Origin of the sequence: Amedibacillus dolichus DSM 3991 (assembly GCF_000154285.1) — a bacterium.
GTDB lineage: Bacteria > Bacillota_I > Bacilli_A > Erysipelotrichales > Erysipelotrichaceae > Amedibacillus > Amedibacillus dolichus.
Genome location: NZ_DS483467.1, coordinates 1 through 44,434 on the forward strand (window position 1 = coordinate 1; position 44,434 = coordinate 44,434).

46 protein-coding genes, 1 tRNA gene, 1 pseudogene and 1 other annotated feature are annotated in these 44,434 nt (G+C 38.3%); of the genes and pseudogenes, 43 read left to right on the forward strand and 5 right to left on the reverse strand.

Annotated features, from left to right (window positions below):
* Window positions 1-30 precede the first annotated feature (30 nt).
* Entirely contained in the window at window positions 31-672 is a 642-nt protein-coding gene (locus tag EUBDOL_RS01210) for a hypothetical protein (protein ID WP_004797695.1), read from the forward strand.
* A 218-nt stretch (window positions 673-890) separates the two neighbouring features.
* On the opposite strand, the gene EUBDOL_RS01215 is transcribed toward EUBDOL_RS01210, so the two are convergent.
* Window positions 891-1,394 (reverse strand): hypothetical protein, encoded by a 504-nt coding sequence (locus EUBDOL_RS01215; RefSeq protein ID WP_004797697.1) that lies wholly within the window; start codon window positions 1,392-1,394, stop codon window positions 891-893.
* 236 nt (window positions 1,395-1,630) lie between these two features.
* Window positions 1,631-1,706: transfer RNA gene (locus tag EUBDOL_RS01220), tRNA-Ala, on the reverse strand.
* 259 nt (window positions 1,707-1,965) lie between these two features.
* On the opposite strand from EUBDOL_RS01220, the gene EUBDOL_RS01225 reads away from it, so the two are divergent.
* The 16 genes from EUBDOL_RS01225 (at window position 1,966) to pepT (ending at window position 18,113) form a co-directional block, all read left to right on the forward strand.
* Window positions 1,966-2,646, forward strand: a complete 681-nt coding sequence (locus tag EUBDOL_RS01225) for a helix-turn-helix domain-containing protein (RefSeq protein WP_040462845.1) — start codon at window positions 1,966-1,968, stop codon at window positions 2,644-2,646.
* A 170-nt stretch (window positions 2,647-2,816) separates the two neighbouring features.
* On the forward strand, window positions 2,817-3,905 hold the full coding sequence (gene serC / locus EUBDOL_RS01230; RefSeq protein WP_040462871.1) for a 3-phosphoserine/phosphohydroxythreonine transaminase: 1,089 nt from the start codon (window positions 2,817-2,819) through the stop codon (window positions 3,903-3,905).
* A 4-nt stretch (window positions 3,906-3,909) separates the two neighbouring features.
* Window positions 3,910-5,082 (forward strand): phosphoglycerate dehydrogenase, encoded by a 1,173-nt coding sequence (locus EUBDOL_RS01235; protein WP_004797702.1) that lies wholly within the window; start codon window positions 3,910-3,912, stop codon window positions 5,080-5,082.
* Between the two features lie 154 nt (window positions 5,083-5,236).
* A complete protein-coding gene (locus EUBDOL_RS01240) occupies window positions 5,237-5,758 on the forward strand; it encodes a hypothetical protein (RefSeq protein ID WP_004797705.1) in 522 nt (173 codons plus the stop codon).
* A gap of 66 nt (window positions 5,759-5,824) precedes the next feature.
* Complete coding sequence (locus EUBDOL_RS01245) at window positions 5,825-6,127, forward strand: TIGR04076 family protein (RefSeq protein ID WP_022420140.1); 303 nt, start codon at window positions 5,825-5,827, stop codon at window positions 6,125-6,127.
* 236 nt (window positions 6,128-6,363) lie between these two features.
* Complete coding sequence (locus tag EUBDOL_RS01250) at window positions 6,364-6,807, forward strand: MarR family winged helix-turn-helix transcriptional regulator (protein WP_004797711.1); 444 nt, start codon at window positions 6,364-6,366, stop codon at window positions 6,805-6,807.
* A complete protein-coding gene (locus EUBDOL_RS01255) occupies window positions 6,797-8,167 on the forward strand; it encodes an MATE family efflux transporter (RefSeq protein ID WP_004797713.1) in 1,371 nt (456 codons plus the stop codon). The genes EUBDOL_RS01250 and EUBDOL_RS01255 overlap by 11 nt, the downstream gene beginning before the upstream one ends.
* Window positions 8,168-8,218: 51 nt before the next feature.
* Window positions 8,219-8,650, forward strand: coding sequence for a PaaI family thioesterase (locus EUBDOL_RS01260; protein WP_040462847.1), 432 nt, complete (start codon window positions 8,219-8,221; stop codon window positions 8,648-8,650).
* A 53-nt stretch (window positions 8,651-8,703) separates the two neighbouring features.
* The gene (locus EUBDOL_RS01265; RefSeq protein ID WP_004797716.1) at window positions 8,704-9,000 is read left to right on the forward strand and encodes a hypothetical protein; all 297 of its coding nucleotides are present in this window, start codon (window positions 8,704-8,706) and stop codon (window positions 8,998-9,000) included.
* 86 nt (window positions 9,001-9,086) lie between these two features.
* The gene (locus EUBDOL_RS01270) at window positions 9,087-11,081 is read left to right on the forward strand and encodes an alpha/beta hydrolase family protein (protein ID WP_004797719.1); all 1,995 of its coding nucleotides are present in this window, start codon (window positions 9,087-9,089) and stop codon (window positions 11,079-11,081) included.
* Window positions 11,082-11,100: 19 nt separating this feature from the next.
* The gene (locus EUBDOL_RS01275) at window positions 11,101-12,264 is read left to right on the forward strand and encodes an aminotransferase class I/II-fold pyridoxal phosphate-dependent enzyme (RefSeq protein ID WP_040462850.1); all 1,164 of its coding nucleotides are present in this window, start codon (window positions 11,101-11,103) and stop codon (window positions 12,262-12,264) included.
* Window positions 12,261-12,872, forward strand: a complete 612-nt coding sequence (locus EUBDOL_RS01280) for a Type 1 glutamine amidotransferase-like domain-containing protein (RefSeq protein WP_004797722.1) — start codon at window positions 12,261-12,263, stop codon at window positions 12,870-12,872. The genes EUBDOL_RS01275 and EUBDOL_RS01280 overlap by 4 nt, the downstream gene beginning before the upstream one ends.
* Window positions 12,873-12,981: 109 nt before the next feature.
* Window positions 12,982-14,334 (forward strand): NCS2 family permease, encoded by a 1,353-nt coding sequence (locus tag EUBDOL_RS01285; protein WP_004797724.1) that lies wholly within the window; start codon window positions 12,982-12,984, stop codon window positions 14,332-14,334.
* 149 nt (window positions 14,335-14,483) lie between these two features.
* The gene (guaA, locus tag EUBDOL_RS01290) at window positions 14,484-16,025 is read left to right on the forward strand and encodes a glutamine-hydrolyzing GMP synthase (protein WP_004797726.1); all 1,542 of its coding nucleotides are present in this window, start codon (window positions 14,484-14,486) and stop codon (window positions 16,023-16,025) included.
* A gap of 364 nt (window positions 16,026-16,389) precedes the next feature.
* Window positions 16,390-16,836, forward strand: a complete 447-nt coding sequence (locus EUBDOL_RS01295) for a DUF2383 domain-containing protein (RefSeq protein WP_040462853.1) — start codon at window positions 16,390-16,392, stop codon at window positions 16,834-16,836.
* A 59-nt stretch (window positions 16,837-16,895) separates the two neighbouring features.
* Window positions 16,896-18,113: a peptidase T gene (pepT, locus tag EUBDOL_RS01300; RefSeq protein ID WP_040462857.1), complete on the forward strand. Its 1,218-nt coding sequence runs from the start codon at window positions 16,896-16,898 to the stop codon at window positions 18,111-18,113.
* Between the two features lie 63 nt (window positions 18,114-18,176).
* Here the strand turns inward: pepT and EUBDOL_RS01305 are convergent, their stop codons facing one another.
* A complete protein-coding gene (locus tag EUBDOL_RS01305) occupies window positions 18,177-18,809 on the reverse strand; it encodes a pentapeptide repeat-containing protein (RefSeq protein ID WP_004797734.1) in 633 nt (210 codons plus the stop codon).
* Window positions 18,810-18,916: 107 nt separating this feature from the next.
* Here EUBDOL_RS01305 and EUBDOL_RS01310 point away from each other — a divergent pair, with 107 nt between their 5' ends.
* The 17 genes and pseudogenes from EUBDOL_RS01310 to EUBDOL_RS01390 all read left to right on the forward strand — a co-directional run bounded on the left by EUBDOL_RS01310 (window position 18,917) and on the right by EUBDOL_RS01390 (window position 34,887).
* Complete coding sequence (locus EUBDOL_RS01310) at window positions 18,917-19,150, forward strand: Smr/MutS family protein (RefSeq protein ID WP_004797736.1); 234 nt, start codon at window positions 18,917-18,919, stop codon at window positions 19,148-19,150.
* Window positions 19,151-19,167: 17 nt separating this feature from the next.
* Complete coding sequence (locus EUBDOL_RS01315) at window positions 19,168-21,312, forward strand: Tex family protein (RefSeq protein ID WP_004797738.1); 2,145 nt, start codon at window positions 19,168-19,170, stop codon at window positions 21,310-21,312.
* 62 nt (window positions 21,313-21,374) lie between these two features.
* Window positions 21,375-22,214: pseudogene (locus tag EUBDOL_RS01320) on the forward strand (transketolase); the annotation flags it as partial.
* Window positions 22,214-23,143 (forward strand): transketolase family protein, encoded by a 930-nt coding sequence (locus EUBDOL_RS01325; protein WP_004797742.1) that lies wholly within the window; start codon window positions 22,214-22,216, stop codon window positions 23,141-23,143. The pseudogene EUBDOL_RS01320 and the gene EUBDOL_RS01325, both read left to right, overlap by 1 nt.
* Before the next feature lie 515 nt (window positions 23,144-23,658).
* Window positions 23,659-24,348 carry a VanR-ABDEGLN family response regulator transcription factor gene (gene vanR, locus EUBDOL_RS01330; protein WP_022420932.1) on the forward strand — a complete coding sequence of 230 codons (690 nt, stop codon included), beginning with the start codon at window positions 23,659-23,661 and terminating at the stop codon, window positions 24,346-24,348.
* Window positions 24,338-25,435 (forward strand): sensor histidine kinase, encoded by a 1,098-nt coding sequence (locus EUBDOL_RS01335; protein ID WP_040462860.1) that lies wholly within the window; start codon window positions 24,338-24,340, stop codon window positions 25,433-25,435. Before vanR ends, EUBDOL_RS01335 begins: the two co-directional genes overlap by 11 nt.
* The gene (locus EUBDOL_RS01340; protein WP_004797748.1) at window positions 25,432-26,553 is read left to right on the forward strand and encodes a sensor histidine kinase; all 1,122 of its coding nucleotides are present in this window, start codon (window positions 25,432-25,434) and stop codon (window positions 26,551-26,553) included. Before EUBDOL_RS01335 ends, EUBDOL_RS01340 begins: the two co-directional genes overlap by 4 nt.
* Window positions 26,550-27,062, forward strand: a complete 513-nt coding sequence (locus EUBDOL_RS01345) for a hypothetical protein (protein WP_004797749.1) — start codon at window positions 26,550-26,552, stop codon at window positions 27,060-27,062. Before EUBDOL_RS01340 ends, EUBDOL_RS01345 begins: the two co-directional genes overlap by 4 nt.
* A 120-nt stretch (window positions 27,063-27,182) precedes the next feature.
* Window positions 27,183-27,452: an ACT domain-containing protein gene (locus EUBDOL_RS01350; protein WP_040462863.1), complete on the forward strand. Its 270-nt coding sequence runs from the start codon at window positions 27,183-27,185 to the stop codon at window positions 27,450-27,452.
* A 10-nt stretch (window positions 27,453-27,462) separates the two neighbouring features.
* Window positions 27,463-28,821, forward strand: coding sequence for a PFL family protein (locus EUBDOL_RS01355; protein WP_004797753.1), 1,359 nt, complete (start codon window positions 27,463-27,465; stop codon window positions 28,819-28,821).
* A 52-nt stretch (window positions 28,822-28,873) separates the two neighbouring features.
* Complete coding sequence (locus EUBDOL_RS01360) at window positions 28,874-29,743, forward strand: SPL family radical SAM protein (RefSeq protein WP_022420927.1); 870 nt, start codon at window positions 28,874-28,876, stop codon at window positions 29,741-29,743.
* Between the two features lie 87 nt (window positions 29,744-29,830).
* Window positions 29,831-30,535 carry an ABC transporter ATP-binding protein gene (locus tag EUBDOL_RS01365; RefSeq protein ID WP_004797756.1) on the forward strand — a complete coding sequence of 235 codons (705 nt, stop codon included), beginning with the start codon at window positions 29,831-29,833 and terminating at the stop codon, window positions 30,533-30,535.
* Window positions 30,536-30,540: 5 nt separating this feature from the next.
* A complete protein-coding gene (locus EUBDOL_RS01370) occupies window positions 30,541-31,461 on the forward strand; it encodes a SufB/SufD family protein (RefSeq protein ID WP_022420925.1) in 921 nt (306 codons plus the stop codon).
* 96 nt (window positions 31,462-31,557) lie between these two features.
* Window positions 31,558-31,774 (forward strand) — a binding site (T-box leader).
* Between the two features lie 56 nt (window positions 31,775-31,830).
* Window positions 31,831-32,490, forward strand: a complete 660-nt coding sequence (locus tag EUBDOL_RS01375) for an amino acid ABC transporter permease (RefSeq protein ID WP_022420924.1) — start codon at window positions 31,831-31,833, stop codon at window positions 32,488-32,490.
* Entirely contained in the window at window positions 32,483-33,208 is a 726-nt protein-coding gene (locus EUBDOL_RS01380) for an amino acid ABC transporter ATP-binding protein (protein WP_004797761.1), read from the forward strand. The genes EUBDOL_RS01375 and EUBDOL_RS01380 overlap by 8 nt, the downstream gene beginning before the upstream one ends.
* Before the next feature lie 23 nt (window positions 33,209-33,231).
* A complete protein-coding gene (locus EUBDOL_RS01385) occupies window positions 33,232-33,990 on the forward strand; it encodes a transporter substrate-binding domain-containing protein (protein WP_004797762.1) in 759 nt (252 codons plus the stop codon).
* Window positions 33,991-34,263: 273 nt separating this feature from the next.
* Window positions 34,264-34,887, forward strand: a complete 624-nt coding sequence (locus tag EUBDOL_RS01390; RefSeq protein ID WP_004797763.1) for a thermonuclease family protein — start codon at window positions 34,264-34,266, stop codon at window positions 34,885-34,887.
* 27 nt (window positions 34,888-34,914) lie between these two features.
* On the opposite strand, the gene EUBDOL_RS01395 is transcribed toward EUBDOL_RS01390, so the two are convergent.
* Complete coding sequence (locus EUBDOL_RS01395; RefSeq protein WP_004797764.1) at window positions 34,915-36,123, reverse strand: FprA family A-type flavoprotein; 1,209 nt, start codon at window positions 36,121-36,123, stop codon at window positions 34,915-34,917.
* 181 nt (window positions 36,124-36,304) lie between these two features.
* On the opposite strand from EUBDOL_RS01395, the gene nagA reads away from it, so the two are divergent.
* From nagA to EUBDOL_RS01435, 8 genes are all read left to right on the forward strand, one after another.
* On the forward strand, window positions 36,305-37,444 hold the full coding sequence (gene nagA / locus EUBDOL_RS01400) for an N-acetylglucosamine-6-phosphate deacetylase (RefSeq protein WP_004797765.1): 1,140 nt from the start codon (window positions 36,305-36,307) through the stop codon (window positions 37,442-37,444).
* A 477-nt stretch (window positions 37,445-37,921) separates the two neighbouring features.
* Window positions 37,922-38,299 carry a hypothetical protein gene (locus EUBDOL_RS01405; protein ID WP_004797767.1) on the forward strand — a complete coding sequence of 126 codons (378 nt, stop codon included), beginning with the start codon at window positions 37,922-37,924 and terminating at the stop codon, window positions 38,297-38,299.
* 7 nt (window positions 38,300-38,306) lie between these two features.
* Window positions 38,307-38,735 (forward strand): NfeD family protein, encoded by a 429-nt coding sequence (locus EUBDOL_RS01410; protein ID WP_004797768.1) that lies wholly within the window; start codon window positions 38,307-38,309, stop codon window positions 38,733-38,735.
* A gap of 20 nt (window positions 38,736-38,755) precedes the next feature.
* Window positions 38,756-39,694, forward strand: coding sequence for an SPFH domain-containing protein (locus EUBDOL_RS01415; RefSeq protein WP_004797769.1), 939 nt, complete (start codon window positions 38,756-38,758; stop codon window positions 39,692-39,694).
* 427 nt (window positions 39,695-40,121) lie between these two features.
* A complete protein-coding gene (locus tag EUBDOL_RS01420) occupies window positions 40,122-40,922 on the forward strand; it encodes an HAD family hydrolase (protein WP_004797770.1) in 801 nt (266 codons plus the stop codon).
* On the forward strand, window positions 40,919-41,782 hold the full coding sequence (locus tag EUBDOL_RS01425; protein WP_004797771.1) for an aldose 1-epimerase family protein: 864 nt from the start codon (window positions 40,919-40,921) through the stop codon (window positions 41,780-41,782). Before EUBDOL_RS01420 ends, EUBDOL_RS01425 begins: the two co-directional genes overlap by 4 nt.
* Before the next feature lie 62 nt (window positions 41,783-41,844).
* The gene (gene nagB / locus EUBDOL_RS01430; protein ID WP_004797772.1) at window positions 41,845-42,561 is read left to right on the forward strand and encodes a glucosamine-6-phosphate deaminase; all 717 of its coding nucleotides are present in this window, start codon (window positions 41,845-41,847) and stop codon (window positions 42,559-42,561) included.
* A 215-nt stretch (window positions 42,562-42,776) separates the two neighbouring features.
* Complete coding sequence (locus EUBDOL_RS01435; protein WP_004797774.1) at window positions 42,777-43,040, forward strand: hypothetical protein; 264 nt, start codon at window positions 42,777-42,779, stop codon at window positions 43,038-43,040.
* A gap of 46 nt (window positions 43,041-43,086) precedes the next feature.
* Here the strand turns inward: EUBDOL_RS01435 and EUBDOL_RS01440 are convergent, their stop codons facing one another.
* On the reverse strand, window positions 43,087-43,584 hold the full coding sequence (locus EUBDOL_RS01440) for a flavin reductase (protein WP_004797777.1): 498 nt from the start codon (window positions 43,582-43,584) through the stop codon (window positions 43,087-43,089).
* A 183-nt stretch (window positions 43,585-43,767) separates the two neighbouring features.
* Between EUBDOL_RS01440 and EUBDOL_RS01445 the strand changes: the two genes are divergently transcribed.
* Window positions 43,768-44,256, forward strand: a complete 489-nt coding sequence (locus tag EUBDOL_RS01445; RefSeq protein ID WP_040462868.1) for a PocR ligand-binding domain-containing protein — start codon at window positions 43,768-43,770, stop codon at window positions 44,254-44,256.
* Window positions 44,257-44,434: the final 178 nt, after the last annotated feature.

Consider the following 44,434-nt stretch of genomic DNA (forward strand, 5'->3'; position numbering starts at 1 on the left):
GGATATAATGTTTAGAATAAGAGGTGCCTTATGAATACTACAGTAGTTGTTATTATTGTGATGGTGGTCGCAACAATCTTTTGGTTTTTCGGTATGAAAATTATGAAGAATACCATTATGAAGCGATTGATCAAGGATTTGCAGAAGCAGGATTTCGATGATTATTATAAAACGGTCGATAGCTTTGCGACAAAGCTTTTAATTCCGCCGTTTAATCGTGAATATATGCGTATGAATGGTTTGATCATGCAGGGAAGAAAAGGAAAAGTAGAAGAACAGTTTGATTTGATGCTGAATATGCGTATGAATCAGAAACAGGAAATTGATATTGTAATGAAGGCTTTTTATTACTATATGGAAGATGAGAATAAGCGTCGTGCAAAACAGCTGTTGGAGCGTGTGCGTAAATTCGGTGATGATTATTACAATGAAAGCAAAATCATGTACGATGTGTATTTAGAAAAATCAACTGAATATATTGCTTCTATGGAGGAAGCTTTGAAGCAGGAGGATCTTCCTGAAATGAATCGCGGTATGTTTATGTATCTATTAGGTTTGCAGTATGGAAATGACAATCAGAAAAAGAAGATGCGTGATTACCTGCGTGATGCTCTTCCTCTTTTGAAGAATACACCGTATGAATTAAAAATCAGAACTATCCTAAAGGACTAGGATAGTTTTTTTGATGTCAAAAAGAAGAATGATAGTGGGATATTTGTTAATAAAAACACACTTAGTAAAATGTATATTTTTGGTAAGTTTAAGATATTATCTTTTCTGATACTTCAATAGATTTGCATAATTAAATTTAAAATTACTAAAAGAAGCATAAGCAATATTAAAAGGTATAAGGTCAAAAAATAGGGACTATAATCATAATAAAGTAATCGTTACTGTTTTTGTATCAGGTGAATACTATTTTGAATGTACTCCTTATCTTTCCCTGTGGCGATTTCCTCCAATTGTTTAAATAACGTAATACATTCATTTTTTTTACCTAGCGCATTAAATGCAGTTGCGATGTTAAGATACCATATCATTTCGTCATTCATATCTTTAGGAGCTGCCTCTATTGCAAGCAGTCTTTCTAAAAAGAGCTCACCATTTTTGCTTTCATGAAATTCTTTTACAATGGAATTATTCGTTTTTTTAAACTGGTTGCCTCTTCGCATCAAAATCAAAAACATAGTAAAGAAATAGATAACAGTGATAATAACCATACCACCGATAATAATACCTAAGAAGCCTAGGGTTGATTTCACATGAGAGATTGCTATGTTTACATATATGAATAGCAGTAGCGCCCAAGCTGAAAATACGAATCTAACAAGCCATTTCTCTCTTTTTTCATACATTGCTTTTCGATCTTTTAGATGTTCGGGTTCATAAATCATACAATTTGCTCCTTTTTCTTCTTAAATTTAAAACTATCATTTATATATTCTTTACAAGAAATGTTTCCTTTGTCAATCTCACTTTACAATGTCTTTTCTTTTGATTCTTCCATTTGTTGTGCTTATAAAATATCTTTTACTTCTGTTGTCGTATTCTACATGAAAGTCTTTGGTAATTTGATTATAGCACAGATATAAACAAAAAAACGCCGATTGATTGGCGTTTATTTTTTATATGGTGGAGCGTATCGGGATCGAACCGATGACCCCCTGCGTGCAAGGCAGGTGCTCTCCCAGCTGAGCTAACACCCCATAATTTGAATGCTCAAATAATATACCATATACTCTCTATACTTGTCAATGTAAAATTTATAGAAATTACATGAATCGTGCACTTTCTGATTAAGAAAGCTTTTAATAAGGCAACGATAAGCCATCGTAATTTTCATAGTTGTTTTTTTTGATACCGAAAGGGGCAGGGGTATAAGCGTAAATATATTTTAGATATATTCTACCTCCGGTAGATAGTATTTTTTTGGCTTTTCCTTATAATAGAGTTGAGGTGAAAATGATGGATCAAAGAAAAATCGGTATATTTATTGCGACATGTAGGAAAGAAAAAGGGTTAACTCAAGAACAACTTGGGGAATTGCTTGGAGTTACGAATAAATCAATCAGCAAGTGGGAAAATGGAAAGAGTCTACCCGATCCTTCTTTATATAAACCATTATGTGATATTTTAGAAATCAATCTTATTGAGTTATTTGACGGAGAGCGCATTGCGGAGGATAAGGTTGTGGAAAAGGCAGATCAGGTGATTGTCGGATTGGTTGAAGATTCCCATAAATATCATACAGTGCATTTGATTGCGAAAATATGCTCGTATCTTTTTACGATACTAGGGATAACACTTATCTTTTTGCCAAGCCTTGTTTCCATCACACAGGCTGAAATGCTTATTAGTATTAGTATAGGCTTGTTTCTCTTATTATCAAGCATGTCCATCAAATTTTATTTCTGGGGTAAAAGTCATGATAAGAAAATACAATATGAGGGAATCGGATTTTGCAGTGGTTTAACCTTATTGCTGGTGGCATTAAAGCTTACCGGAAATATTGATTGGTCATGGCTATGGGTGCTTTCTCCGATATGGGGGTGTGCGTGCTTGCTTGTACTTATAATTGTGATACTTTTTCTTGCTGTTTATTTCAAGGGTAAAAAAGATCAGCGACAAAAGAAGGACGAAAAATAAGAAACGAATGTTTTTCATAAAGGGACAAATAAGGGGATTTGTGTACTGATGAAAAACATTTTCATTTTATTTGAAATAAATTTTCACAATATATTTCAATATCTTTCATTTGTGATATAATGAGAAATCATAACATAGAAATGTTAGAAGAAGGGAAGGTGTTGAAACGTATGAATGAGAAAAGGATCTATAATTTCTCTGCCGGACCATCTCAACTGCCTGAGGCGGTTTTGAAGAAGGCACAGAAACAAATGCTGAATTATGAGGGAAGTGGCATGTCGGTCATGGAAATGAGCCATCGCTCAGCTATCTATGATGCGATTCTAAAAGAAACACAGGATCGCCTGCGTCGTTTGATGAGGATACCGGAAAACTATAAGATTTTGTTTTTGCAGGGCGGAGCTACTATGCAGTTTTCTGCTATACCACTGAATTTATTGCAAAAAGGAAAAGCCGATTATATTATCAGTGGATATTTTGCGAAAAAAGCATATCAAGAAGCAAAGAAATACGGAGAAATTCATATAGCCGCAAGCAGTGAGGGAAATGATTTTTCTTATATTCCGAAGCAGGAGGAGCTACTGTTAAGTGATGATGCGGATTATGTTTATCTATGTACGAATAATACGATTTACGGAACGGAATATAACTATGTTCCAAATACAAACGGGATTGCGATTGTGGCAGATATGTCGAGCGATATTTTATCGAGGGAGATTGATGTTACTGATTACGGTTTGATTTTTGCCGGAGCACAGAAAAATATGGGGTGTGCCGGCTTAACGGTAGTCATTGTACGAGAGGATTTGCTAGGGCATGTGCGTAAGGAAGCACCTGTTTTACTGGATTATGCTTTGCAAGTCGAAAAGGATTCGATGTATAATACACCGCCTACGTATGCGATTTATATTTTAGATTTAGTTTTGGAATGGTTGGAAAATCTAGGAGGTATTGCGGAGATTCAAAAACGAAATGAAGCCAAAGCCAAATTGCTTTATGATTGTTTAGATCAAAGTGATTTTTACAGTACCAGTGTTTGTAAAAAAGACCGCTCCAATATGAATGTAACCTTTCGCTCACCAAATGCCGAGCTAGATGCTTTGTTTGTAAAAGAAAGCAGTGAATTAGGTATGTGCAATTTAAAGGGGCATCGTGCGGTTGGGGGTATGCGAGCTTCGATTTATAATGCGATGCCACAGGAAGGTGTAGAGGAGCTAGTTGCTTTTATGAAGGATTTCGAAAAACGATATAAGGGGTGAAAGTATGCGTGTTAAGCTATTAAATAAGATTTCTTTGCATGGTTTAAAGCGTTTTGATGCGGAAGGCTATTTATATGGAGAAGAATTTGAAGAATATGATGCTATTTTGGTACGCAGTGCTAAGCTGCACGATATGTCTTTCAGTAAGGAATTGAAGTGTATTGCTAGAGCAGGTGCCGGTGTAAATAATATTCCGTTAGATCGTTGCAGTGAGGAAGGAATCGTTGTGTTTAATACACCCGGTGCGAATGCCAATGCCGTAAAGGAATTGGTAATTGCCGGTTTGCTGCTATCCGCTCGAAAGCTTGTGCAAGGAATAAATTGGGTGAAAAGCTTATGTGAAGAAGATGATGTCGCTCAGTTGGTAGAAAAAGGAAAAGCGAATTTTGTAGGACCGGAAATTGCCGGTAAAAAGCTTGGAGTTATCGGTTTAGGAGCAATCGGAGTAAAGGTTGCCAATGCAGCTGCGGCCTTGGATATGGAAGTTTACGGCTATGATCCGTATATATCCGTACAAGCCGCTTGGACTTTAAAAGCAAGAATTCATCATGTGAAAAACGTTCGACAGATTTTTGAAGAATGTGATTACATTACGCTGCATGTACCATGCAATGAGCATACAAAAGGAATGATAGATGCTCAAGCATTCGACTGTATGAAGGAGAATGTTCGTTTATTCAATTTTGCACGTGGGGAGCTTGTTGATGAGAATGCTTTGATAGAAGCCTTACAGGCAGAGAAGCTAGCTGCTTATGTTACGGATTTTCCAAGTAAGCGTCTGCTTACTGTTGAACGTGTAATTGCCTTGCCGCACCTTGGCGCTTCTACACCGGAAAGTGAGGATAACTGTGCATTGATGGCTGCTGATGAAATCATAGAATATTTACAATATGGCAATATCAAAAACTCGGTAAACATGCCGGAGGTTCAAATGCCACAAGAGGCTAAGTATCGAATTTGTATCATCAATAAAAATATTCCGGATATGATTAGTTCTGTTGCGGCAAAGCTTTCCGCTGAGGGAATCAATATCGAAAATATGGTTAGCAAAGGGCGTGGAGATTATGCTTATACCATTTTGGAAACCAACGATGAAATCAGCTTGGAATTATTAGAACGTATGAGGCAGCGGAAAGGGATTGTACGGGTTCGTATTATTGTTCAGGATCATGTGTGAAAGATGTCGAAAGGCATCTTTTTGTTGAAAAAAGCACAGATTTTTCTGAATACTTGCCAATCTTTCCACTTCTATTGACTATTTTATCTAGGCATTATATAAAAGAAGAAAGAAGCAAATATTAGGAAGAAAGTATTGCAAGGAGGTAAGGAAAATGAAAAGCGGGATATATCGTTATAAGTGGTTATGCATTTTGTCGTTGCTTATAATTGTAGGGTGTTCGCAAAAAGCAACTGTAAATCCAGATGAAATGATTAAAACGGATTATGCGCAATATGAACAAGTCGCAATCAATGAAGATGATAGCGGACAAATTCGTTTGTTAAAAAGAGATGAGAATTATCTTTTGCTTGTATTTCAAAAAGATGGAGATGACTTTATTTTTAATACTGCACTTGAAACTGATAAGCCGTATGGGCAATATATAATAAAACAAGACAAGAGCACACGAATTGTGATTTTTATTGATAATACAAAAGTGGTGGCAGAGCGTTGCAAGCTTCCGCTGCGTATTTCTGAAAGTGATTTTTTAACTTTTACGGCTTCGGATTTACAGAATAGTGAAGACTATATTCTTCGTGATTTTGAAATTCAGAAAAACCTTCAAGAAATTCAGCCGTTAGAGTTTTATACAAAGGACGAACAATGGATTGATCCGGCGAAAATACAAGCGTGATGATTGCTTTAGGTATAGAGGTAGCTATGATTTATGAAAAGCATTGAAAACAAGGAGGAATATAGCATGAAGGACGTGCGTATTACGGTTATAAGGAAGGTGTGCCACCAGGATCTAATGGCATTGTATGAAAATCCGATAGAGCATGCCTGTGATATGGAAGAAGGTAGAGTATTTCTTTCACAAAAAGCTCAAAAACCTCTGGGGTTATGCGATAGCGCATGGGAAAGCATGGAGAGCTTTGTTGTTAAATTGGCGAACGGAGAGGGAAATTTTTATGATGGGTGGATGAAAAACCCTTATTCGGCAATGATTTCCTGCAATGATGGCTTTCGTCCGGTCAGTTTTTATTTAGAGGCATTGGATTAAATACATACTAAGATATAGATAAATAGCATGCAGTATTTTAGCAGAAAGCATGTTTGAAAAAACGAGGAATTGCTATATTGCTTGAAACGGTACATACAAATAGTTGGCATTATACATAGAGGACTGTTGGAAACGAAAGCAGTCCTTTTTATTAGGTGAGGTAAGCTTTATATTGACATTCTTAGAAAAAGGACTATACTATAAATGGTTTACAAGTAAACGATATAGGAGGAGCTATGCTGAATGTTGAAACGATGCTACGCTATTTCAATGAGATACGTAGGATATATGCCGTAAAGCTGAATGAACGTATGGACGATTTCTTTTCACCCAATGAAATCAATATTCTTATTTTACTTTCTAACAATAAGCATATCAATACCAGCAGTGATTTACGGGTAATGTTGGGTGTTTCCAAGGGACTTGTGAGTCGCAGCATTGATGCCTTGTTAAAAAAAGGATTGATCGTATGTAGAAGCGACGAAAGAGATAAACGGATACAACGCATTCATTTAACAAAGAAGGCTGCTCCTGTGATTGAGCATATCAATCACGAGGTTCAAAAAATCAACGATGAGGTTTTAAAGGACGTATCGGAGGCGGATATCGCTCATTTGGAAATCACGATGAAAAAGATTTTACAATGCTTCAAAGATAAGGAGGAGAACCATGAAAATTAAGATGTCAAAAGAAGTCGATTTAGGAAAAGAGTCGGTTGGTAAGCTGTTGTTTATTTTGGCAGTACCGACAATCACCTCACAGGTTGTCAATGCACTATATAATATGGTAGATCGTATGTATATCGGCCATATTCCTGAAATCGGTGCCGATGCCTTAACGGGAGTCGGTGTTTGTTTCCCGATTATTATGATTATTTCGGCGTTTGCTTTTTTGGTGGGGGTCGGTGGATCTCCACGTGCCAGTATTTATATGGGGAAAAAGGACAATGATACCGCAGAGAAAATTTTAGGAAATTGTTTTACCGCTTTGATCGTATGTGCCATTGCACTCACGATTATTGTGCTTTTGTTTAAAGAGCCATTGTTATATTTGTTTGCGGCAAGTGAGGATACGATCGGATATGCGATGGATTATATTACGATTTATGCCGTAGGAACGATTTTTGTGCAGCTGACATTAGGTTTAAATGCATTTATATCAGCGCAGGGCTTTTCTAAAATCAGTATGCTGACAGTTATTATCGGTGCAGTTACCAATATTGCGCTTGATCCTATTTTTATCTTTTTGTTTGATATGGGTGTAAAGGGTGCGGCTTTGGCAACGGTATTTTCGCAAGCCTTAAGTGCTGCATGGGCCATTTGGTTTTTATTCTCCAAGCATACGGTTTTGCGTTTGCGTAAAGAAAACTTTAAACCATCTTGGAAGATCTTAGCTCCTTGTATTGCTTTAGGAGTTGCACCATTTGTCATGCAGGCAACGGAAAGCGTGCTTGTGCTATGCTTCAATTCCTCATTGCTTGCTTATGGAGGAAAACTGGCTGTTGGAGCGATGACGATTTTATCCAGTGTAATGCAGTTTGCTATGCTGCCGCTGCAAGGACTTACTCAGGGTGGACAACCGATTATTAGCTACAATTACGGTGCTAAGAATGCCGAGAGAGTGAAGAAAGCCTTTAAGCTTCAAACGATAAGCTGCTTTGCCTATGCCTTTATCTTATGGGCATTGATCATGCTGTTCCCGGGAATGTTTGTTTCCATCTTTACCGGAGATCCGGCATTGTCTGAAATAACGATTTGGGCACTTCGTATCTATATGGCTACCATCTTTATGATGGGATTGCAAATTTCTTGTCAACAGACCTTCATTGCTTTCGGAAATTCTAAAATCAGTGCCTTTTTGGCTGTTTTCCGAAAAATCATCGTTTTAATTCCTTTGATTTACATTTTACCGATGATCTTGGAAGATGATGTGTTTGCGGTATTCTTGGCAGAGCCGATTGCCGATGTCATTGCAGTTGCGACGACGGTAACTTTATTTTATAAGGAGTTTAAGAAGCTGCAACAGCAAATGGAAGCATAAGAGGATTTGTTTTTCCCTTTGCTTTTTCGTATAATAAATATGGTGATAACGATGCAAAATGAATCAATGAGCGAATTAAAGAAGCGTTTAAATTCCAGCTCGATGTATCTGCAAAGTAACGATATGCAGGTTGTAGAGGTAAAAAAAGGCTATGCGAAGGTAGAAATGGTAATTGATGAACAAATCTTAAATGTTCATGGCTTTGTGCATGGCGGTGCGCTTTATTCTTTAGCGGATACTGCCGCCGGTGCCGCAAGCTTTGCGACGGGAAGAGATAGTGTAACATTGGCCGGAACGATCAATTATATAAAGCCTGGGAAGGGCGGAAAGCTAATTGGAATTGCCCAGGAAATATCGGCAGGGCGTACAACCGGGGTGTATGAGGTATTTATTTTTAACGATGAGGAGGTACTCCTATCAAGAGCAACCTTTACTATGTTTTTCTTAGATGGCGATCGTTATAAAAACAAGCTTAAGAAATAGTGCGAAAAGAGCGGAAACATGCTATACTATTAACAATAAGGTGGTGTATAACGATGGCAAAAACTTTACCGATCAGTGGTGCGAATGCTGTAAAAATTATTTTAAAGGATAAAGAGGAATTTTCCTGTACGCTTAAAAATACGATGGAGCTAACTGATGAAAAGACGTATGTATTTGATGTAACGTATGGAAAGTATATCGGAACTTTTAATTTCCGTATTCGCAACAATGAATTTTTAGCAGCAAATCTTAATTTGATGACATTGAAAAAGGTTATCACAATGGACAATGATGCCAATCTTATTAAGCTTTGTGATTATGTGTATAAGACGTATGTTAAAGAAGCCTGAAAGCCGTATCGAAACGATATGGTTTTCTTTTACTTTTATTTCTATTTGTACTACAATATTCATACATAAAGAAAAGAGGAATCATAATGAAAAAAGCAATTCAATTAAAGGATTTTTTAACGTATCACTATTTATCCAATGTGCAGGCTTCACCTGATGGAACAACATTAGCATGTGTGGTTGCGCAGGCAAATGAGAATGATAACACATACACAAGCACGTTGGCATTATTAAGTGAGAAGAAGGTCTTGCCTCTTACCGGCTATGGTAAGGAGCGCATGTATGTATGGGAAGATAATACGCATATCTTATTTGCTAGTTTGCGCGATAAGGCTGATATAGAAGCTGCGCAAAACGGAGAAGAACGTACTTGTTTTTATCGTATCTCAACACAAGGCGGAGAAGCCCAAAAAGCATTCACACTGCCTTTGACAGTTACTTCCATTCAAAAGTTAGATGATACACGTTTCGTATTTACAGCAAATTATGATTTACATTACTCATCTATGTATCAAAGCAATGATGTAGAAAAGCAAAGGCTTTTAAAAGCTAAGAAAGAAAATGCCGATTATGAAGTTTTCGATGAGCTTCCGTTTTACGGTAACGGTGCCGGCTTTATTAACAAAACACGCAATAGCTTATTTATGTATGATTGTAAGAATGAAGCAATTACTCGCATAAGTGAAGAAAATTTCCAAGTAGGCGGTTATGCAATTGATGAGAAGAAAGAAAAGCTATACTATTTCGGCGAAGCTTATGTGCAAAAACCGAAAAATAAGGACACTGTTTGTGTCTATGATTTCAAACGGCAAGTTACTCACGTATTATTGCCCGCAAAAGAGTATGCCATTCGTTTTTTAGCTGAGTGGCAAGGGGAATTGCTTGTGGTTGCTAGTACACAGCGTGAATATGGAATGAACGAAAATGCAAAGTTCTATCTGCTTGATAAAGCAAGTGGGGAAATGAAGTTATTCGCAGATTATGAAGATGCAATCGGATCAAGTGTGGGAAGTGATTGTCGTTATGGCGGAGGTAAGTCAATCAAGGTATGGAAAGATGCTGTATATTTCATTTCTACCTTGACGCATCGCTCTGTATTGCGTAGACTTGATGCACAAGGGATAATTTCAACGGTTTATGAAGGAAGTGGAAGCGTTGATGATTTTGATGTAACGAAGGATAAGCTTTTCTTTGTTGGTATGCAGGAAGGCAAATTACAGGAATGCTATTGCTGCGATTTGCTTGGAAACGATGTACGGCAGTTAAGTACATGGAATGAGGAAATCTTTGTCGATAAAGATGTGCGCCCATACGTTGAACTGGCTTTTGAAAATGATGGGATATCTTTATGTGGTTGGGTATTAGAGCCAAAGGATTACGATCCTAAGAAAACTTATCCGGCTATTTTGGATATCCATGGAGGGCCGAAAACCGTTTATGGAAAGGTGTTTTATCATGAGATGCAGCTTTGGGCAAATATGGGATATTTCGTATTCTTTATGAATCCAAGAGGAGGCGATGGCTATGGCAATCGTTTCGCGGATTTGCGAGGAGCTTATGGAACCTTTGATTATGAGGATTTGATGAAGTTTACGGATTGTGTGCTTGAAAAGTATCCTGCTATCGACCAACAACGAGTTGGGGTTACGGGAGGAAGCTATGGTGGCTTTATGACGAATTGGATCATCGGGCATACCAATCGTTTTGCGGCAGCAGCAAGTCAGCGTTCCATTTCTAATTGGATAAGCTTTGCTTATACCTCTGATATCGGAAATTTCTTTGCACTAGATCAACAAGGTGGAAATATTTGGGAAGATCATGAAAAGCTTTGGTGGCATTCTCCTTTAAAATATGCACAAAATGTAAAAACACCGACATTGTTTATTCACAGCGATGAGGATTACCGTTGTCCTTTATCAGAGGGCTATCAGATGTATAGCGCTTTATGTGATTTGGGTATTGAAACTAGAATGTGTATGTTCCATGGTGAAAATCATGAATTGTCAAGAAGCGGGAAGCCAAGACATCGTGTAAGACGCTTAGAGGAAATTACCAATTGGTTTGAAAAACATTTAAAATAAAGATAAAAGGAGGTGTGCTATGCGATTTTCGAAACGAATGGAGCGATTAAAGGAAGGTGTTTTTCTCAAGCTAGATGAGGAAAAAGAAAAATACATTCAGGAAGGACATACTGTTTATGATTTTACCATCGGCAGTCCCAATATTGCGCCCTCAAAGGAAGTGCAGGAGGCATTGATTCAAGCAGCAATGGATCCTAAAAGCTATATGTATGCTTTGCATGACAGTAAGGAGTTAAAGGCTACTGTGAAGGACTGGTATCAAAAGCGCTATCACGTTGAGCTTGATGAACAAAGAGAAATTTTAGCGCTGCAAGGATCACAAGAGGGGCTTGCACATATCGCTCTTGCGGTATGTGATGAGGGAGATGTTGTTTTGATACCGGCTCCAAGTTATCCGATTTTTGCGAATGGACCACGAATTGCGGGTGCAGAGGTTTATGAAATGCCGATGCTGGAGGAGTATGATTATCAAATTCAGCTACAAGACATTCCCGAAGATATCGCTCGTAGAGCTAAGATGATGATTGTATCTTATCCCAACAATCCAACCGGAGCAATTGCCACTGATACTTTTTTTGAAGAATTGGTAGCATTTGCGAAACATTATGATATTTTAGTCCTTCATGATATGGCATACAGCGAATTGGTGTTCGATGGTGGAAAAGCAAAAAGCTTTTTGGCTTATCCCGGTGCTAAAGAGGTCGGAATTGAGTTTAATTCCTTCTCTAAGAATTATGGCATGGCTGGAGCACGTATTGGTCTATGTGTAGGAAATAAAGAAGCTGTTCGCTGTTTGCGTAAGTTAAAAAGCAATATTGATTACGGAATGTTTTTACCGATTCAAAAAGCCGCAGTGGCTGCTTTAACGCAAGATCAAAGCATACTTGAGGAAACACGCAATACCTATCAAAGAAGAAGAAATCGTATGATCGAGGGATTTAAAGAAGCAGGTTGGACGATCCAAGCACCGAAAGGAACGATGTTTATTTGGGCAAAGATTCCCAAAGGTTATGATAGCGAGGGCTTTGCGATTGCTTTATTGAAGAAAACAGGTATTTTGGTAACTCCGGGAAATGCATTTGGCAGATATGGCGAGGGCTATGTCCGTATTGCGCTTGTGCAAAGTGATGAAGTAATCGAAGCAGCAATTGCGTCCTTAAAAAAGAGTGATATGTTTGTATGAGAAGATTTGTTGCGATTGGATCAGGAAGTTTTCAAAAACAAGAAACTTTGAAAATTGATCAATTTATCATTCAAAAAACGGGGAAGCAAAACCCAAAGGTTTTGTTTCTTCCGGCAGCTGCTAAAGACGATCAAGGCTATGGCAAGCGCTTTAAACAGTATTATCGTTCTCTTGGCTGTGAGGTAAAGCAATTGCGTTTGTGGCATACCAAACTAGAAAAAGCGCAAATTCAAGACTGTGTATTATCCTGCGATATTTTATATCTTGGTGGCGGAAATACAACCGTATTGATGCAGATTTTAAAGGAAAAGGAGTTGCTTCCCATACTTAAGCTAGCTTATCAAAATGGCATTGTTTGTGTTGGAAACAGCGCTGGTGCAAATGTTTGGTTTGATTATGGATTTAGTGATTTATACGATGATGGCAGTGTCTATGCTTATGTAGAAGGCATGCATGTGATTTCGGGAATCTTTTATCCTCATGCCAATGATGTACAAAGCAAAAGCAAACATCAGATACCACCCATAAGCAAGCTTCGAGAATATACCTGCTTTAAGGGTGAGGCTTTATATTTTGAAAATGAAATCATGCTAACGCATTTACGATAAAGAGGTTGCTTTTATCTCAAAGGTTAAAAAAAGTTGAAAAAAAATAACAGTTAGAATATAATTAAAACATCTTTTCTTTTTTAGAATAAGATAGAATGAGAGGGAGTTTATGTTAGAAAAACTTTTTAAATTAAACGCGAAGAATACTTCTGTAAAAACAGAAATTATCGCAGGTATTACAACTTTCCTAGCGATGGCGTATATTCTGGGCGTTAATCCGGGCATCTTAGGAGATGCGGGAATGGATCCACAGGCTGTCTTTATGGCGACTGCGATTTCTGCGGCAATCGCTTCGATTGTGATGGGGCTTTTGGCAAATTATCCGGTTGCGCTTGCACCTGGTATGGGCGTAAATGCTTTATTCTCTTATACGGTTGTTATGAAAATGGGATTTTCTTGGCAAGCGGCTTTGGCAGCTGTATTTGTTTCCGGTGTAGTTTTCTTATTGATTTCTGTAACCGGTATTCGTAAAATGATCATCAATGCGATTCCAAAGCAGCTAAAATTGGCAGTTGGTGCGGGAATCGGTTTCTTTATTGCTTTTGTCGGTTTGAAAAATGCAGGTATCATCGTTACGAATGCATCTACTGCGGTAGGTCTTGGAAGCTTTCAATCACCGGTCGTATTATTAGCTGTATTCGGTATTTTGGTAACTATTTTCCTAGTTATTAAAAAAGTTCCGGCAGCGGTATTTGTCGGTATGATCATTACAGCAGCTGTTGGAATCGTAGCCCATGAAGCATTCGGTGTCAGCGTATTAGATGCAAACGGTTTAGAATTGATGCCGGCACTTCCAACAAGCTTTATTTCCACAAATTTTGAAATGTCTGCAATGGGTTCCTTTATGGACGGTATGGGCGAATTATTTGCTGTTCCAGGAGCTGCCTTTGTTGCGATTTTCTCTTTCTTGTTTGTTGATTTCTTTGATACTGCCGGAACCTTGGTTGCAATCGGAAATCGTATCGGATTAGTAAATGACAAGGGTGAATTGGAAAATGCCGAAAAAGCATTGGTAGCAGATGCTGTCGGTACCGTAGTTGGTGCTGCACTTGGTACTTCAACGGTTACATCTTTCGTAGAAAGTTCTAGTGGTGTCGGAGTTGGCGGAAGAACCGGTTTAACAGCAGTTACTGCCGGTGTATTATTCCTGTTGTCTATATTTATTTCGCCAATTGTATTGTCCACTGCTGTAAGTGCGGTAACTGCACCTGCTTTGGTTGTTGTTGGTATTATGATGGCACAGCAGCTAAAAGGTATTGATTGGGACGATATGGTATTTGCGGCAGCCGGATTTATTACAGTTGTCTTTATGATTCTTTCTTACTCTATCTCTAACGGTATTGCGATGGGCTTTATTGCTTATACAGTTGCAATGGTAGCAGCAGGTAAAGTAAAACAAATCAATCCAATCGTGTGGGCATTGGTAATTATCTTTATTCTATATTTCGGTTGGTTGATTTAACCATTAAGATTATCTAAGAAGCGCAGGCTTTATGCTTTCGCTTTTTTTATGATAGCGAATATATAAAGAATGGGTAAAAAGTGAAACATTTAGGTAGAATTTTAGCATAAAAAATGATACTATAATCATTGTTTTAAGGAGGATCTAACGTGGCAGATAAAATTATTGTGCTTGACTTCGGAAGTCAATATAACCAATTGATAGCTCGCCGTATCCGTGAATTCGGTGTCTATTCAGAATTGCACCCACATACATTGACCATTGATGAAATCAAAGCATTTGGTGATGTCAAAGGTATTATTTTCAGCGGTGGTCCAAATAGCGTATATGATGAGCATGCATATATGTGTGATCCTGCGATTTATGAGGCAGGAATTCCGATTTTGGGAATTTGCTATGGCATGCAGATGACGCATGAAATGAATGGTGGAAAGGTTAAGGCTTGTGAAGCGAAAGAATATGGACGCTGCGAAATTCGTGTAGATGTTGATTGTCCGCTTTTTAAAGGCTTGCCTAAAAAACAGATTGTATGGATGAGCCATGGCGATCAGGTGGCAGAACTGGCAGACGGTTTTCAGAAAACGGCATCTAGTGATACATGTACCTTTGCAGCAACGCATAATTTAGAAAAGCAAATTTATACTTTACAGTTCCACCCGGAAGTACGTCATAGTGAATTTGGAAACGATATTTTAAGAAACTTCGTGTTTGAGGTTTGTCATGCGAAAAACGATTGGTCTATGGAAAGCTTCATTGATGTTGAAATCGAAGCTATCCGTAAAAAAGTCGGAAATGACAAGGTGCTATTGGGATTATCCGGTGGGGTAGATTCCAGTGTAGTGGCAGCGTTGCTGCACAAAGCAATCGGTGATCAGTTGATTTGTATGTTCATCGATCATGGATTGTTGCGAAAAGGCGAAGCGGAAAGTGTAATGGAAACTTTTGGTCGTGAAATGAATATCAATCTTGTAAAGATTGATGCTAAGGAACGTTTCTTATCTAAATTAGTGGGAGTCAGCGATCCAGAAGCAAAACGTAAAATTATCGGAAATGAATTTGTGTATACATTTGATGAAGAGGTTAAGAAATTGACGAGTGGTGAAAACATCAAATGGTTAGCGCAAGGTACTTTATATACAGATGTAATTGAGTCAGGAACACATACAGCACAGACAATTAAAAGTCATCATAATGTTGGTGGGCTTCCTGAGGATATGCAGTTTCAGCTGATTGAGCCGCTGAATACATTGTTTAAAGATGAAGTACGTGCTCTTGGGGAAGCATTGGGCTTGCCTAGCGAAATGGTATGGCGCCAGCCATTCCCGGGACCGGGCTTAGGAATTCGTGTACTTGGGGAGATTACGGAAGAAAAGCTGACAATTGTTCGTGATTCCGACTTTATCTTACGTGAGGAGATTGCGAAAGCCGGGCTTGAACGCGATATTTGGCAATATTTTACCGCACTTACAAACATGCGTTCCGTTGGTGTTATGGGGGATCAGAGAACCTATGATTATGCAGTAGCAATTCGCGGTGTTACTTCTATTGATGGTATGACAGGTGATTGGGCTAAGATTCCTTACGAGGTGTTGGATATCATTTCTACGCGTATCGTAAATGAAGTGGCTCATGTAAATCGTGTACTGTATGATATTACGTGTAAGCCGCCTGCAACGATTGAGTTCGAATAGTATATAAAATGTAAAAAAAGGGTTATAACAGTTGAAATAGCTCTAAATAAAAAAGGACAGGATTGCCTGAACGGTAGTCCTGCTTTTTTCTTTGTGTATAATGTAGATATAAATAAAAATACATTTACACAGAGAAATTTTTATAAATGCTAACTGCCTCTGTTCATAACAATGCTATCATTCTAGAATTAAAGTTTCAGAAATTTTATAAAATTGAGTGATGATGTTAATTAAGTGGGAAATCCAATAAAAAGAAAGATACATAGATATGTCGAATATAACGGATCAAAGAAAACGTTAAAAGTTATTTTTTATAGGTATGTATCAGCTATTTATATATCATACTAAGTATGAGGTGATAGCAATGGATAAACAACATCAAACAGAAGAATTAAAACAATTATTAAGAGGAACGTATATCGGTATAAGTGTATTTGAGAATTTAAAGGAACACTTAAAAAGCAAAGAGCTAAAGGAAGTATTTGCACAAATTTTAGACAATTTTAAAACACATGAGCGTGCGTTGGCTGCCTTGGTAATTGCACAGCATGAAGAAGTACCAAGAGATTTAGGAATGCAAGGAAAACTATCGCAGCTTATGCAAGCAATTAAATCTATGACTCTGACAAGTGATAAAGAAATATTATCAGAAGCATTGAAAGCTTTGAAAATGGCAGATGATGAATTAAAGGAGTTTACCGAACGGCACTACACACTGCGTGAAGATGTTGAAAAAACAGTACGAATTATGCAGGACGACTATGCCGGCAGTTACCACATGCTGCATAAGTTTTCAATCGAATTTCGTTAGGAGGGTGGTTTGATAAATAAAATCGTTGTATAATCATGATATTGAAAGAGGTAAGGAACATGAATGTAAAACAACGATTTTTAGAATATGTAGCCTTTGATACAATGTCTGAGGAAGCATCTGCCACAACGCCGAGTTCTTTAAAACAATTAAAATTGGCGAATTATTTAGTAGAGGAATGTAAAAAAATTGGATTGCAGAATCCACACGTAGATGAATATGGAATTGTTTATGCGAATTTGAGTGCTAATGTTGAAGGACTTCCCAGCATCGGGTTTATTGCCCATATGGATACTTCACCGGATATGAGTGGAAAAGATATTAAACCGAGAGTAATAGAGAAATATGATGGTTCAGCTATTATATTGAACAAAGAACTTGGTATTTTCATGGATACGGAAATGTTTGAAAGCTTAAAAGAGCATATCGGAAAAACCTTGATTGTAACCGATGGAACAACTCTGCTAGGAGCTGATGATAAAGCGGGAATTGCGGAAATCATGACGATGGCAGAAACGCTTATCAGTAAGAATATTCCTCATGGCAATATTTGCATTGCCTTTACTCCCGATGAAGAGGTAGGCAGAGGAACCGATCATTTCAATATTGAAAAATTCGGAGCGGATTTTGCATATACGGTAGACGGTGGTGAAGTAAACAGTGTGGATTACGAGTGCTTTAATGCCGCAAGTGCTATGGTACATATTCAAGGTGCAAGTATTCACCCCGGAAGTGCTAAAGGAAAGATGCGTAATGCCTCACTCATAGCTATGGAATTTCACTCCTTGTTACCGGTTTTTATGAATCCGGCTTATACGGAAGGCTATGAAGGTTTTAATCATCTAACGGATATGCAAGGGGAATGCGAGCAAGCGACTTTATCTTATATTATCCGCAATCATGATGAAGCCTGCTTTGAAAAGCAAAAGCAGGATTTCTATCATGCAAGAGATTACTTAAATCAAAAATATCCGAAGGATACAGTGCAGGTGGATATTACGGATAGCTATGGCAATATGCGAATGCTAATTGAGAAAGATATGCGTATTGTGGATTTAGTCAAGAACTCTATGCGTGAAATCGGATTAGAGCCGACCTCACAGGCAATCCGCGGTGGTACGGACGGTGCACGGTTGACCTTCGAAGGTTTGCCTTGTCCCAATCTTGGAACCGGTGGCTATAACTTCCATGGAAAGTATGAATATGCTTGTGTAGAAGAAATGGAAACCAGTGTGAGGCTGTTGTTGAAAATTGTAGAAAATAGTACAAAGCTATAAAAAAGCGTCTTATCGAGGTTTTCGATAGGACGCTTTCGTTATGACAAGATGTGTGCTATGTGGCTATTCTTTGATTATGATACCAAGCAAAGCAGCTAAGCGTAGTGCCTGCTGCTCATTTACGATAACGCCACGCAAATGTTCGCTTATTACACTGATACCTTCGATTTCACTAGTGGAAAGATCCATACCAGCTAGCGGTGTGTTGTGGAATTCACATTCATTCAGCTTACAAGCGTCATATTCTGTTTTTTGAAATTTACAAAGTATGAAGCTGCCTTTTGTTAAATCACAGTTTTGAAAGATAACCTGCTTAAATTTAGAACCGGACATATTTGCATAGCGTGCGTTGAGGTCAATAAAGCGAATGTTGTGTAAAGTGCAATCAGCAAAATCAATTCCCATGCAACGACAGTTTTTGAAGCAGCAGCGATGAATTGCCCCATCATTAAAGTGCACATTGGAAAGCTCGCAGTTTTCAAAGATTACATCAATCATATCAATATGATCAAAATGACAGTTTTCCATACGCACATTTTGAAATTTGCACCCATCAAGATGCAAGGTATTGATATCTTGGTCTTGAATGATAATATTGTGGAAAGATCGTGCTTCAATATAATTATCATCTTCAAGACAAGCGGTTAAAGAATCGGCAGGCGTATAATGCAAGATGCGAGGTTTCTCGATTTTCATAAGTATCAGCTCTTTTGTTTATAATGTAAACACAAATAGCCATATTTGTGAAGTCTTGTTTTTTCTTTTTGAAGCTTTTATAATTACTTGGAAATGGAGGTAGCGCTGTGCGAGAAATCGATATTCATGGGTTGTTAGTAACACAAGCTAAGACATTGTTAGATCATACCTTAAATACTCTTCCAAAGGGTGTTTTTGAGTTGCGTGTAATTCATGGCTATCGTGGTGGCAATGTGCTACAGCAATATGTACGAAAGAGCTATCGTCATCGTCGTATCGAAAGAGTTCTACTGACAATGAATTCAGGGGAAACTATTTTACGATTAAAGGATAAATCGTAAATATTAAAGGAGGATTTATGGAACATATCATAGCACCGATCGCATCTCGTTTGCATATCCAAGAGGAGCAGATCATCAAAACTTTGCAGCTGTTAAAGGAAGGAAATACGGTTCCCTTTATTGCACGCTATCGCAAGGAGGTTACTAAGGGATTAGATGAGGAGCAGATTCGTACCATCAATGAAGAATATCAATATCAGGTAAATTTAGAAAAGCGTAAGGAAGATGTATTGCGTTTGATCGAGCAGCAGGGGAAGCTTAATGAAGAACTGCAAAAAAAGGTTATGGCATGTGAAAAGCTTTCACAGGTGGAGGATATTTATCGACCATATCAACAAAAACGTAAGACGCGTGCAACCGATGCGATTGCGAAAGGCTTAAAACCATTGGCGGTTTGGCTATTAAAACAAGAGATAAATGGAAAGCCCGAGCAGGAGGCAAAGCAATATATTACCCAAGATGTTCCAAGTGTTGAAGCTGCCTTGCAGGGAGCTAAAGATATTATTGCGGAAATGGTAAGTGATGATGCTGCGATACGTGAAAGAGTGCGTAACAGCATGCAGCGTTATGGTAAAATTGTTACAAAGGAAAAGAAAAAACACAGCGATGATAAAAAGATTTATCGCATGTACTATGATTATAGCGAACGGATTTCCACTTTAGCAAGTCATCGAATCATGGCAATTGATCGAGGAGAAAAGGAAAAGGTAGTGAGTGTATCCATTGATTTTGATAAGGAATATATGGAAAATTGGGCTGTGCAGCGATTTACTCGCAAACGTCAAGGTGCTGCGAGTGATTTGGTAAAGGAAGCTGTGGAAGATGGTTTGAAGCGTTTGGTGTACCCTAGTGTAGAGCGTGAAATTCGCTCCGCATTAAGCGAAAAGGCACAGGAACAGTCCATCGGTGTTTTCTCGATGAACCTAGAGCGTTTATTACTTCAGCCGCCATTAAAGGATAAAACGGTTCTTGGCTTTGATCCGGCTTTTCGTACCGGCTGTAAGTTAGCGGTAATTGACAAAAACGGGAAGCTATTGACAATCAGTATTGTATATCCGACACCACCGAATGCACGTATTGAACAGGCAGAACAAACGATTTGTGAATTATGTGCTAAGTATTCCGTTGACATCATTGCTATCGGAAATGGAACAGCAAGTAGAGAAAGCGAAGCGTTTATTGCAAATTTGATTCGTAAAAAACAGCTTGCTGTTGCTTATACCATTGTATCCGAGGCAGGTGCCTCCGTATATTCAGCTAGCAAATTGGCACGTGAGGAATTTCCGAATCTACAAGTGGAGCAGCGCTCTGCGATTTCGATTGCCCGTCGAGTAATTGATCCCTTGGCAGAGCTGATTAAAATTGATCCGCAATCCATCGGTGTAGGTCAGTATCAGCATGATTTACCTACCGCACGCTTAAAAGAACGCTTAGATTTTGTTGTTCAAAAAGCAGTGAATCGTGTCGGTGTGAATGTGAATACCGCTAGTGCCGAGCTGTTAAGTAATATTTCCGGATTAAGCAGCTCCGCAGCAAAGGAAATCGTGAAATATCGTGATGAGCATGGAGAAATTCATAATCGTAAGGAATTAAAAAAGATACCGAAGATCGGTGCTAAATCCTTTGAACAGGCGGCCGGCTTTTTACGTGTCGAAAAAAGTGAGGAATGCTTTGATCGTACGGCTATTCACCCGGAAAGCTATCCGCTTGCAGAAGCTGTGCTAAAAGAATTGCAGCTTGATAAACGATTGATGGGAAGTGAGGAAGCAAAGAAAGCCATTGCTGCTGTTGATGTTCAAGAAATGTGCGAAAAGCTGGCTTGTGATGCTTATACGTTACAGGATATTTTAGATGCTGTTGCAGCACCTATGCGTGATTATCGTGAACGTTACGATGGACCGGTATTGCGTAGTGATGTATTGGAGCTGGAAGATGTGCATGTTGGTGATTGCTTTGAAGGTGTTGTTCGTAATGTTGTGGATTTCGGTGCTTTTGTGGATATCGGTTTGCATGAGGACGGACTTGTCCATATTTCTAAAATGAGCAAAGGTCGTATTTCGCACCCAAGTGAGCTGGTTTCTGTTGGAGATATTGTTAAGACATGGGTGTGTAACATTGATGAGGAAAAGCAGAAGGTACAGCTATCGCTGCTTCCGCTATAATTTTGTAAAATTACATAACGCTTAAGGTAAAAATATAGTATAATAAAGCTTGTAAAAATAAGGAGGATATTAGAATGTACGATTTTGAAGTTCTAAAGGAACATGCGAATAACATTCGCAAAAACATCGTAAAGACTGTTACGGAAGCAAAATCCGGACATCCGGGAGGCAGTCTTTCATCTGTGGAATATGCGACAGCAATTTACTTTACGCAGATGGACGTAAACAAGGACAATCTGGAATCAACGAATAGGGATCGATTTGTATTGTCCAAGGGTCATGCTTCACCGCTTTTGTATTCTGTGCTTGCGGAAAGAGGATTTATTGAAGAGGAAGAATTAAAAACATTCCGTAAGATCAATTCTCGTTTGCAGGGACACCCAAGCATGCGTAAGCTTCCGGGTGTTGATATGTCTACCGGATCTTTAGGACAGGGACTTTCTGTTGCGGTAGGTATGGCGCTTGCTAATAAGTACGAAGGAAATGCTCACCGTATTTATACGATTCTTGGTGATGGGGAATGCCAAGAAGGACAGATTTGGGAGGCTGCAATGGCAGCTGCTCATTATAAGCTAGATAATTTGTTAGCTTTTGTGGATCATAACAGCTTGCAGATTGACGGAAATGTACGTGATGTTATGAATCCGACACCAATTGATGAAAAGTTTAAAGCCTTTGGGTGGAATGTTATTACGCTTGAAGATGGAAATGATATCGAGAGTGTTGTAAAGGCTTGTGAAGAAGCCAAAACTGTGAGTGGAAAACCGACGGTGATCGTTGGTAAAACCGTTAAGGGAAAAGGTGTATCCTTCATGGAAAATCAAGCCGGTTGGCATGGTGTTGCACCTAGTGCGGAGCAATGTGCGCAAGCACTTGCGGAATTAGAAGGAGGGTGCAAATAATGGCAAAGATGGCAACAAGAGAAGCGTATGGAAAAACGCTGGCAAAGCTTGCAGCAGAAAATAAAAAAATTATTGTTTTAGATGCGGACTTGTCCGGCTCTACAAAAACTGCGGAAGTAAAAAAGGTTTGTCCTAATCAGCACTTTAATATGGGAATTGCCGAAGGCAATATGATGAGTGTGGCAGCAGGGCTTGCGACAAGTGGAAATATTGTGTTTGCCAGCAGCTTTGCGATTTTTGCGAGTGGACGTGCCTATGAACAAATCCGTAATTCCATCGGATATCCGCATTTGAATGTTAAGGTTTGCGCAACACATGCCGGTTTAACGGTTGGTGAAGATGGTGCCAGTCATCAAAGTGTTGAAGATCTGTCATTGATGCGCAGTATTCCGGGAATGGTTGTTGTTTCTCCGGCAGATGGTGCTTCAACAGCTGAAGCCATTAAGGCGGTTGTGGATTATGATGGTCCTTGCTATGTTCGTCTTGGGCGTATGGCAGTAGAAGATGTTTACGAGGAAGGCAATGTTCCATTTACTCTTGGCAAAGGAAATGTATTGCGTGAAGGAAAAGGTGTAGCTATTATTGCCAATGGAATTATGGTTGAGGCTGCTTTGAAAGCGTATGAGGTATTAAAAGCGAAAGGCTTTGAACCGACAGTTGTCGATATGCATACCATTAAACCAATTGATGCCGATTTATTAGTGAAACTAGCAGAAACACATGATTTGTTTGTTACATGTGAAGAACATAGTGTGATTGGTGGCTTAGGTTCTGCAGTTGCGGAAGTATTAAGTCAGAAAGCACCTAGAAAGTTAGCGATGGTTGGCATTCAAGATACTTTCGGTGAAAGTGGAACACCAGCAGCATTGTTGGAAAAATATGGCTTAACTGCAGAAAATATTGTAAAAGCAGTGGAAGAAAACGTATAAAATATATTTACCAAGCGTCTGCAATATATTCATATTAGAAAAAAGGAGTGAAATTTTATTTAATCACTCCTTTTATATAGTGTATATTAAGAAAATAGAAAACTTAGTAGAGGTAGTTTTTTAATATGTAGATTTATAAAAATGGAGATTTCAAAATAGAAGAGATCTCTTTTTTAATATCAATTTGAAAGTAAGAAGGATCATGGTGATCGAGTTATTTTTTTTATTGTAGCTGACAGTCATAATTTTAAGAGTACTTTTATTATACTTTGTAAGTGATATAGCTTTAGTGATAAACATACTATCTATCGATATGATATATTGGGCGAATATATAGAAAAAATTATTTATCGATGACAGATTTCTTTACCTTTCTTATCCTCCTATTGACAGCTCACATAAATGCTTAAATACCCTTACAATTTTCTTACATTTACGCTTTCATCGCCACAATGAAGAAGATTTGCTATAATATAGAGGAAGCTTATGAAGTGTATTGTAAGGAGGTCGCTATCATGCAGACAAAAATCCTTGTTTTAGATGATGAGAAAGAAATTGCCGATTTGGTTACACTCTATTTGCGTAATGAAGGATACGAAATTTATGAGTTTTACGACAGTGAAGATGCGGTTGCGTTTATGGAGCATAATACGATAGATTTAGCTCTTTTAGATATCATGATGCCAAAGATCAATGGCTTTGAAATCTGTAAGATGATACGTGAGAAATATACCTTTCCGGTTATTATGCTGACTGCTAAGATAGAGGATATGGATAAGATACAGGGCTTATCTCTAGGGGCAGATGATTATATTACCAAACCCTTCAATCCATTGGAAATGGTAGCTCGTGTGAAGGCTCAGCTACGGCGATATACCAAGTATAATCAACCTAATGATAATGTGAATATCATTGACTTTAAAGGGTTGATCATTGATAATGATTCCCATCGTGTAAGCTTGTATGACCAGCCTTTGATGCTGACACCGATCGAATTTAATATTTTATGGTATTTATGCAAAAATCGTGGGAAGGTAGTAACAAGCGAAGAACTGTTTGAAGCAGTTTGGAAAGAAAAGTATTTTGACAGCAACAATACCGTTATGGTACATATTCGCCGATTGCGCGAAAAAATGCACGAGCCGCCACGAAATCCGAAATTTATCAAAACGGTATGGGGAGTAGGGTATCAAATTGAAGAATAGTGAATACCGTTTATTAAGAAGGCGTCTGGTCTTGTTTTTCATGATTCTTACCGTATTGGTATTGGGGCTGATCGGCTTCACAATCGGTATCATCAATTACTATGCAGAGCTTTACAGCAGTCAGGGACTTTTAAGCAACACTGATTTTTTGCTGTTTTATCGCAATCATGCACTTGAATGCAATGTTTTTATGTTTGTATTTGCTTTGATGCTACTGCTGATTCTATTTTTATCCATCTTTTTTCATAATATGAATGTGATCTTGCAAACATTTCAAGGTGAAGAAAGAAGAACCCCGATTTCCTTTTACATATTTCCACAGTTTCGTAAGGCACAGGAAAAGGTAAAGGAAATGTTGTCGAAACGTAATGCTTCTCAAATGCTTGCCATTGAGGAAAATGAACATAAAAATGAACTGTTGATGTATTTAGCTCATGATTTGAAAACACCGCTAACCTCTATGATCGGCTATATCAATCATATTTTAGATCATAAGGTAGATGAAGAACAGCAGCAAAATGCCATTCGTATTGCTTATGAAAAAGCACTGCGACTCGATGAATTGATAGATGAATTTAGTGAAATTTTGCGTTATGATGATAAGGTTTCTCAACTCAATTTGTCAAAGATCGATATCAATGCAATGCTGCACCAACAATTAACCGGATTTTATCCGTTAATCGAAAAACGCAATATTCAGTTAGATGTTGATTTACCAACGGATTTTTATGTTATTGGGGATTTTGATAAGCTGCTGCGTGTTTTTGATAACCTCATGCGCAATGCAATCAATTACAGCAATGAGCATTCGACGATTGCTATTTACGGAACACAAAAGAAATCCTCGATTTTGTTGCATTACAGCAATGAAGCAGAACAAATAGATGCGGATAGTGTTGCACATTTATTTGACAAATTTTATCGAGCCTCTACTGCACGAACCACGACCAGTGGTGGAGCGGGCTTGGGACTTGCGATTGCCAAGGAGATCATTGAACTGCACCATGGTCATATTCATGCTGCAATGGAAAAGCAACGCATCGTATTTACGATTGAATTGCCACTGACGCAGGAGGTGTTTCTATGAGAAAAAATCCACTGCGTTATTTAAAACGTAAGCTGCTACAAAAATATATGATGGTAATTTTGGGGATTACCTTGCTTGGCATCGGTATCATCTATTTATTTGATGATGTGTTTAACGGCTTGGTCATTGATTTTATTCGCTTGTTCTCTGCGGAAGGAGTTTATACGACCTTTCGAAACCTGTATGCCATTGTTTTACCGGCTACGATTATCGGCACCGGCTTTATCGTGATTTATTATCTATGTAAGGATCTTGCCGGATATATGCGCATTTTGATGGAGGGTATGGACGATGTCATGCAGAAGGGCAGAAGTAAGATCAACTTTCCAAGTGAAATGCAAAAGAGTGAGGAACTGATTTTACAAATTACGCAGGAATATCAAAACTATTTGGCACAGGCACGTGAAGATGAGGAAAAGAAAAAGGATCTTGTATATTTGTTAGCACAAGATATTAAGCTGCCTCTTTCCAATATTTTGATGCATTTGGAATTTTTAGATAAAGAAAAACGAATTTCACAGGATATTCGTAAGGATTATATTGTTAAGGTATTGTATCAATCTATGGATTTAGAGGATATGATCAATGAGTTTTTCGATATTACACGATTTAATTTACAGTATGCAAAATGGAATCCGGAGCACATGTTGCTAGATCGTATGATGGAGCAGGTAATTGATGAATACTATCCGTTTATGGAAGAAAAGCAAATGCAGGTTAAGCTAGACACCTTAAGTCAACAAAAACTATATGCGGATAATGATAAGATAGCCAGAGTTATGCGGGATTTATTACGCAATCTTGTGCAGCTTGGGAAAGAAAAATCACAAATTCAAATTCGCATTCGTCAAGAAGAGGATATCTATCGTGTAGTCATGCAGGCAGAAGCTGCACATTTATCTGCACATCAGATTACGCATATTTTTCATAACTATTACCGCTTAAAGGGTGTGCAGGGAAGTGAGAAGCAATCTCATGTATTAGGACTTGGAATAGCAAAACAAATCATGGATATGCAGCAGGGGGAGTTACGGGCCAGTTCAATAGGTGATGTATTAACCTTTTATGTAACGATACCCATAACAACCGAGCATATTAAAAAGGAGGAGCAGGAATGAAGGTAGAGGTAAATGAGGTATTTCCGATAGCGATTACAGAAGAAGGAACGGTAATGGATTTTGTCGATCAAGAATGGGTGTTTGTTATAAAAGATGAAAAGTGGACATCTTATGAATGTCAAGCCTTACAAAAACAGCCGCTTTCGATTGATTTTGTATATAAATACGATATTGCGATATTTCTATTAACGGTGGAAGATGTCATTGATACAAGTGATTTTATTTTTTGCTGTCATGATAATATATATGATGCAGCTTTGTGGAAGAAATATGAGCAAGGAAGCGGTGCAATGTGTACTCTATATTTACTTGATAAAGCGAATGTTGTGAAAGGAAAGCGCAGGGTTTGTTTATCAACAAAAATGTCTAATTGTATTTCCGAATGCTTGCAGGTGCAAAAAGAGCATTCGTATGTAGAAGAAGAATTTGCATGTAATTTAGAGGGCTTGCAGGCGGCTTATGAGCCATTTGAATTGCAGCCTTTGGCATTGGCGAGTGAAACCTTTTAAAAACAAAGCTGTCGAGGTGTTTAAGAATGATAAACAGTGGTTTGTAATTTTTTATTTCAGCTTGTGCTTTCCGGTAGTATCAAGTATAATTTGAACATACTTACATAGGAGGATATGCTTATGAGAGCAGTCGTAACAGTTATAGGAAAAGATATGGTCGGCATTTTAGCGAAAGTAAGTGCCGAGTGTGAAAAAGCAAACATGAATGTATTAGAGGTTACACAGACCTTGTTGCAAGATATGTTTGCGATGATCATGCTGATTGATATCAGCAAGGGAACGCAGTCATTAGCGGATTTTGCGACCCACATGGAAGTGGTAGGAAAGGAATGGAATCTTGTCATTCATGTCATGCATGAGGATATTTTTAATTCCATGCATAAAATCTAGGTGAAGATGTATGATTAATGCACATGAAATATTAGAAACGATCAAAATGATCGATGAAGAATATCTTGATGTTCGTACGATTACTATGGGAATTTCATTGATTGACTGCGCAGATAGCGATATTGATCGCTCTTGTGAAAAAATCTATCAAAAAATTACTCGAGTAGCGAAGGATTTGGTAAAAACCGGTGAGGACATCGAACGTGAATATGGAATCCCGATTATTAACAAGCGTATCTCGGTAACTCCGATTTCTATTTTGTTAGGTGTCAGTGGAGGAGATCCGGTTAAATATGCTTTAACTCTAGAGCGTTGTGCACAAGATGTAGGTGTGAATTTTATCGGTGGCTATTCCGCATTGGTACAAAAGGGGTATTCTGCCGGTGATAAAGAATTGATGCTGTCCATTCCGGAGGCTTTGATGAAAACAGAACATGTTTGTGCTTCTGTTAATGTCGGTTCTACAAAGGCAGGAATCAATATGGACGCAGTAGAGCTAATGGGACGTATGGTAAAAAAGGCGAGTGAGCTTACAAAGGATAACAACTGCATCGGAGCGGCAAAGCTGGTTGTTTTCTGTAATGCACCGGAGGATAATCCGTTTATGGCAGGTGCCTTCCATGGTGTTGGTGAAGCCGATTGTGTAATCAATGTCGGAGTTAGCGGTCCGGGGGTCGTGCGTGCGGCATTAGCTAAGGCTCCAAAGGATTTGCCGATGGATAAGCTAGCAGATATTATTAAGAAAACAGCATTTAAGATTACACGTATGGGGCAAATGGTTGGAGCAATTGCCAGTGAGCGTTTAGGTGTACCGTTTGGCATCGTTGATTTATCCTTGGCACCGACACCGGCAATCGGAGATTCCGTAGCTTATATTTTAGAGGAAATGGGCTTGGATATGTGTGGAGCCTATGGTACGACCGCATGTCTTGCTATGTTAAATGATGCGGTGAAAAAAGGCGGTGTCATGGCTAGCAGCAATGTCGGCGGTTTATCCGGAGCTTTTATTCCGGTAAGTGAAGATGCCGGTATGATTGCGGCAGCACGTTGCGGTGAGCTTTGCTTGGAAAAGCTGGAAGCAATGACGGCAGTTTGTTCTGTTGGTTTGGATATGATCGTAATTCCGGGGGAAACCAAGCCGGAGATTATTTCCGGTATCATTGCAGATGAAGCAGCTATCGGTATGGTGAATTCGAAAACAACAGCAGTGCGCATCATTCCTGCGATTGGTAAGCAGGCAGGAGAAGAACTAGAGTTTGGTGGTTTATTGGGAAGTGGACCGATTATGAATATCAATCAAACGGATTGCAGTGTCATGATTCATCGTAAGGGAAAGATCCCGGCACCGATTCAAAGTTTGAAAAACTAAGATCAACCTCATGGCTTTGCTGTGAGGTTTTTTGAAGGGAGAGTAGGCAGCAATGCATTTTGTGAAAGCAAAAACGATCTTAAATGCACATAATGGAATGAATTTGTATCGTGGTTGTCAGCATGGTTGTATCTATTGTGATTCTCGTAGTACCTGTTATCAAATGTCTCATAGCTTTGAGGATATCGAAGTCAAAGAAAATGCTTTGCAGCTTTTAGAAGCAGCACTGTGTAAAAAGCGAAAGAAATGTATGATTGGAACGGGAGCTATGAGTGATCCCTATATGCCGTTGGAGCGCCATTTACAATATACCCGAAAGGCTCTTATGTTGATTGAGCAATATGGCTTTGGCGTAACGATTTTAACGAAATCAAGTGATGTGCTGAATGATTTGGATCTATTAGAGCGTATTTCTAAAAAGACGAAATGTGTTGTACAAATGACATTAACAAGCTATGACGAGGTCTTGTGTAAAAAATTAGAGCCGCATGTTTCTACTACCTATGAACGCTATTTAGCATTAAAGACTTTACAGGCACATGGCATACCTACGATTGTATGGCTTGATCCGATTCTTCCGTTTATCAATGATACAGAGGAAAATCTAAAAGGAATCTTGGACTATTGTATAGATGCAGGAGTCAAAGGGATCGTCTGTTTTGGTTTCGGGTTGACGCTAAGAGAAGGAAATCGAGAATATTTTTATTCACAGTTGGATCATCATTTTCCCGGCTTAAGCCAAGTATATATCAGACGGTATGGAAATCGTTATGAGGTGGATAGTCCGAATCATGCACGACTGATGAAGATGTTTTGTGATACATGTAAAAAAGAGAATATTTTATATAAGATAGATGAAATATTTGCATACTTACACAGCTTTGAAGAAGCAAAAGTCTACGAACAATTGCATTTGTTTTAAAAAATGCTATATATATTTCATAATAGCATAAACTATTTTCCTAATTTGTGATAAAATAAACTAGCTTAAAGAAATGAGGTTTTCGATATGCTTAGATTAGAACATGTTTCCTTTGCGGTAAATGGAAAATATATACTTGAGGACATCAATTTAACGATTGAGGATAACCGCTTTACGGTCATTACCGGACCAAATGGCGGAGGAAAATCAACGCTTGCCAAACTGATTATGGGAATTGAAAAGCCTACAAGCGGAAAAATATATTTTAATGGAGAGGATATTACCGATTTAACGATTGATGAGCGTGCCAAGCGTAAGATCGGCTATGCTTTTCAACAGCCTCCGCGATTTAAGGGAATGAGCGTGCGTAATCTGCTTACCTTAGCTCATGGAAGAGCTTTGGACGAAGAACATTGTTGTAGCTATTTAACCGATGTTGGTTTATGTTCCAAAGATTATCTTGATCGTGATGTGGATTCCAGCTTATCCGGAGGAGAGGTTAAACGTATTGAGATTGCCAGCATCTTGGCTAGAGATGTAGAACTTTCGATTTTTGATGAACCGGAAGCCGGAATTGATTTGTGGAGCTTTGCGAAATTGGTAGAAACCTTCCAAAAGCTGCAAAAAAAATCGCAGCAATCCATTATTTTAATTTCTCATCAGGAGCGCATTATGCAGTTAGCAGATGAAATCATTATCATTGAAGGCGGAAAAATTAAAACCAGAGGAAGCAAGGACGAAATTCTTCCATCTTTAATGAGTGAGTTTGATACATGTGAGTATAAGAGGTAAATGATATGAGTACGATGGAAAAAGAATTGATAAAAACGATTGCGGACATTTCCGGGTTTATGCCCGGGAGTGCTTTTTCCTTGCGCCGTAACGGTGAAGGGGTGGAGCGTCATTCCACACAGAATATTAAAATTGTCGCAAAAAGCGATAAGCCGGGAATTGATATTCATGTTGCACCACATACCATAGGAGAAGAGGTGCATATTCCGGTGATACTTACAGATAGTGGAATTCATGATCTCGTATATAATGATTTTTATATCGGAGAAGGTGCCGATGTTGTAATTATTGCCGGCTGTGGTATCCATAATGATGGCTGTGATACAAGCCAGCACGATGGTGTGCATGTGTTTCATATCGGAAAAAACGCTAAAATCCGTTATGTAGAAAAGCATTATGGTGAAGGAAACGGCAGTGGAGAGCGCATCTTAAATCCAAAAACGATCATTCACATGGAAGAAGGCTCTTTTGCGCAAATGGATATGAGCCAAATTAAAGGAGTCGATTCAACAAAACGAGATACGCTAGCCAATGTAGGAGCCAATGCGAAGCTGGTTATCAATGAAAAGTTGATGACCCATGGCAAGCAGGAAGCTTATTCCGATGTCAAGGTAAATTTAAATGGGGAGGACAGTGTTGTGCAGATTGTATCACGCTCTGTAGGAAAGGATACTTCTATTCAGGTATTTCACCCGATTGCCGTTGGTAATACACGTTCTCGTGCCCATATTCAATGTGATTCCATTTTAATGGATCAGGCAAAGATCAGCAGTATTCCCGAAATTGCAGCGAACCATGTTGATGCGCAAATCGTACATGAGGCGGCAATCGGTAAGATCAACAGCGATCAGCTGATGAAACTGCAAACATTCGGTTTAGATGTGGAAGAAGCAGAAAAAGTCATTGTTGAAGGCTTTTTGAAATAGCAATCGTGAAACTGTTTTCATGAAATGTTGTTGAAAATATTTCAAAAAAACTAAAAAAGGTGTTGCATTTTTCGATTTCTTAAGTATAATAGGAACATATAAACGAAGAACAGAAGTAGTATCAGTATTTCTTCTGGTAGAGAGCTGTCGGTTGGTGAAAGACAGCAGGAGGGTATTGAGAACGTGTCTGGGAGTTGGGTTGTCGAAATCATTGATGAGGCAATTCCCGCAAGCCTAGCGTTATAGGTTAAGTGCTGATGAGTTCTTGATTCATCAGAAATAAGGTGGTACCGCGTAGATTTACGTCCTTGTATATTATATACAAGGACTTTTTATTTTATAACGATGGAAAGGAAGGAAAGAACAGTTATGAATTTTGACTTTACGATTATAGCGGAATATTGGCAGCTGATTATCAGCGGTATTCCATTGATTTTGGAAATATCGTTTATTTGTGCAATGATGGGAACCATTATCGGCTTATCTACCGCTTTCTTACGACGTAAGAGTAAGATTTTAGAAAAGGTGATTGCAGCCTATATTGACATCTTTCGAGGAACACCGGTATATGTACAGTTGGTATTCTTCTGCTATGGGCTATGCTCACTGTTTCCATCACTCAACAATGTTTCACCATTTGTTTGGGCACTTATCGTATTCTCGTTAAATTCCGGAGCTTATTTATCAGAGATAATTCGTGCCGGTGTGGAAGGAATTGATAAGGGACAGATCGAAGCGGCTAAAGCTTTAGGTGTCAGCCGTAAGGATATTGCAAAGGATATTGTTGTACCGTTGGCTTTCCGCAATGTTTTGCCGGCAGTGGTAAATGAGTTTATAACCCTAACCAAAGAAACGGCGGTTGTAGGTGTCATCGGCTTGCACGATATGATGTATTACAGTGATGCGGTAACAAGCAAATTCTATTCTTTCTTTGAACCGTTGCTTGTTGTATTCGTTGCTTACTATATTATGAATAAGGTATTAAGCCTATTAGGGAAATGGGTAGAAAGGAAGCTGAAATATGATTAAGGTAGAGCATTTATATAAGGAATACGGACCGGAGGTAAAGGTTCTATTCGACATCAATTTCACATTTGAGGACGCTAAGACGTATGCCATTATCGGTAGCAGTGGTGGTGGAAAGTCTACCCTTATCCGATGCTTGAATATGTTGGAAACACCGACACAGGGAGATATTTATTTCAATGATATTAAGGTTACCGATCCAAAGTGTGATTTGGCAAAGGTACGTGAAAAGGTTGGAATGGTGTTTCAAAGCTTCAACTTATTTGAACACATGAAAGCATTGGATAATGTTACCTACGCACTTAAAAAGGTAAAAGGACTTAGTAAAGAGGAAGCTGACAAAAAAGGAAAGGAATTGTTGGAAAAAGTTGGGTTAGGACATCGTATTGATTCCTATCCGCATCAGTTAAGTGGCGGAGAAAAGCAGCGCTGTGCTATTGCCAGAGCGCTTGCGATGGAACCGGAGGTATTGCTGTTTGATGAACCGACCAGTGCTTTAGATCCGGAAATGACCAATGAGGTCTTGAAAGTATTGCAGGGATTGAACCATACCGGAATGACAATGATCGTTGTTACACATGAGATGAATTTTGCGAAGCATGTGGCAGATTATGTTGTTTATATGGATAAGGGACGCATTGAGGAATGCAGCAATGCCAAGGAATTCTTTGAAAAACCGCAAAGTGAGCGTGCACAGGAATTCTTGTCAAATATGATTTAAATAGAGAAAGAGAGGAAACGAAAATGAAAAAGCTATTGAGTATGTGTTTTGTGGCAGCTATGCTGTTAGCAGGCTGCGGTGGTGAGGAAAGCAAGGAAAAAGAAAAGCTGACAGTGCTAACCAATTCTGGTTATCCTCCTTATGAAGTCGTTGATAATAAAGGAAATCTTTCCGGATTTGATATTGATATTATCAATGCCATAGCAGAAGAAACAGGTTATGAAATCGAAATCAAGGACGTTGATTTTGATACTTTGATTCCTTCCATTCAAACAGGAAAAGCCGATATGGCAATCGCCGGTATTACGCCTAGTGCAGAGCGTAGAAAAAAGGTTGATTTCTCTGAGGTTTATTTCTCCGGAGAAACTTCACAAAATTATTTGTTGTATTCTGAAAAGAACGGTATTACTTCTCAAGATGATCTAAAGGGTAAGACAATCGGCTGCCAGATGGGAACCGTACAATATGAAGCTGCTTTACATTTTGAGGAAACACAGGGAGCAAAGGTAGATGCTAAAAAGGATTATGCTGCGATTGTTGCGGAATTAAAGAAAGGTAATAATGATGCAGCTATCGTTGAAAAAGCGGTTGCGATGGAATTCAGTGAAGAAAATCCGGATTTCAAATATGTAAAGATTAACGGTTTGGCAGATTTGGAAGGAAATGCAATTTGCTTCAAAAAAGGATCTCCGCTTGTTGAAGAAATCAATGCAGCTATTAAAACATTGAAGGAAAACGGAACGATTGATAAGCTTGCTGCTAAATATCCATCTTTAAAATAAGAGAAAAAAACGTGCAAAGCAAATGCGATGTGCGTTTTTTAAACTTTATAGGCTGTATTTTAATAATAAAAGCATTATGCCAAAAAAAGATTGCATAAAAATACGAAGAAATTGAAGAATAGGCATTAAAAAATGTATGGTGTATGACTTTATTTACCTTATAGCCATTTGTTTTTAGTGTTTATTTAACAATCAGCTGATTTCAATATTTTAGAAATCCTTTCTATGCGTTGGCAAAAGAAATGGTATAATAGATAGGAAGTGAGGGATAACATGAAAAAATTATTGCTAGTTTGTATGCTGTTTGCAATATCTGTGATGAGCTTGCAAGCCAATACGCGAGAAGAAGCAGAGCTTGTAAAATGTGTAGATGGAGATACAACTCATTTGAAAGTCGGAAATGAAGTGTTAAAGGTTCGCTATTTAGCTATTGATACTCCGGAATATACCAAGGAAAAGGAGCCTTATGGCAAAGAGGCAAGTGAATGTGTGTGTAAGCTATTGAGCGAGGCTGATAAAATCGAATTGGAATATGATGATGGCAGTGAAAAGACAGATAAGTACGGTCGTACGTTAGCTTGGGTTTATGCTGATGATCGCCTAGTTCAAATGGAGTTGGTTCAGCAAGGGCTTGCTGAGGTGAAATATATTTACGGTGATTATGCTTATACCGATGATTTGCAAAAAGCCCAAAAAGCTGCGCAGGCAGATAAGCTTAATATATGGAGCAATCAGTCCTATGAGGAAAAAGGCGCGAAGGAGAAGGCGATGCTCGGTATAGGAGGAGGCGTTTTATTGATTGTCGCAGGCTTGCTTTTTGCGAAAAATAAATCCCAAAGAAAACGTATGATAAAAAAAGGTATGCGCAAAATTTCGCAAAACAGTAAAAAGCACTAAAAAAGAGATGCGGGTTTCTTGCATCTCTTATTTTTCTGCTTCGTTTTTTAACTGCTCGGCAATATTTTTTCCAAGTTCCATTAGTTTATCTAGATCTTCTTCGCTTGGAGTGTAGTTCTGTGTCAATACTTCATCACTCAATAGGGTTAAACCGGCTTTTGTCAAGCGTTCATTGATCATAGCAGTAACGCCTTGGAACCAACCGTAAGAGCCAAAGCCAAGTGCTTTTTTATTTTTTACTTTACAGCTAGCCAAGCGTTCAAGGAAGCCGGCAATACTTCCTGCCATGGCATTGTTATAGTTTCCACTACCGACTAGTATTGCTTTTGCGTCAAGAATTTCTTTCATTAACACAGCCGGAGAAGTGGTTGAACATTGATATACCTTTACACAAATACCGTTGCGTCCCAACCCTTCCGCAAGAGCTTCTGCCATCATACGAGTGTGCTTCCAAATGCTTTCGTATACGATAACGACTTTATTTTGTGCTGTCATATTGGCAAAATCAGCATAAGCGGAAAGCATTTCCGGAATATAGCTACGCCATATAATTCCATGCGCAGGAGCAATAATATCAATGGTTAAATTCATTTCCTGAATCTGTTTTAATTTATTAGCAACCTGTGTTCCATACGGCATTACGATATTGGCATAATAGTCTTTGGCACAGTCCAAACATTTCGCAAGTCCATGTGCATCGTCAAAAATATCATAGCTGCAAATATGCTGCCCAAATGCATCGTTTGAGAAAACAACATTGGCTTTATCAATATATGTAAGCATATTATCCGGCCAATGGATCATCGGCATTTCTACGAAAGTCAAGGTATGTTTACCGATGCAAAGTGTATCAGCGGTTTTTACCTTACGATAATTGTAGTCTTGGAAATATTGCTTCAGCATGATATTTACACCGGCATTGCTTGCATACGCTTTAGCATTTGGATAGCACTGCATAAACTTTATAAAGCCGCCGGAATGGTCAGGTTCTGCATGCTGAACAATAACGTTGTGGATAGGCTTATCACCGATAACAGAGCGAATGCGCTCCATCATGATATCAAAGAATTCTTCCTCAACAGTATCAATCAATGTGATTTCTTCATCAACAATCAAATAGGAATTATAGGTCGTGCCTTCTGCGATTGGAAATAAATCACCGTGGAAATGACGACAGTTAAAATCGTGGACACCTACCCAATATACATTATCTTTTATTTGAATTGCTTTTTTCATTTATATCACCTCATATTATATTACTATATTTTATTTTAATATGGTCGTAAAGGGTTGTCAATTCATTTGTCCTAGCCCGAAGGGTATTTCTTTTCACATATTTATGAAAATCAAGCGCTTTCCATTTGAATTTCAAGCTTGAGGTAGTATAATAGAAGTATCAGTAAGGAGGACTCTACCAATGATTATTCAGAGTAAACGAGTATGGGTTTTAGGACAGTTTCTAGAAGCTCAACTTGAATTAGAAAATGGTAAAATTAAAAATGTATTGGCTTATGGAACAAAGCCGGTTGATAAGGATTATGGAGATAAGCGAATCGTTCCGGGCTTTATTGATATCCATACGCATGGTGCTTATGGTTTTGACACCAATGATGCCGAAGCAGATGGACTTCGTAATTGGATGAAAAATATTCCGGAGGAAGGTGTTACCGGTATTTGTCCAACAACGATTACACAAAGTGAAGAAGTATTGACGGCAGCAGTTGCAAATGTTGCGAAAGTAGTTGAAGAAGGATATGAAGGTGCTGAAATTTTAGGTATCCACTTTGAAGGTCCGTATTTGGATATGGTTTACAAAGGAGCACAGCCACAGCAACATATCTTAAAGCCAGATGTTGAACAGTTCAAACGTTATCAGAAAGCAGCAAACGGCTTGATTAAGGTTATTACAATGGCAACTGAGCAAGACGATGATTTCAAGCTTACGAAATATTGTGCGGAAAACGGAGTTGTAGTAAGCATTGGACATTCTGCTGCTACATATGAGGAAGCAAGTATGGCAATTGCCAACGGTGCAAAATCAATGACGCATATTTTCAACGGTATGACACCGTTCCATCATCGTAAACCGGGTCTTGTAGGTGCGGCAATGCGTTTCCGTGATACTTTCGGTGAAGTGATCTGTGATGGAAATCACTCTGAACCGGCTGCATTGAATGATTTGTTTATGTCTAAAGGACGTGATTATACAGTCATGGTTACCGATGCCTTAATGGTTAAAGGACTTCCGGTTGGTACGAAGGTGTTGTTCGGTGGAAATGAAATCGAGCTATATCCAGATGGAAGTGCGCATCTTACAGATACCAAGGGTCTTGCAGGCTCTACCTTACGTATGAACGAAGGAATTAAAGTATTGGTGGAACGTGCTAATGTACCATTTGACTATGCTTTAAATTCTTGTACATTAAATCCGGCACGCTTATTGGGCGTTGATGATCGCAAGGGTAAAATTGTTGCCGGATATGATGCGGATTTGGTTGTTTTAAATGATGACTATTCCGTAGAAATGACATATCTAAAAGGGAAAGAAGCATTTTAGAAAAGATACTTGAAAGGCAGTCTATAAAGGCTGCTTTTTTTGTTATATGTATTATGTAGGAAATGAAAGTACCGATTCATAGATGATATTAAATATTCCCTATATTTCCTTTGAATGTATTGCTGTTTGATATAGGCTATACATAGTGGATACGCTGTATTTACAATGCCATTTCAATGTAGTGGTAAAATAAGAAAAAGATTTGAATATATTTAGAACAGGAAGCTATGCCTTTAAAGACCATATCGTTTTATAGGAAAAATAAAAGATATTTTGTTATGGAACTTGTTTAGAAGCAGAAAATAGTAAAGTTTAAAATAGAAAAGGAAGATTTAAGGGAAAGGGTGCTACATATTTTTCTACGTGCGATAAGAAAAAGAATAAATAATAAGAAAAATAAGAAAAATGCAAAAATGTATTGTGAAATAGAAAAAGGAGGTATATACTTTAAATGTAGAGATAGAAAGGAGTGGCAGCATGTTTACGTGGATTAAGGGCAATGCATACACGTTGGTATTGACATTGTATCCTAATAATATTACGCTTAACAGTAGTGCAGCATCTTATTTTGAAGATGTACGATGGGCCATGATCGGATTGGATAAGGAAAATATGAAATTAGGAATTCGTCCGATCACCAAGCGTGAAATTGATCTTTGTTTAGTTTCTATGGACGAATTGCACAAAGTATCTGTTGGAAAAGGATATGCCAGAATCAGCAATAAGATGATCATGGAAGAAATCGGTAATATGATAAGCCAATCAATCAGCGGATTAAAAATCAATGCAGAGTATGATGAAAAGGAAAATATGTTGGTTGCGGACCTTTCTGAATTAACTGCTGGGAAGGGGTGAAAATAGTATGGTATTTGTTTGGCTTGCGGTTTGTATCATAGCGATTTTGCTGGAATTGCTTACACCAACGGCATTGATTTCCATTTGGTTTGCGGTAGGCGGTGCAATCGGTATCTTGACTGCATGTATTGCTCTTCCTCTGTGGGTACAAATTACATGCTTTGTTATTGTGTCGATCGTAAGTATGCTGATTGTGCGACCAATTGCCGCTCGTTATTTACGTGGAAATATCGTTGCGACAAATGCGGATCGTTTTATCGGCGAAATAGCAATCGTAATTAAGCCGATCACAAAAGCGGAATGGGGAGAAGTAAAGATCAGCGGGACACTTTGGCATGCGGTTTCAATCGAAGATGAAACGATTAAAGAGGGTGCTAAAGTAAAGATTGTTGCGATTGAGGGCGCTAAGCTGCTCGTTAGAAAAGTAGAAAAATAGAAAAGAAAGAGGGTAAAAAAATGAATATATTTACATTGCTGTTAACAATTCTTGTTGTAGGACTTTTTGTTGGAATATTAGCATATATTATTCGTATCGTACCACAGTCTAATGCTTATGTCGTTGAGCGTTTAGGGGCATATCATACAACGTGGAATACCGGTGTTCATCTCTTGTTTCCGTTTGTAGATCGCGTCGCTAATAAAACCACTTTAAAAGAGGTGGTCAAGGATTTTGCACCACAGCCGGTTATTACAAAGGATAATGTAACGATGCAGATTGATACCGTAGTTTATTTTCAAATTACCGATCCTAAATTATATACGTATGGAGTTGTGGGACCGATCACCGCAATCGAGAATCTAACCGCTACTACATTACGTAATATCATTGGTGATTTGGAGCTAGATGAAACCTTAACATCACGTGATATTATCAATACGAAAATGCGTGCGATTTTAGATGAGGCAACCGACCCATGGGGAATCAAAGTAAATCGTGTGGAAGTTAAAAATATTATTCCTCCTCGTGATATTCAAGAGGCGATGGAAAAGCAGATGCGTGCGGAACGTGAACGTCGAGAGTCTATCTTACGTGCAGAAGGAGAAAAACGCAGCAATATTTTAACCGCAGAGGGTGAAAAAGAAGCGATGGTGCTTCGTGCTAATGCAAAGAAGGAATCTATGATTGCGGAGGCAGAAGGTCAGGCACAGGCTATGGAACGAATTTATGAAGCACAGGCACGTGGTATTGAAATGATTAAGAACGCAAATCCTACCAAAGAATATTTAAGCTTAAAAAGCTTAGAGACCTATGAGAAAATGGCAGATGGAAAGGCTACGAAGATCGTTGTGCCTAGTGAAATACAGAATATGGCCTCATTTTTAACAAGTGCGCGCGAAATTTTAGTTGATGATGCCGCAAAAGATGCTATGGATAATGTTTTAGGTAAGAAATAGCAGTGAAATATAAAAAACGGTAGTTTTTATTGAAAAGAATCTTATATAGATTGAATAGCAGATGATCATAAGGTTGTATACCTATCTATCATCTGCTTTCTTAATGTCTATGATTGGTAAAAGTAAGATATATAAAGAAAAACAGCATATCGCTGTCTTTCCTTAGAAATTATTATATCATTTATGAAAGGGAGAAAGTATGAAAAATATTGAGGGATAATTTCATACAGCAAGTATTTCCTACTTGCTGACTATAGTATATAAAAAAATAGTATTTTAAATATGTAGAAACTATGTGAATTCATGTGATTATTCTAAGCATGAAACTGTATCTTTTCTGTATAGACACTTTGCGGTATAATAAATATGGAAGTGAGAAAGGTGATGGTTTGCTTATCTAGATATGCAATCATCATGTAAGGTAACTATGATGAAGAAGAAAGCAATCTTTTTTGATATTGATTCTACATTGTATGCACATCGCATGCATGAAATTCCCCTAAGTGCTCAGCAAACGCTTTGGAAATTGAAAAAGCAGGGACATTATGTTGCGATTGCAACGAGTCGCTGTCGTTATGAAATTGCCAATTTACCTAAGTTTTTTCGCGAATTTCCATTTGATGGTTATATTTTCGATGGAGGTGCTTTGGCTATCGTGAATGGTAATGTTATCCATGCGCAGCCAATTGCCTTAGAAACCGTACAAAAGCTGGTGCAGCTATCAAGAAAACTAGACTTTGTATTGCGTTATTCAACCTTTGATGAGGATTATTATGATCGAAGAGTATCGCATAAAGTACGTGATTCTTTTTTTCATTTGTACTTAAATATGCCCTTAGTTAAGGAATATGAAAACGAAGAAACCTTTAATCTTTTAGCTTATGTGCATGATAAGAAGCATCGTATGGCAATTCATGAATTGGAAGATGAATTTCTACTTACCAAGCATAGTGATGAGGTATATGAAATTACGGCTAAGGGTGTGGATAAAAGTGTTGGTGTGAACGCTGCTTGCAGCTATTGGCAAATCCCTTTACAGGATACGATTTGTGTCGGAGACGGTGTGAATGATGTAAGAATGCTGGAAATGGCAGGTATCGGAATTGCCATGGGAAATGGTGATGAGCGTGCGAAAGCAGCTGCGGATATGATTTGTCCGGATATTGAAGAAAACGGAATTCAACAGGCTTTTGAAGCATTAGGAATGCTAGAGGAGGAAAAAGAATGAAACTGAAAAATGAACGCTATGAGGTTTGTTTTGTGGAAAAGGGAGGAGAAATCTTAAGCTTTACGGATCTGCAAAGCGGCTTGCAATATATGTGGCAGGGTGATGAAGCGTATTGGACAGGAAAAAACCCAACGCTTTTCCCGATCGTTGGGAATACATATTCTAAAACATACACAATTGATGGTAAAGAATATGCTATGAAAAATCATGGTTTAATTCGTCAAATGAATTTAAAGTGTACCTATCAAGATGAACAAAAGCTAGTCATGAGCTTGGATAGTGATGAGGAAACCTTGTCAAAGTATCCGTTTCCGTTTCATTATGAAATTGCTTATACACTTGTGGAAGATACTTTACATATTGATTATCGAATTACGAATATCGGAGATCGGGTGATGCCCTTTATTTTCGGTCTACACCCAGGATTTCGCTGTCCGCTTTGTGAGGGAGAGAAATTTATCGACTATACATTAAAGTTTTCAAAACAGGAGAATGTAGAACAGGTGGTATTTGATCCAAGTGGGAAAGTTCCATATCATATGGAAAAGCGAAGCTTTGATACGTTACAATGCAGCTATGAAGAAATTTCTAAATATGCAACGATAATTTATAAAGGAATAAAGAGTGATGAGGTTACCTTATCCGGTCCTAAGGGACATGGCGTTCGTATGAATATTAAGGATTTTCCGTATTTTGCCATTTGGACAGCCAAAACCGATGCACCGTTTATTTGCTTGGAGCCTTGGTATGGGCATGGGGATTTTTCGCCATTAGATGTTGATTTTTATGAGCGTGAGGATACACAACTATTACAGCCGCAAGAAACTTTTTCAACATCTTATAGCATTCAAGTGTTTTAATATTTGAAAAATACAGTATAAGCGGTATAATATAGATAGCATGTAAGCAGGAGGAAAAATGAATGAAAGTTATTGTAGTTAAAGATTATGATGCAGTAAGCAAAGAAGCATTTGAAGTTATGAAAGAAGTTGTAACCGGTAAGGAAGATGCTGTATTAGGTCTTGCGACCGGATCCAGTCCTATCGGATTATATGAAAATATGATTCAGGATCATAAAGAAAACGGAACAAGCTATGCAAAATGTCAGTCATTCAACTTAGATGAGTATGTGGGAATTGATCGCAATCACCCTGAATCTTATTGGACATTTATGCATAAAAACTTGTTCCATGGAATTGATTTACCGGAAGATAAGGTACATGTTCCTTATGGAAATACAAAGGAAGATTGCGAAGCCTATGAAAAGGCAATGGAAAATGTCAGTGTAGATATTCAGGTTTTGGGAATCGGTGCAAATGGACACATCGGTTTTAATGAACCGGGAACACCATTTACTGAAGAAACACATATCGTAGAATTAACGGAAAAGACACGTTCTGATAATGCACGTTTCTTTGATAACGATATTAACCAAGTACCTACACATGCGATTACCATGGGGATTGCGACAATCATGAAAGCAAAGAAAATTCTTTTGGTTGCGACCGGTGCAAACAAGGCAGATGCGGTTGCGGCAATGGTAAACGGACCGGTTGATCCTGTATGTCCGGCAAGTGTTTTACAAAATCACGCTGATGTTGTTGTTATCGTTGATGAAGCAGCGGCAGCAAAGCTTTAATTAGAAAGAAGTATGGGCTATGATGCGCATACTTTTTCTTTGCGAATTTTATCAAGCTGTTTGTTGGGTAAACGTATTGGTAATATTATCACGAGTTTGTTAATCCTTTTATGAAAACTTGAAAAGAGTCGGTTAGTGGCCTAAAGTAGGCTTTTTTTATAGCATATAGTAGAATGTGATACGAAGAGGTATCACTACGATAAGGAGGAATTATTATGTGTAACAGATGCAACAACGGCAGTAACTTTTTCTACAATGGCAATAATTGGAATGGGTGGGAAAATTGGAATCATTGGAATACGCGAGGCTGCGGTTGTGGCTGCTCTGCCAACGATCCGTTTGGTGAGGTAGAACGTATCGCCCGTCAAGCACGCAGACGTCGCAATTGTGAAAATCGAGCAGCTTGTGAATTTGTGCGTAATATGCGTAACTGTCAACAGCATCATTGGGGAAGCTGGAATGGGGGTTGTGATTGCTAGAACTCGACTTCTTAATAAAAGGGGGCTGTGAAATTCTCACAGCCCTTTACTTAGTCAATACCTTTTCAATTTCTACTACATACACCCAATGATAATCATCGTTAGGATAATTGCTATCCCTTAGCTCATGGTTTAAGAAGCCTTCTTTGTCAAGCTGTTGTGTAAAAAGTTTACGACCAATCAGTATCGTATTGGCTTCTTCAAAGTAAGGTGTATCCTCATCAAAGGTAATATGCAGATTTGCTTTTTTGATTTTATCTTCATCACGACCGCTCACTGTTCCCAAATAGGAAAGCTGTTTACGATAGCTTTCATCATAAAAGCTTAAGCTTAAAGTATCGCTGGCATCAACAAATTCCTTTGTGTAGCGTTGAGGACGAATAAAAATAAAGGCAACCTGTTTATTCCATAAGATACCCATACCACCCCAAGAAGCAGTCATGGTGTTTACCTGATTGCCTTTTTTTGCGGTAATCAGCAACCATTCCTTACCAATCATCGTAAAAACTGAGCGTTGCAGTTGTTCCGGTGTAATCGTATTCATATTTCAACCTTCTTTCGTTTTTATTATATGCAGTAGATATAAAAAAAACAAGCTGCAAATTTTTGTGATTGTGTATTTTTATGTATGTATTTTACTAATGAAAAAAAGAAAACGACGTGAAGGATATGGAAGTTTATAGGCGGATATGCTATATTTTAAGTAATAGTAAAGGAGATTATGATAATGGAGGCAAAACAAGTTTTAAAAAGTGTATTGGAGGAATACCAATGTATTACCGGTTTACGAAGTTATATTATTTATAATGAAGAAGATTATAAGAGTGCTAGTGAAAAAAACTATTTCTGTAAGTGCTTGAAGCTTTCAAGTAAGGCACTTAAAAAGTGTGAGCGTTGTACGCTAGATGTTTTTGCAGAAGCTGATGATGAAAATAAGGAGCGTATTTATTCTTGTCATGCGGGCTTGATTAAATGGGCAGTGCCGGTAAATTATAACGATTTGCATTGTGTGATTGTTTCCGAAGGTATTATTGCACAAAAGCAAATGGAAGAAGCTGATCAATGGGCGGATTATTTGGCAAAGGAGTATGGGTTGAATGAGGAAATGCTGGCGCATAATTTTAAAATTATTCATACGATGAATGAGCGACAGATGCAGGCTTCTATCGGTTTATTAAAGGATTTAATTGCTTATCATTTTGCGATGATAAAATAAAAAAAGCAGAGGTGCTAATATAGCATGTAATGAAAATTTCCATTTTCTGTTATCAAAGGTTTAAAATACATAGACAATGTAAATCAAATATTATAAAATTAATTTATATGCGCTTGAAAAGTACAGTAACATATAAAAAAGGGGTTGACAGCTGTGGTTAGAAATTGCTACGCTTGCG

Bases quoted from the DNA above. Each gene is read 5' to 3' on its own strand.
- EUBDOL_RS01210 (WP_004797695.1), top strand. From the start codon at position 31: ATGAATACTACAGTAGTTGTTATTATTGTGATGGTGGTCGCAACAATC.
- EUBDOL_RS01215 (WP_004797697.1), bottom strand. From the start codon at position 1,394: ATGATTTATGAACCCGAACATCTAAAAGATCGAAAAGCAATGTATGAA.
- EUBDOL_RS01225 (WP_040462845.1), top strand. From the start codon at position 1,966: ATGGATCAAAGAAAAATCGGTATATTTATTGCGACATGTAGGAAAGAA.
- serC (WP_040462871.1), top strand. From the start codon at position 2,817: ATGAATGAGAAAAGGATCTATAATTTCTCTGCCGGACCATCTCAACTG.
- EUBDOL_RS01235 (WP_004797702.1), top strand. From the start codon at position 3,910: ATGCGTGTTAAGCTATTAAATAAGATTTCTTTGCATGGTTTAAAGCGT.
- EUBDOL_RS01240 (WP_004797705.1), top strand. From the start codon at position 5,237: ATGAAAAGCGGGATATATCGTTATAAGTGGTTATGCATTTTGTCGTTG.
- EUBDOL_RS01245 (WP_022420140.1), top strand. From the start codon at position 5,825: ATGAAGGACGTGCGTATTACGGTTATAAGGAAGGTGTGCCACCAGGAT.
- EUBDOL_RS01250 (WP_004797711.1), top strand. From the start codon at position 6,364: ATGCTGAATGTTGAAACGATGCTACGCTATTTCAATGAGATACGTAGG.
- EUBDOL_RS01255 (WP_004797713.1), top strand. From the start codon at position 6,797: ATGAAAATTAAGATGTCAAAAGAAGTCGATTTAGGAAAAGAGTCGGTT.
- EUBDOL_RS01260 (WP_040462847.1), top strand. From the start codon at position 8,219: ATGCAAAATGAATCAATGAGCGAATTAAAGAAGCGTTTAAATTCCAGC.
- EUBDOL_RS01265 (WP_004797716.1), top strand. From the start codon at position 8,704: ATGGCAAAAACTTTACCGATCAGTGGTGCGAATGCTGTAAAAATTATT.
- EUBDOL_RS01270 (WP_004797719.1), top strand. From the start codon at position 9,087: ATGAAAAAAGCAATTCAATTAAAGGATTTTTTAACGTATCACTATTTA.
- EUBDOL_RS01275 (WP_040462850.1), top strand. From the start codon at position 11,101: ATGCGATTTTCGAAACGAATGGAGCGATTAAAGGAAGGTGTTTTTCTC.
- EUBDOL_RS01280 (WP_004797722.1), top strand. From the start codon at position 12,261: ATGAGAAGATTTGTTGCGATTGGATCAGGAAGTTTTCAAAAACAAGAA.
- EUBDOL_RS01285 (WP_004797724.1), top strand. From the start codon at position 12,982: ATGTTAGAAAAACTTTTTAAATTAAACGCGAAGAATACTTCTGTAAAA.
- EUBDOL_RS01295 (WP_040462853.1), top strand. From the start codon at position 16,390: ATGGATAAACAACATCAAACAGAAGAATTAAAACAATTATTAAGAGGA.
- pepT (WP_040462857.1), top strand. From the start codon at position 16,896: ATGAATGTAAAACAACGATTTTTAGAATATGTAGCCTTTGATACAATG.
- EUBDOL_RS01305 (WP_004797734.1), bottom strand. From the start codon at position 18,809: ATGAAAATCGAGAAACCTCGCATCTTGCATTATACGCCTGCCGATTCT.
- EUBDOL_RS01315 (WP_004797738.1), top strand. From the start codon at position 19,168: ATGGAACATATCATAGCACCGATCGCATCTCGTTTGCATATCCAAGAG.
- EUBDOL_RS01325 (WP_004797742.1), top strand. From the start codon at position 22,214: ATGGCAAAGATGGCAACAAGAGAAGCGTATGGAAAAACGCTGGCAAAG.
- vanR (WP_022420932.1), top strand. From the start codon at position 23,659: ATGCAGACAAAAATCCTTGTTTTAGATGATGAGAAAGAAATTGCCGAT.
- EUBDOL_RS01340 (WP_004797748.1), top strand. From the start codon at position 25,432: ATGAGAAAAAATCCACTGCGTTATTTAAAACGTAAGCTGCTACAAAAA.
- EUBDOL_RS01345 (WP_004797749.1), top strand. From the start codon at position 26,550: ATGAAGGTAGAGGTAAATGAGGTATTTCCGATAGCGATTACAGAAGAA.
- EUBDOL_RS01350 (WP_040462863.1), top strand. From the start codon at position 27,183: ATGAGAGCAGTCGTAACAGTTATAGGAAAAGATATGGTCGGCATTTTA.
- EUBDOL_RS01355 (WP_004797753.1), top strand. From the start codon at position 27,463: ATGATTAATGCACATGAAATATTAGAAACGATCAAAATGATCGATGAA.
- EUBDOL_RS01360 (WP_022420927.1), top strand. From the start codon at position 28,874: ATGCATTTTGTGAAAGCAAAAACGATCTTAAATGCACATAATGGAATG.
- EUBDOL_RS01365 (WP_004797756.1), top strand. From the start codon at position 29,831: ATGCTTAGATTAGAACATGTTTCCTTTGCGGTAAATGGAAAATATATA.
- EUBDOL_RS01370 (WP_022420925.1), top strand. From the start codon at position 30,541: ATGAGTACGATGGAAAAAGAATTGATAAAAACGATTGCGGACATTTCC.
- EUBDOL_RS01375 (WP_022420924.1), top strand. From the start codon at position 31,831: ATGAATTTTGACTTTACGATTATAGCGGAATATTGGCAGCTGATTATC.
- EUBDOL_RS01380 (WP_004797761.1), top strand. From the start codon at position 32,483: ATGATTAAGGTAGAGCATTTATATAAGGAATACGGACCGGAGGTAAAG.
- EUBDOL_RS01385 (WP_004797762.1), top strand. From the start codon at position 33,232: ATGAAAAAGCTATTGAGTATGTGTTTTGTGGCAGCTATGCTGTTAGCA.
- EUBDOL_RS01390 (WP_004797763.1), top strand. From the start codon at position 34,264: ATGAAAAAATTATTGCTAGTTTGTATGCTGTTTGCAATATCTGTGATG.
- EUBDOL_RS01395 (WP_004797764.1), bottom strand. From the start codon at position 36,123: ATGAAAAAAGCAATTCAAATAAAAGATAATGTATATTGGGTAGGTGTC.
- nagA (WP_004797765.1), top strand. From the start codon at position 36,305: ATGATTATTCAGAGTAAACGAGTATGGGTTTTAGGACAGTTTCTAGAA.
- EUBDOL_RS01405 (WP_004797767.1), top strand. From the start codon at position 37,922: ATGTTTACGTGGATTAAGGGCAATGCATACACGTTGGTATTGACATTG.
- EUBDOL_RS01410 (WP_004797768.1), top strand. From the start codon at position 38,307: ATGGTATTTGTTTGGCTTGCGGTTTGTATCATAGCGATTTTGCTGGAA.
- EUBDOL_RS01415 (WP_004797769.1), top strand. From the start codon at position 38,756: ATGAATATATTTACATTGCTGTTAACAATTCTTGTTGTAGGACTTTTT.
- EUBDOL_RS01420 (WP_004797770.1), top strand. From the start codon at position 40,122: ATGATGAAGAAGAAAGCAATCTTTTTTGATATTGATTCTACATTGTAT.
- EUBDOL_RS01425 (WP_004797771.1), top strand. From the start codon at position 40,919: ATGAAACTGAAAAATGAACGCTATGAGGTTTGTTTTGTGGAAAAGGGA.
- nagB (WP_004797772.1), top strand. From the start codon at position 41,845: ATGAAAGTTATTGTAGTTAAAGATTATGATGCAGTAAGCAAAGAAGCA.
- EUBDOL_RS01435 (WP_004797774.1), top strand. From the start codon at position 42,777: ATGTGTAACAGATGCAACAACGGCAGTAACTTTTTCTACAATGGCAAT.
- EUBDOL_RS01440 (WP_004797777.1), bottom strand. From the start codon at position 43,584: ATGAATACGATTACACCGGAACAACTGCAACGCTCAGTTTTTACGATG.
- EUBDOL_RS01445 (WP_040462868.1), top strand. From the start codon at position 43,768: ATGGAGGCAAAACAAGTTTTAAAAAGTGTATTGGAGGAATACCAATGT.